This window comes from Xaviernesmea oryzae (genome assembly GCF_900109605.1).
Classification (GTDB): domain Bacteria; phylum Pseudomonadota; class Alphaproteobacteria; order Rhizobiales; family Rhizobiaceae; genus Xaviernesmea; species Xaviernesmea oryzae.
Genome location: NZ_FOAM01000027.1, coordinates 1 through 44492, shown reverse-complemented (window position 1 = coordinate 44492; position 44492 = coordinate 1). Strand labels below are relative to the sequence as shown.

Genomic DNA, 44492 nt, shown 5'->3' with positions numbered 1-44492 from the left:
GTCGGCGAGGAAATCGAGATCGTCGGCATCCGTCCGACCACCAAGACGACCTGCACCGGCGTTGAAATGTTCCGCAAGCTGCTCGACCAGGGCCAGGCTGGCGACAACATCGGCGCGCTTCTGCGCGGCGTGAACCGTGACGGCGTGGAGCGCGGCCAGATCCTGTGCAAGCCCGGCTCCGTCAAGCCGCACAAGAAGTTCAAGGCCGAAGCCTACATCCTGACGAAGGAAGAAGGCGGTCGTCATACGCCGTTCTTCACCAACTACCGTCCGCAGTTCTACTTCCGCACGACGGACGTGACGGGCATCGTCACGCTTCCGGAAGGCACGGAAATGGTGATGCCGGGCGACAACGTCACCGTTGACGTCGAGCTGATCGTTCCGATCGCGATGGAAGAAAAGCTGCGCTTCGCGATCCGCGAAGGCGGCCGCACCGTCGGCGCCGGCATCGTCGCTTCGATCGTCGAGTAATCGACGCTCGGCGGTGATGCCGAAAGCTGCCGACGGAAACGAAGGATGTGCTAATGGCGCGCAAGCGCGATTTGCACGCGGCGCCGGCATCGTCGCTTCGATCGTCGAGTAAGCTATACGGGCAAATTGGCGCCGGTTTTGTCGAGTATTCGACAGATCCGGCGCTCAAGACTTGCCGAACGCGTCGAAATAGTGCAGATGGCGCGCAAGCGCGATTTGCATAGCGCGTCGGCATCGCGGCTTCTCGCGTTGCATGAGAAAAAGGCGGTCTGACGCCACCGTTTGATTGGCCAGGGGCATGGCAACATGCCCCTGCGATTTTTGAAAACAGAAGCGGCTCGACCGTAAAACAACAGCTGACCTGCCGGCCGTTCTTTACGGGACCGGCGCAGGACCACGAGCAAGGACAAGTCGAATGAACGGCCAGAACATCCGTATCCGCCTGAAGGCGTTTGATCACCGGATTCTCGATGCCTCCACCCGGGAAATCGTCTCCACGGCCAAGCGTACGGGCGCCAGCGTCCGTGGCCCGGTTCCGCTCCCGACCCGGATCGAGAAGTTTACGGTCAACCGCTCGCCCCATATCGACAAGAAGAGCCGTGAACAGTTCGAAATGCGCACGCATAAGCGCCTTCTCGACATCGTCGATCCGACCCCCCAGACGGTCGACGCCCTGATGAAGCTCGATCTCGCCGCCGGTGTCGACGTCGAAATCAAGCTCTAAGGCCCCGCCGGAAACGGCGCACAGAAAAAGGCCCCGCCGGTAACGGCGGAAATAACAAGGAAGGTACGTGGACCCCAGGTCCAACGGCTTCCCGAAACGGGTGACCAAAGGGGCGGGACTTTTCCGCCGCGGATGGAAGCCTTGAACAAGAGGCTGAAGGGGTCCTTGCCCCGACAGGGACTCTCAAGAGGAACGAACCGATGCGTTCAGGTGTGATTGCACAGAAAGTGGGAATGACCCGGGTCTATAATGACGCCGGCGAACATATCCCCGTTACGGTCCTGAAGATGGAAAACTGCCAGGTGGTGGCCCATCGGACCGAAGAAAAGAACGGCTACGTCGCCGTCCAGCTCGGCGCTGGCCAGAAGAAGGTCAAGAACACGACCAAGGCGCTGCGTGGCCATTTCGCCACCGCTTCCGTCGAGCCGAAGGCCAAGCTCGTCGAGTTCCGCGTGAGCTCCGAGAATCTGATCGACGTCGGTTCCGAGCTGACGGCAAGCCACTTCGTCGCCGGCCAGCTGGTTGATGTAACGGGCACCTCGGTCGGTAAGGGCTTCGCCGGCGCCATGAAGCGTCATAATTTCGGCGGTCTTCGCGCCACCCACGGCGTTTCGCTGTCCCACCGTTCGCACGGCTCCACGGGTAACAACCAGGATCCGGGCAAGGTGTGGAAGGGCAAGCGCATGGCCGGCCATATGGGCCAGACCCGCGTCACCACCCAGAACCTCGAAGTCGTCTCCACCGACGAAGACCGTGGCCTCATCCTCGTCAAGGGTGCGGTTCCCGGTTCGAAGGGCTCGTGGATCACCGTTCGTGACGCCATCAAGGCCGGCATTCCGGAAAGCGCTCCGCGCCCGGCCGGCATCCGTTCCGCTAAAGTTGAGGGAGCCGAATAATGGATCTCACCGTCACCACCCTGGAAGGGAAGGACGCGGGGAAAGTATCCCTGTCGGACGCCATTTTCGGCCTCGAGCCGCGCGAAGACATCATTGCCCGCGTCGTTCGCTGGCAGCTTGCCAAGCGCCAGCAGGGCACGCACCAGACCAAGACTCGTGGCGAAGTGTCGCGCACCGGTTCGAAGATGTACAAGCAGAAGGGCACTGGTCGCGCCCGTCACCATTCGGCTCGCGCTCCGCAGTTTCGCGGCGGCGGCAAGGCCCATGGTCCGGTTGCCCGCAGCCATGCGCATGACCTTCCCAAGAAGCTCCGCGCCCTTGGCCTGCGTCACGCCCTGTCGTCCAAGCTGAAGTCCGAAGACGTCATCATCGTTGACAGCCTGGTCGCGGCCGATGCCAAGACCAAGTCGCTCATCGGCGCTTTCGCCGGTCTCGGCCTCACCAACGCGCTGATCATCGGCGGCGCCGAGCTCGACAACAATTTCAAGCTCGCTGCACAGAACATCCCGAATGTGGACGTCCTGCCGGTCCAGGGCATCAACGTGTATGACATTCTGCGCCGCGGCAAGCTCGTCTTGTCGAAGGACGCGGTCGAAGCTCTGGAGGAGCGGTTCAAATGACGGATCTTCGCCACTACGATGTGATCCTTTCTCCCTCGATCACCGAAAAGTCGACGATGGTTTCCGAACATAACCAGGTCGTCTTCAACGTCGCCAAGGACGCCTCCAAGCCGGAAATCAAGGCCGCCATCGAGGCGCTCTTCGGTGTGAAGGTCACGGCGGTCAACACGCTGCTGCGCAAGGGCAAGACCAAGCGCTTCCGCGGTTTCGTCGGCCGGCAGCGGGACCAGAAGAAGGCGATCGTCACGCTTGCTGACGGTCAGACCATCGACGTCTCCACCGGACTCTGAGGTCAAACCCGCCGGGGTCCCTCTAAAAAGAGGGATCCGCGGGCGAGATCGCAAAAGGGAACAAGAAAATGGCATTGAAAAGTTTCAATCCGACGACACCGAGCCAGCGCCAGCTCGTCATCGTCGACCGGTCGCAGCTCTTTAAGGGCAAGCCGGTCAAGTCGCTGACGCAGGGCCTGAGCTCCAAGGGCGGTCGCAACAATCTGGGCCGCATCACCGTGCGCTTCCAGGGCGGCGGTCACAAGCGCACCTACCGCCTGGTCGACTTCAAGCGTCGCAAGTTCGACATGGAAGCCACTGTCGAACGCCTGGAATATGACCCGAACCGCACCGCTTTCATCGCGCTGATTCGCTATGAAGACGGCACGCCGTCCTACATCCTGGCGCCGCAGCGCCTGGCTGTCGGCGACAAGGTCATCGCCTCCGACAAGGCCGTCGACGTCAAGCCCGGCAACACCATGCCGTTGCAGTCGATGCCGGTCGGTTCGATCGTCCACAACGTCGAGATGAAGCCGGGCAAGGGCGGGCAGATCGCTCGTTCGGCTGGCACCTATGTCCAGCTCGTCGGTCGCGACCAGGGCATGGCGATCCTGCGCCTCAACTCTGGCGAACAGCGTCTGGTGCATGGCTCCTGCCTCGCCACCGTCGGCGCCGTATCGAACCCGGATCATGGCAACATCAACGACGGCAAAGCCGGTCGTTCGCGCTGGCGCGGCAAGCGTCCGCACGTTCGCGGCGTCGTGATGAACCCGGTCGACCACCCGCATGGCGGCGGTGAAGGCCGCACCTCCGGTGGCCGTCATCCGGTCACCCCGTGGGGCAAGCCCACCAAGGGCAAGCGCACGCGTTCGAACAAGTCGACCGACAAGTTCATCATGCGCTCGCGCCATCAGCGTAAGAAGTAAGAGAGGAAGTCTCCAATGGCTCGTTCAGTTTGGAAAGGTCCGTTCGTCGATGGCTATCTTCTCAAGAAGGCTGAGAAGGTGCGCGAGGGCGGTCGTAATGAAGTCATCAAGATCTGGAGCCGCCGCTCCACGATCCTGCCCCAGTTCGTCGGACTGACCTTCGGCGTCTACAACGGCAGCAAGCACGTTCCCGTCAGCGTCAATGAGGACATGGTCGGTCACAAGTTCGGCGAGTTCTCGCCGACCCGGACCTACTACGGCCACGGCGCGGACAAGAAGGCGAAGAGGAAGTAATCATGGCCAAGGCAAAAGCCGAACGCCGGCTGGCGGACAACGAGGCGCAGGCCGTTGCGCGCACGATCCGCGTCAGCCCCCAGAAGCTCAACCTCGTTGCTGCGATGATCCGCGGCAAGAAGGTCGACCGCGCTCTGGCCGAACTCGAATTTTCGCGCAAGCGGATCGCCGAGACGGTCAAGAAGACGCTGGAATCCGCCATCGCGAATGCCGAGAACAACCATGACCTCGACGTCGACTCGCTCGTCGTCGCCGAGGCCTATGTCGGCAAGTCGATCGTCATGAAGCGTTTCCACGCTCGTGGCCGTGGCCGCGCCTCGCGCATCGAGAAGCCATTCTCGCACCTGACGATCGTCGTGCGCGAAGTCGAAGCCAAAGGGGAGGCCGCATAATGGGCCAGAAGATTAATCCGGTTGGTTTCCGCCTCGGCATCAACCGCACCTGGGACAGCCGTTGGTTCGCCGACAACGCCGAATACGGCCAGCTGCTCCATGAAGACCTGAAGATCCGCAAGTACCTGATGACCGAGCTGAAGCAGGCCGGCATCTCCAAGGTCGTGATCGAGCGTCCGCACAAGAAGTGCCGCGTGACCATTCACTCGGCGCGTCCGGGTCTGATCATCGGCAAGAAGGGTGCTGACATCGAGAAGCTGCGCAAGACGCTGTCGCAGATGACGTCGTCCGAGACGCATCTCAACATCGTCGAAGTGCGCAAGCCGGAAATCGACTCGACGCTCGTCGCCCAGTCGATCGCCCAGCAGCTGGAACGCCGCGTGGCCTTCCGCCGCGCCATGAAGCGCTCCGTTCAGTCGGCCATGCGTCTGGGTGCCGAAGGCATCAAGATCACCTGCGCCGGCCGTCTCGGTGGTGCTGAAATCGCCCGCACCGAATGGTATCGTGAAGGCCGCGTGCCGCTGCACACGCTGCGCGCCGACATCGACTACGGCGTTGCCGAAGCCGAAACCGCCTTCGGGATCTGCGGCATCAAGGTCTGGATCTTCAAGGGCGAGATCCTGGAGCATGATCCGATGGCGTCCGAACGTCGCGCCAGCGAGACCGACAACCAGGGCGGTGGCAACCGTGATCGCGACCGCGATCGTGATCGCCGTCGCGACAACGCGTAACAGGCGCGTTTGGCAGCCAATATCGGAGAAGTAAAAAAATGTTGCAGCCAAAGCGTACTAAGTATCGCAAGCAGTTCAAGGGCCGCATCAAGGGTGTCGCCAAGGGCGGGTTCGACCTCGCCTTTGGTGAATACGGCCTGAAATCCCTGGAACCGAACCGTGTGAACGCGCGTGAAATCGAAGCGGCCCGCCGCGCGATTACCCGCCACATGAAGCGTGCCGGCCGCGTCTGGATCCGTGTGTTCCCCGACGTGCCGGTCACGGCAAAGCCCACCGAAGTCCGTATGGGTAAGGGTAAGGGCTCCGTTGAGTACTGGGCCTGCAAGGTCAAGCCCGGCCGCATGATGTTCGAGATCGACGGCGTCAGCGAAGAACTCGCCCGTGAGGCGCTTCGCCTTGGTGCTGCAAAGCTCTCTGTCAAGACGCGCTTCGTTCAGCGCATTGCAGAGTAAGGAGTGAAGCCCATGAAAGCCGCAGATGTTCGCGCGCTCAGCGCCGACCAACTCAACGACGAGCTTGCCAAGCTGAAGAAGGAGCAGTTCAATCTGCGCTTCCAGAAGGCAACCGGCCAGCTCGAAAAGTCCTCGCGCATCACCGAAGTCCGTAAGGACATTGCGCGCATCAAAACCATTGCCCGCCAGAAGGCGGCAGAAGCCAAGGCCTAAAGGACGAGACATATGCCGAAACGCATTCTGCAGGGCACGGTCGTTTCCGACAAGAACGACAAGACCGTTGTCGTACGCATCGAGCGCCGCTTTGCGCACCCGATTCTCCAGAAGACCGTGCGCCGGTCGAAGAAGTACAAGGCGCATGACGAGAACAACCAGTACAAGGTTGGCGATATCGTTTCCATCGAGGAATGCGCGCCGATCTCCAAGGACAAGCGCTGGACTGTAGTCTCCGCGCATGCCTGATTGCCGGGCGCCCCGCGCGCCGTCCAGGAGGGCGGATCGGGGCGCTTTGCCTGGCTGGGGAGGGCAGGTGCAGCCGGACGCAGCGCCGCTGCCGTTATCGCCCACCACCGGCTTTTTTGGCGCCGCCACTTGAATGCGGCGCGAAAATCTGTATGAAGCTGCTTCAAAGAACGCCCGGTGCTCTGGGCGTTCTTTTGCTTTTGAGCGCACGGAAGGTCCTGTTTTCAGGAAACCACCCTGGCAAAGATCGTCCCCGCGCGAGCAAGACCATTCGACAAGCTGGAACAGGGGGCCTTTCCGTGAGGACGGGATGGCCCAACCGGTCCGGTCACAACAAGAAGGCGACCTGACATGATTCAGATGCAAACAAACCTCGACGTGGCGGATAATTCCGGCGCGCGTCGTGTCATGTGCATCAAGGTGCTGGGCGGCTCCAAGCGCAAATATGCTTCCGTGGGCGACGTGATCGTCGTTTCGATCAAGGAGGCTATTCCGCGCGGCCGCGTCAAGAAGGGCGACGTGATGAAGGCGGTTGTCGTTCGCACCGCCAAGGACATCCGCCGCGCCGACGGCAGCGTCATCCGTTTTGACAACAATGCCGCCGTTCTCATCGACAACAAGAAAGAGCCGATCGGCACGCGTATCTTCGGACCGGTTCCGCGCGAACTCCGCGCCAAGAACCATATGAAGATCATCTCGCTGGCTCCGGAAGTGCTGTAAGGAAGACGACGGCGATGCAAAAGATTCGTAAGGGCGACAAGGTCGTCATCCTGGCCGGCAAGGACAAGGGCCGTACCGGGGAAGTCATTCAGGTCAAGCCGAAGGAAGACCGTGCGGTCGTTCGCGGCATCAACATGGTCAAGCGCCACCAGCGTCAGAGCCAGACCCAGGAAGCCGGCATCATCTCCAAGGAAGCGCCGATCCACCTGTCCAACCTCGCGGTTGCCGATCCCAAGGATGGCAAGCCGACTCGCGTCGGTTTCCGCATCGAAGGCGACAAGAAGGTGCGGTTCGCCAAGCGTTCGGGAGAAGTGATCAATGGCTGAAGCAGCAAAGTATGAGCCCCGGCTCAAGACCGAATATGTGACCCGCATCCGCAAGGTTCTGCAGGAACAGTTCAACTACGCCAACGAAATGCAGATCCCGAAGCTTGAAAAGATCGTGATCAACATGGGCGTGGGCGAAGCCACGGGTGACTCGAAGAAGCCCTCCGTCGCGGCGGCAGACCTGGCTGCGATTGCCGGCCAGAAGCCGGTCATCACCCGCGCGCGTAACTCGATCGCCGGCTTCAAGCTGCGCGAAGGCATGCCGATCGGCGCGAAGGTCACCCTGCGCGGCGCCCGCATGTATGAATTTCTGGACCGCCTGATCAACATCGCGCTTCCGCGCGTTCGCGACTTTCGCGGCCTGAACCCGAAGTCTTTCGATGGCCGTGGCAACTTCGCCATGGGCCTCAAGGAACACATCGTCTTCCCCGAGATCAACTATGACAAGGTCGATCAGATGTGGGGCATGGACATTATCGTTTGCACGACGGCAACGGTCGACGACGAAGCCCGGGCTCTTTTGAAAGAGTTCAACTTCCCGTTCCGCACGTAAGCCGTAACGACAAGCAGAAGGATTGAATTTCAATGGCGAAAACGAGCGCAATTGAAAAGAACAAGCGCCGTCGCAAGACGGTTGCGAACCAGGCCTCCAAGCGCGCTGAGCTGAAGGCCATCGTCATGAACCAGTCGCTCCCGATCGAAGAGCGCTTCAAGGCGACGCTGAAGCTGGCAAGCCTCCCGCGCGATGGGTCGAAGACCCGCGTGCGCAACCGTTGCGAAGTAACGGGCCGTCCGCGCGCCTTTTACCGCAAGCTCAAGATGTCGCGTATCGCGCTTCGCGAACTCGGCAACTTCGGCAAGGTGCCCGGCATCGTGAAGTCGAGCTGGTAAGGAGACGGGAAAATGACCATGACTGATCCCTTGGGCGATATGCTCACCCGTATCCGCAACGGTGCCGCGCGCCGCAAGTCGAGCGTATCCACGCCGGCTTCCAAGCTGCGCGCACGCGTTCTCGACGTTCTCCAGTCCGAAGGCTACATCCGGGGCTACTCGGAAGTCGCTTTCGACAATGGCAAGAGCGAACTCAGCATCGAGCTGAAATATTACGAAGGCCAGTCCGTGATCCGCGAGATCGGCCGCGTTTCCAAGCCGGGCCGCCGGGTCTATGTCTCGGTCAAGTCCATTCCGCAGGTCGCGAACGGCCTTGGCATCACCATCCTTTCGACCCCGAAGGGTGTGATGGCCGACCATCAGGCACGCGAACAGAACGTTGGTGGCGAGGTTCTCTGCTCGGTCTTCTAAGATCGCGCAGGGCATCTCCCGTCGAACAGACAGGATTGAAAAACAATGTCTCGTATCGGTAAAAAGCCCGTTCCGGTTCCTGCTGGCGTGACTGCCTCCGTAGACGGCCAGACCGTCACGGCCAAGGGCCCGAAGGGCGAACTGACCTTTGTCGCCAATGACGAAGTCGCGGTCGCATTTGAGAACAACGCGGTTACGGTCGCACCGGTCTCCCAGACCAAGGATGCTCGTTCGAAGTGGGGCATGTCCCGCACGATGATCGAGAACATCTTCAAGGGTGTGAAGGACGGCTACGAGCGCAAGCTCGAAATCAACGGCGTCGGTTACCGCGCGTCCATGCAGGGCAAGAACCTGCAGCTGGCGCTCGGCTTCAGCCACGACGTGGTCTATCAGACGCCTGAAGGCATCTCCATCGCTGTTCCGAAGCCGACCGAAATCATCGTGTCCGGCATCAACAAGCAGCAGGTGGGCCAGGTCGCCGCTGAAATCCGCGAATATCGTGGCCCCGAGCCCTATAAGGGCAAGGGCGTCAAGTACGCGGAAGAGCGGATCGTCCGCAAAGAAGGCAAGAAGAAGTAAGGATCACGCGAAATGGCTAACAGGAAAGACACCACTGTGCGTCGCGCCAACCGCGTGCGTCGCCATCTCAAGGCGGTTGCCAACGGGCGCCCGCGCCTGTCGGTGCATCGCTCGTCGAAGAACATCTACGTTCAGGTTATCGATGACGTTGCCGGCAAGACGCTGGCCGCTGCCTCGACGTTGGACACCGGCCTTCGCGGCGATCTCAAGACCGGGGCCGATGTCGCTGCCGCGTCTGCCGTCGGTAAGCTGATCGCCGAGCGCGCCAAGGCTGCCGGCGTCACCGAGGTCGTCTTCGACCGCGGCGCCTTCCTCTATCACGGCCGCGTCAAGGCGTTGGCCGAAGCAGCCCGCGAAGGCGGCCTGACCTTCTAATGAGGCTTTTCCGCCCGGGTTCCTCGTTGATCCGGGCGGACGCATGCCCGGCGCCAGCCGGTTTCTCGCACCGTCAGCCTGTCGCTGGCAAAGCCGTTCGAGGCTTTCGCTTGGTGAAGGCATAAAAGGCGGGCGAGGGGCCAAAGCGGCCGGCTTCGCCGTTTCAAGGGCCAACAGCGTCCACGAAACGGCATCCCGTCAATCTGCCGATTGCACCCGGAAAAGAAAAAAGGAAAAGGACAATGGCACAGGAAAGAAGAGGTTCTCGCGAAGACCGCCAGAACCGCGAGGAGCGCGACAGCGAATTCGTCGACAAGCTCGTTGCCATCAATCGCGTCGCCAAGGTGGTGAAGGGCGGCCGTCGTTTCGGCTTTGCTGCTCTCGTCGTCGTCGGCGACCAGAAGGGCCGGGTCGGTTTCGGCCATGGCAAGGCACGTGAAGTGCCGGAAGCAATCCGCAAGGCAACCGAAGCTGCCAAGCGCGAGCTGATTTTCGTTCCGCTGCGTGGCGGCCGCACCCTGCATCACGACGTTCACGGCCGCCACGGCGCCGGCAAGGTCCTGCTGCGTTCGGCCAAGGCCGGTACGGGCATCATCGCAGGCGGCCCGATGCGCGCCGTCTTCGAAACGCTCGGCATGCATGACGTCGTCGCCAAGTCCACCGGTTCGTCGAACCCCTACAACATGATCCGCGCCACCTTCGACGCTCTGAAGAACCAGATGCATCCGAAGGACATCGCGGCTCAGCGCGGCATCAAGTACGCCACGCTTCAGGGTCGCCGCGAAGCCGCTGGCATGGTCTCTGCGGAAGAATAAGGGAGCATCCACGCCATGGCTAAGGAAACCGCCAACAAGACGGTGACGATCGAACAGATCGGCAGCCCGATCCGCCGGCCGGCCTCGCAGCGCCAGACGCTGATCGGTCTCGGCCTCAACAAGATGCACCGGGTTCGCACCCTGGAAGACACCCCTTCCGTTCGCGGCATGATCCGGTCCGTCCAGCACCTCGTGCGCGTCGTCGACGAGAAGTGAGGGAGCAAAGATCATGAAGCTCAACGAAATCCGCGATAACGAAGGCGCGACCAAGAACCGCAAGCGGCTCGGTCGTGGCATCGGCTCCGGCTCCGGCAAGACCGGCGGCCGCGGTGTGAAGGGCCAGAAGGCACGCTCCGGCGTTGCCATCAATGGCTTCGAAGGCGGCCAGATGCCTATCTACCGCCGCCTGCCGAAGCGCGGCTTCAACAACATCTTCCGTGAGGAATATGTGGTTGTCTCGCTCGGCCGCCTGCAGACGGCGATCGATGCCGGCAAGCTCGATGCGTCCAAGACGATCGATGCCGACGCGCTGAAGGCCGCTGGTGTAATCCGCCGTGCGCGGGCCGGCGTTCGCGTGCTGGCTGATGGCGAACTCACCGCCAAGGTTTCGATCCAGGCGTCCGGCGCTTCCAAGGCTGCCGTCGAGAAGATCGAAAAGGCCGGCGGCACCATCGTGCTCCCGGCTGTCGAAGCCGCAGACGCCGAATAAGCTTGAAGACGAACCGCCCGGGGTGTTAAAGCTCCGGGCGGTTTTTTGTCCGATCGGCACGCCTCTTTCAAAAGGGCGGTCAGGCACGACGGGCGATGCTTCCTCAGACTGTCGCGGCACCTTCAAGGTGCGGGGAGGGCAAACAGGCCCCGCCTCAGTCCGAACAGCCCTTCCATCGAGTGACATCGATCTGGACGGGCAGGCACGGGAAGCGTACGCCGCCTGGCTTGCGGCAGCCCTTGTGCAGAGGACAGAAAGGCCGGGAGGATCTGGCGGGGCGGTGCGCGAGCGTGCCCCAAGCCAAGCGAGCCCCGGTTTCAAACATGGCAACACGGCCAGTTCGGGACCGAGGGGGTTCTTTATCCGCTGGTTCCGCACGGCTTCGCGGAGAATCGCATGGCTTCTGCAGCGGAACAGCTCGCCTCCAATCTGAATTTCTCGACCTTCTCCAAGGCGACCGACCTGAAGAAGCGGCTCTGGTTCACCCTGGGTGCGCTGCTCGTCTATCGTCTGGGCACATACATTCCTTTGCCGGGCCTCAATCCTGAAGCCTTTGCGCAGGCCTTCCGGGGCCAGAGCGGTGGCATTCTCGGGCTTTTCAACATGTTTTCGGGCGGCGCGGTCGAGCGCATGGCGATCTTCGCGCTCGGGATCATGCCCTATATCTCCGCCTCCATCATCGTTCAGCTGATGACCTCGGTCATCCCTGCTCTCGAGCAGCTGAAGAAGGAAGGCGAGCAGGGCCGTAAGGTCATCAACCAGTATACGCGCTACGGCACCGTGCTGCTCGGCACGATCCAGGCCTATGCCATTTCCGCCGGCCTTGAGAGCGGAAACGGTCTGGTGGCCGATCCCGGCTGGTTCTTCCGCGTCTCCACCGTCATCTCGCTGCTCGGCGGCACCATGTTCCTGATGTGGCTCGGCGAGCAGATCACCTCGCGCGGCATCGGCAACGGCATTTCGCTGATCATCTTCGCCGGCATCGTCGCGCATCTGCCGACAGCACTCGCGGGTACGCTGGAACTGGGCCGCACCGGCGCTCTGTCGACGCCGCTGATCCTGTTTCTGATCGTGATGATCGTCGCCGTCATCGCGCTGATCGTCTTCGTAGAGCGGGCGCAGCGCCGGCTTTTGATCCAGTATCCGAAGCGCCAAGTCGGAAACCGCATGTACCAGGGCGATACATCGCACCTGCCGCTGAAGCTGAACACCGCGGGCGTTATCCCGGCGATCTTCGCTTCTTCGCTTCTGCTTCTTCCGGCAACGCTGGCCGGCTTCGCCAATTCGGCCAATATGCCGACCTGGGCGACTGCCGCTGTCGGCGCGCTCGGCCATGGCAAGCCGCTTTACATGGTGCTCTATGCCGCCATGATCGCCTTCTTCGCCTTCTTCTATACGGCCATCGTCTTCAACCCGAAGGAGACTGCCGACAATCTCAAGAAGCATGGCGGCTTCATCCTCGGCATTCGCCCCGGCGAACGCACGGCTGAATATATCGACTACGTGCTGACGCGGATCACCGTGCTCGGCGCGATCTACCTGATCTTCGTGTGCATCCTGCCCGAGTTTCTCATTGCTCAGACAGGTGTGCCCTTCTACCTTGGTGGTACATCGCTTTTGATTGTTGTCAGCGTCACCCTCGATACGGTAGCACAGATTCAAGGGCACCTCATTGCGCAGCAATATGAGGGGCTCATTCGGAAATCGAAGCTGCGTGGAGGCAAAAGGGGGCGATGAGGCTGATTTTTCTGGGACCGCCGGGGGCGGGCAAGGGCACACAGGCGAAGCTGCTGACCGAGAAGCACGCGATTCCGCAGCTTTCCACGGGCGACATGCTCCGCGCGGCCGTGGCGGCGGAAACCGAGATCGGCAAGCGCGCCAAGGCGGTGATGGATGCCGGGCAGCTCGTGTCAGACGAGATCGTCAACGAGATCGTCTCGCAGCGCATCGATTCGGCCGACTGCGCCCGTGGTTTCATCCTGGACGGCTATCCTCGCACGGTTCCCCAGGCTGTGGCGCTGGGCAAGATTCTGGACGAGAAGGGCCTGCGCCTCAATGCGGTGATCGAACTGATCGTCGATGAAGCAGCACTGGTGCGTCGCATCGAGAATCGCGTTAAGGAAACGATCGAAGCCGGCGGCAAGGTTCGTTCGGACGACAATCCGGAAGCGGTTCGCAAGCGTCTCGTCGAATATCGCGAGAAGACTGCACCGCTCTCCGACTATTACGCCTCGCGCGGGGAACTGAAGACTGTGGATGGCATGGCGCCGGTGGAAACCGTGACCCGTGAGATCGATCGGATTCTGTCCGAAGCTGCTGCGGTGGCCTAAAAACAACCGGCCGGGGAGTTGACTTTTCCGGCCGATTCCGTCAAAGACCGCGTCAACTCGCTACATGCTGGGGATCGGCGCGGACTTTCGGCAACGAAGCCCGGGCGCGGTCTTTTTCCGTGTTCCGACCAATCATCGAAGCAGTTGGCCTGTCAAAGGCTGCAACAGAGCACCTATTGCCGGATGGCAACTGGAAGCAAGGAGAAACGACGTGGCTCGTATCGCTGGCGTCAACATCCCGACGGCTAAGCGCGTTGTTATCGCGCTGACCTACATTCACGGGATCGGACCGAAGTTCGCACAGGAAATCATCGAAAAGGTCGGCATTCCGGCTGAACGTCGCGTTCATCAGCTGACGGACGCCGAAGTTCTGCAGATCCGTGAAGCGATCGACCGCGACTATCAGGTCGAAGGTGACCTGCGTCGCGAAACCTCGATGAACATCAAGCGTCTGATGGACCTCGGCTGCTATCGCGGCCTGCGTCATCGCCGCTCGCTGCCCGTTCGTGGCCAGCGCACGCACACCAATGCCCGCACCCGCAAGGGTCCGGCAAAGGCGATTGCCGGCAAGAAGAAGTAAAGCCTCGCTTCCAGCGTGGCAAAGAGGCTGGCGCGCGGGCGCCGGCCTCTTTTTGTAGTTTGAAGCGACGCCGAATCGGTGCATGTCGCTTCAAGACATTGCCGGCTTCGATTATCCGGCAAAGAGGTTGGGAAGGCGTTTCTTCCCGGTGGAGCCGCTGGCATTACGGCGGTGCAGAGATCCTTGAAAGGTAGACCATGGCCAAAGAAGCCACCCGCGTTCGTCGTCGCGAACGTAAGAACATTTCCTCGGGCGTCGCGCACGTCAACTCGTCCTTCAACAACACGATGATCACGATCACCGATGCCCAGGGCAACGCGATCGCTTGGTCGTCCGCCGGTTCGAAGGGCTTCAAGGGTTCGCGCAAGTCGACCCCCTTCGCCGCGCAGATCGCTGCGGAAGATGCTGCCAAGAAGGCGCAGGAACACGGCATGCGCACGCTCGAAGTCGAAGTCTGCGGCCCGGGTTCCGGCCGTGAGTCGGCGCTTCGCGCCCTGCAGGCTGCCGGCTTCATGATCACGTCGATCCGCGATGTGACGCCGATCCCGCACAATGGCTGCCGTCCGCGCAAGAAGCGCCGCGTCTAATTTTGCTCGCGCTCGCCGGAGGGGTTTCAGCCCCTACGGCGCTTCAAGGCTCGGTCGCCACGATTGGATGGTGGCGACGAACGGAAGGCAACAAAGATGATTCAGAAAAACTGGCAGGAACTGATCAAGCCGAACAAGGTGGAGTTCTCGTCTTCCGGCCGCACCAAGGTCAGCCTTGTTGCGGAGCCGCTGGAGCGCGGATTCGGCCTGACGCTTGGCAATGCCCTGCGCCGCGTGCTTCTGTCGTCACTGCGCGGTGCGGCCGTGACCGCAGTGCAGATCGATGGCGTTCTGCATGAATTCTCCTCCATCCCCGGCGTGCGCGAAGATGTGACGGACATCGTCCTCAACATCAAGGAAATCGCCATCAAGATGGATGGCGACGATGCCAAGCGCATGGTCGTTCGCAAGCAGGGCCCGGGCGTGGTCACCGCTGGCGACATTCAGACGGTCGGCGATATCGAGATCTTGAACCCCAACCATGTGATCTGCACGCTCGATGACGGCGCCGAGATCCGCATGGAGTTCACGGTCAACAACGGCAAGGGCTACGTGCCCGCAGATCGCAACCGTTCGGAAGATGCGCCGATCGGCCTCATCCCTGTCGACAGCCTGTATTCGCCGGTCAAGAAAGTGTCCTACAAGGTGGAAAACACCCGTGAAGGCCAGGTTCTCGACTACGACAAGCTGACGATGACGATCGAGACCAATGGCTCGGTCACCGGCGAAGATGCCGTGGCTTTCGCGGCGCGTATCCTTCAGGACCAGCTCTCGGTCTTCGTCAATTTCGACGAGCCGCAGAAGGAAGCCGAAGAGGAAGCCGTCACGGAGCTCGCCTTCAACCCGGCGCTTCTCAAGAAGGTCGACGAGCTCGAACTTTCGGTTCGTTCGGCCAACTGCCTGAAGAACGACAACATCGTTTACATCGGCGACCTGATCCAGAAGACGGAAGCCGAGATGCTGCGGACGCCGAATTTCGGCCGCAAGTCGCTGAACGAAATCAAGGAAGTTCTCGCTTCCATGGGCCTTCACCTCGGCATGGAAGTGCCGGCCTGGCCGCCCGAGAACATCGAAGATCTCGCCAAGCGCTACGAAGACCAGTATTAAGAACAAAAAAGGCAGGCCCCGTCTCTGCCTTTTCCCCGTCAGACAGCAGGCCCTGATCCGGAAGGATGTGGATGCCTGTATGTGCCAGGAAACGGCAGGGTAGCGCGAGAGATGCGCGGAAACCTGCGAAGAAGGAGATAAGCCATGCGCCATCGCAATGCGGGCCGCAAGCTCAATAGAACCGCCAGCCACCGTAAGGCCATGTTCGCCAACATGGCTGCGTCGCTGATCCAGCACGAGCAGATCGTCACCACCCTGCCGAAGGCGAAGGACCTGCGTCCGATCGTCGAAAAGCTGGTGACGCTCGGCAAGCGCGGCGATCTGCACGCTCGTCGTCAGGCCATCGCTCAGATCCGCGACGTCGCTGTCGTCGCCAAGCTGTTCGATTCGATCGCCTCGCGCTATGCAGCCCGCAACGGCGGCTATCTGCGCATCATGAAGGCCGGTTTCCGCCACGGCGACAATGCCGCGCTCGCCGTCATCGAATTCGTTGACCGCGACGTCGACGCCAAGGGCGCGGCCGACCGTGCACGCGTGGCCGCTGAAGCGGAAGCTGCCGAAGCCGCTTAATTGGTTCTGACAGTCGATGATGAAAGCCGGGTGAGCGATCGCCCGGCTTTTTGCGTTCCGCCCTTGCGCGCGGGCAGGGACACTCTACCCGAAGGTGGAAAGCAGGCGCAGGAGTTCGTTCCGGTCCGACAGGACGTCCTCATTGCCCTCGAAAATCGAATATTCGAGATGCCCGTCATCGAAGACGAAAATCTCGATCCGCATTCCGACTGATGTCACGAAGATGCCGACCGAGTCTGGCCGCGTTCGCGAGAGATTGTAGGGAATGCGCTTCGTGTCGAGAGACGCGAGGAGCTCAAACAGAGGGTGTCGATAGCTGTTCATGTCTGAAACCTTTTGTCGAACATCAACGTCAATGCCGCTCTGGATGCAGCATTCCCGTATGTGGCCGTCGAAGCCGCGGGGAGGATGCTGCACAGGTTCTTTGCTTTTCGCCCGTTATCGCCTATCTCGACAGCCAGTTTCGTTTCCGCATTAGGATCCGCCGCATGTCTCGCACTCCCTTGTCGCTCGTCCTGTCCGGCATTGCCGGTCTCTTCGTCATTGTGATGCTTGCCCATCAGGTCGCACCAGTGGGCGTGAGCCTGAATCCACCTCTTGACCCGAGCCCGACGGGCGCCGTCGTCGCGCAGGCTGAACCCGCGCCTCGCTCGGTGCCGGAGAGCCGTGCAGAGATGCAGCTGTCTTTTTCGCCGCTGGTCAAGCAGACCTCCGGCGCGGTGGTCAACGTCTATGCTGAGAAGACGGTGCGCCAGCGCTCTCCCTTCGCGGGCGACCCTTTCCTTGAACAATTTTTCGGCCAGCGGCTGCCCAACCGCTCGGAGAAGCAGTCTTCTCTCGGCTCGGGCGTCATTGTGCGCGACGATGGCACTGTGGTCACCAACAACCACGTGATCGACGGCGCCGACGACATCAAGGTCGCGCTGGCGGATGGGCGCGAATTCGCCTCCACCGTGGTCATGAAGGATGAGCGGCTCGATCTCGCCGTGCTGAAGATCAAGGGCAAGGGCCCGTTCCAGGTGCTGCCACTCGGCGACAGCGACAAGGTCGAGGTCGGCGATCTCGTGCTGGCGATCGGCAACCCCTTCGGTGTCGGCCAAACTGTGACCAGCGGCATCGTGTCGGCCCTGGCGCGCAACCAGGTGACCGAGGGCAGCGATTTCAGCTTCTTCATCCAGACGGATGCCTCGATCAATCCCGGCAATTCCGGCGGCGCGCTGATCGATATGCGCGGCGAGCTGATCGGCATCAACACCGCCATTTTCTCGCGCGGCGGTGGGTCGAACGGCATCGGCTTCGCGATCCCCGCCAATCTCGTCAAGGTCTTCGTCGAGTCGGCATCCGGCGGCGGCGGTCAGTTTGCGCGGCCTTATATCGGCGCAAGCTTCGAGCCCGTTACCTCCGAGGTGGCAGAGGCCGTCGGACTGCCGCGTGCGCGCGGCGCCCTGGTGTCTTCCGTGGTCGAGGGCGGGCCTGCAGAAAAGGCTGGGCTGAAGCCCGGCGAGGTGGTGCTGGCCGTCAACGGCATTGAGGTCGAGCATCCCGACGCGCTCGGCTATCGTCTGACCACGGTCGGCGTCGGCCGCAAGGCCACGCTTTCGGTCAGCGACAATGGCCGCGTTCATGATGTGACGCTGGCGCTGGAACAGGCGCCGGAGGTGCCCAAGCGCGACATCCGCCTTCTCGAGGGCCGCAGTCCGCTGGCCGGGGCCTCGGTCGGCAATCTCTCGCCGCGCCTGTCGGAAGAGCTGCGTCTGCCCGGCCGAATCCAGGGCGTGGTGGTCACCGGCATTGCCGAGGGGGCGCCCGCTGCCCGGGTCGGCTTCCAGCCGCGCGACATCATCGTCGCGATCAACGGCGTCGATATCAAGAGCTCTGCCGATCTGGAAAACATCGTGCGCGCCGGTGCGTCGCTCTGGCGTGTCGAGATCGAGCGGGACGGGCAACGCATCCGCCAGTTTTTCCGATGAGCGATCTCTTTGCTGCGGAAGCCGCCGAGCGCGCGGCCCAGGCCAGGCCGCTGGCCGACAGGCTGCGCCCGAAGACGCTGGCGGAGGTTTCGGGACAGCCGCAGTTGACCGGACCTGACGGTGTGCTGATGCGGATGATCAGTGCTGGCTCTCTGGGTTCGATGATCTTCTGGGGGCCGCCGGGGACCGGCAAGACCACGGTGGCGCGGCTTCTCTCGGGCGAGACAGGCTTGGCCTTCGAACAGATCTCGGCGATCTTCTCTGGGGTTGCCGATCTCAAGAAGGTTTTTGAGGCGGCGCGGATGCGGCGCATGGGCGGGCGACAGACGCTGCTGTTCGTCGATGAGATCCACCGCTTCAACCGGGCGCAACAGGATAGTTTCCTGCCCGTCATGGAGGACGGCACGATCGTCCTGGTTGGCGCGACGACCGAAAATCCCTCGTTCGAGCTGAATGCCGCACTTTTGTCGCGCGCCCGTGTCCTGACCTTCAAGCCGCATGATGCCGATAGCCTCGCCGAGCTTTTGGCCCGGGCGGAGAAAGCCGAAGGGCGGAGCCTGCCGCTGGACGAAGCGGCGCGCGCCAGCTTGATCCGCATGGCTGACGGCGATGGACGCGCGGCGCTGACCTTGGCGGAGGAGGTGTGGCGTGCGGGCCGACCGGGCGAAACCTTCGATGCCCAGGCGCTGCAGGACGTCGTTCAGCGTCGGGCGCCGGTCTACGACAAGAGTCAGGACGGGCACTACAATCTGATCTCGGCCCTCCATAAATCGGTACGTGGCTCCGACCCCGATGCCGCGCTCTATTATCTCTGCCGGATGTTCGATGCCGGGGAAGATCCGCTTTATCTCGGGCGGCGCATGGTACGCATGGCCGTGGAGGATATCGGCCTTGCCGATCCGCAGGCGCTGGTGATCTGCAGCGCCGCCAAGGATGCCTATGACTATCTCGGTTCGCCGGAGGGGGAGCTGGCTCTGGCCGAGGCCTGCGTTTATCTTGCGACCGCGCCGAAATCCAACGGCGTCTATACGGCCTATAAGGCGGCGATGCGCGCCGCCAAGGAACATGGATCCCTGCCGCCGCCCAAGCATATTCTCAATGCGCCGACCAAGCTGATGAAGGGCGAGGGCTATGGTGACGGCTACCGCTATGACCATGATGAGCCGGATGCGTTTTCAGGCCAGGATTATTTTCCGGAAAAACTAGGCCGTCAGACCTTCTACGATCCGCCCGAGCGTGGCTTCGAGCGGGAGCTGCGCAAGCGCTTGGATTGGTGGAGCAAACTGCGCAGCGAGCGCAACAAAGTCTGACCGTTTTCAGACGTTGGGCCGGTGGACGCTTGATCGGTGCAAGCCTGCGTCCTATCTTAAACTTTGCAGACGACTGCAGGGAGGGCTTTCGCGCTCCTCATCATCGCGGGGACGACCTCGCTCCTTGAACGACAGGAGTGACGCGCATGCCCTGGATTCTTGTCTTTCTCGCAGGTCTTCTCGAAGTCGCTTGGGCGACCGGCCTCAGGCAGTCGGAGGGTCTGACGCGCCTTTGGCCGAGTCTCGCGACGTTGGTCGCCCTTGTGCTGAGCATGGTGCTTCTGGCGCTCGCCATGCGCAGCCTGCCGCTCGGCACCGCTTATGCGGTTTGGACAGGCATCGGCACCATCGGCACAGTCATTCTCGGTATTGTGTTTTTCGGTGAACCGGCAACGGCGTGGCGGCTCACCTGCTTGGCGCTGATCGTTGCTGGCATTGCCGGGCTGAAGCTCGCGCATTGAGGTTAACGGGCTTCGCCCCTGTCGCGTCGGACTGGAAAAGTGGGGACCGGTTTTCAGAAAATCCGATGCATTTCACCTTATCACCGCTGGCGGGCCGATCGTCCCGAGAGCCAGATGATGGTTTTGCATGCTGAAGCCAAGCCAGGCATGAGAAAGCGGCAGGTCGCTGTGGGCGCCTTCAACGAGATGGCCAGCGCCTGAGCCCCCTGTATATTGTGTCAGGCGTTGCCGTGGTTTCCGCTCGGCCTGTTTACCGCATATCAAGCGCGTCGAAAGCGCGGGCAGCCGCTGCCATGTCCTGCCATCGGTGAGCGCGGCGGTGTGCCGCTTCCTCGTCGGGGCCCCAGAGCTCGATCTGCCAGTCTTCGTCGAGATGGGCCAGCGCCCAGGCCTCTTCGGCCGAGAGGCGGCCCATGGCAAAGGCGAGCGGCAGCAGCGCCGAGCCGGTCAGAGATGTCATTACGTGCAGGCTGGCAAGCGGCAACGGCGCCTTGAAGGCGCCGAGTGCCTGCCCAAAGGCGGCCAGCGCCTGCTGCGGCTGGGCCTGATGCATGACACCTTCCGCCAGGATGAACCGTGCGCCGAATGTCTCGGCTGCCCAAGCGAGAATGGGATCCCATTGCGCGCGCTGACGCTCCACCAGACGTTCGGGCTCGGCTGCGCGATAGCAGAGGAGGTCGGTGCCGGCAAAGGCCAGAATGTCGTTAAAGGTTACGTCCGGATCGCGCGCCACACCATCCAGCGCGCTGTTGACGAGCCGGGTGACGGGCATGAGCGCGGGATCGATCACCTCGGTCTGGCCGCGCCATTCATCCGCGACGATGTCCGCCAGGGCAGCGCTCGGCACCACCAGGACGTTTCTGGCCGGCGTGCGAACGGAAGCGCCGTCCAGCCGGATGGCGAAGCCGTCTTCGGTCTCAGTGATGCCAACATCCTTGTAGAAGCGCTTGGGCAACGGCTTCAACATCTGGATCTGCGCGCGGCGCACCGGATCGGGATCGCTCATTTCAGGAAGGTCGAAGAGGTCGGCCATGATGTTAAAACTCCTGGACGTCAGGTCCCATCAAGAAAGCGACCTGGAGGCATTCGCCGAGGCCTCTCGCGAAACGCGGGCGCAAGCCGATCGGCCGGCATGCGGGCCATGTATGATGTCAAGCGGCTTGGGACAATGCTCGAGCTCTGCATTTGCGTGATGGCCCGGGTCTCGCAGCCGTGGCTCAGCCGAGCAGAAGCGCGGTGATCTCCCGGGGATCTTTGACGATGAGGTCCGCGCCGGCTTCGACAAGCTGCGGCACGGAGGCGTAGCCCCAGGCAACACCGACGGCCATGGCCCCGGCGCTCTTGGCCATCTGCATGTCATAGATGGCATCGCCGATCACGGTCGTATCCCGAGGATCGATGCCGGTTTCGAGGCAGCATTCGGTCACCATTGCCGGATGTGGCTTCGAGGGGCAGTCATCCGCCGTACGGCTAACGACGAAGGTCTTGTCAAAGCCATGCGCGGTGGCGATCACGTCGAGCCCCCGCCGGGATTTGCCGGTCACGGCGCCAATCAACAGATCTTCCCGCGTGGCCAGCGCCGCCATCATGTCGGCGATGCCGGAAAACAGGGGCTCGGCGAAGCCGGCGGCGCGCACGGGGGCGAAGATGCTCTTGTAGTGCTCGGCCATTGCGCTGGCGCGGCTGTCGACATGCGGCGCGCCGAGCAGGCGGGCTATGGCGATATCCAGCGTCAGACCGATGATCGCCTTGGTGTCCTCGAATGCCGGACGTGGCAGGGCAAAGGCATCGAAGGTGCGGGCCATCACCTCGTGGATCAGGCGGGCGCTATCGACCAGCGTTCCGTCGCAATCGAACAATGCGAGCTTCATAGTCATTCGTCCTCGCCGGCGTTCGTCATGTCGAAGCCGAACAGATTCCAGGTCTGGACCATATGCGGCGACAATGGCGCGGTGATCGACAGGCGGCCGCCGTCCGGATGGGGAATGTCGATGTGGCGGGCATGCAGGTGCAGCCGGTTCTGCACCCCGCCTGGAAAATTCCAGTTGATGTCAGCATCGAAATATTTGGGATCGCCGAGAATCGGATGGCCGATATGGGCGGCATGCACACGCAGCTGGTGGGTGCGGCCGGTATAGGGCTCCATTTCCAGCCAGGCGAAATTCTGCCCGGCCTGCTCGATGATGCGGTAATAGGAGACCGCGTGATCCGCCCCGTCCTCGCCATGCTTGGCGATGCGCATGCGGTCGCCATCGGGCGTCTGCTCCTTGACGAGCCAGGTCGAGATCTTGTCTTCGCGTTTGCGCGGCACGCCCTTGACCAGCGACCAGTAGAGCTTCTTCGTGTCGCGCTCGCGAAAGGCGGCGGTCAGCTTCTGCGCGGCGCCACGGGTGCGGGCGACGACGAGCACGCCGGAGGTTTCGCGGTCGAGCCGGTGGACGAGGCGCGGCTTCTCGCCGCGCTGATTGGTCCAGGCTTCCAGCATCTTGTCGATATGCCGGGTGACGCCGGAGCCTCCCTGGACGGCAAGGCCCGCAGGCTTGTTCAGCACGATGACCTTGGCATCCTCGTGCAGCACCATGCGGGACAGAAGCTCGGCATCGCCGGAATGTTTCAGCTCGCGGCCGGCGATCGGGCCGGTTCGCTTGGCGTCCACTTCCATCGGTGGAATGCGGATGGTTTGGCCGGGCTCGACGCGGGTGTCGGATTTCACCCGGCCGCCGTCGACGCGGATCTGACCGGACCGCAAGAGCTTCTGCAGCGCGCCGAAGCCGAGGCCGGGATAGTGGATCTTGAACCAGCGATCGAGCCGCATGCCCGTTTCGTCGGCTTCCACCTGCTTATGTTCGATCCCTGCCATGAGGTCCATTCCGCGCGGCTGCGCGCCGCGTCTCCTTGATTGCGCTTCTTCCCCGCTCCTAGCCCATTGCGCGCAGGAGGGCTAGTCCGGCAAGGACTGCCAGGCCGGAGATGGCGAGGCTGGCGGCGACATAGGCGCAGGCGGCCATCAGCCTGCCGGCTTCGATCAGTGTCACCGTTTCCAGCGAAAAGGCGGAAAACGTAGTGAAACCACCGAGAATGCCAGTGATGATGAAGAGGCGAAGGGTATCGTGGCCGCCCATGCGCGTCAGCAATGCGGCAACGGCACCGATGGCGAAACAGCCGGTGACATTGACGGTGAGCGTGCCCCAAGGGAAGTTCGAACCGAACCGGCGCAGCATCGCCGCACCCACGAGATAGCGGCCGACCGAACCGAGCGCGCCGCCAATGGCAACCAGAAACACAGGGGACATGGTGAAATCTCAGCTCAGCCGGTCGGCATGCCAGTTGATGTGATCGGCCATGAAGGTCGAGATAAAATAATAGGAGTGGTCATAGCCCTCCTGCATGCGCAGGTTCAGCGCGATCCCGGTTCCCTCCACCGCCTTCTCGAACAGCCAGGGCTTCAGGCCGCTCTCCAGGAAGCCATCAGCCGTGCCTTGGTCAATCAGGATTTCGGGAAAACGCCGGCCGTCTTCCACCAGCAAACAGGCATCATAGGCCCGCCATGCGGTTTGGTCCGCGCCGAGATATTTCGTCAGGGCTGGCACCGACCAGTCGGAGGTCGAGGGAGAAACGATCGGCGCGAAGGCCGACAGGCTCTTGAAGCGGTCGGGGTTCTTCAAGGCGATGGTCAGGGCGCCGTGTCCGCCCATGGAATGGCCGAACATACCCTGCCGACGCATATCCGCCGGAAACGCATCGGCGATCAGCGCGGGGAGCTCCCGGGTGATGTAGCTTTCCATCCGGTAATGCGCCGACCAGGGCGCCTGTGTGGCGTCGAGATAGAAGCCCGCGCCCTTGCCCATCTGCCAATTGTCCGGCTCGTCGGCCACGACCTCGCCGCGCGGGCTCGTATCCGGGCAGACGACGATCACGCCGCGTGTCGCCGCCATGCGGCGATATTCGCCTTTGTCCATGACATTGGCATGGGTGCAGGTGAGGCCCGAGAGATACCACAGGACGGGGCAGGGCGCCGATGCAGCCTGCGGTGGCACGAAGACGGCGAAGGTCATGTCGCAGCCGAGCACCTCGGACCTGTGGCTGTAGACGCCCTGTGTTCCGCCGAAGGCGCGCGCGGTGGAGACGGTTTTCATGGGAACTCCCGACATCAATTCGCCAGAGACACCACCGCATTGACGGCGGCGGCCACGAGCACGGTGTTGAAGAAGAAAGAGACCAGAGAATGCGCGAGATTGAGCCGGCGCATCGCCGTTTCGGTGATCTCGACATCCGAGGTCTGGGCCGTCATGCCGATGACGAAGCCGAAATAGAGAAAATCATAGGCGCCCGGTTCGTCGTCCCCGGGAAAATCGAGACCCTTGCCGCGCGCCGGCGGCGTGCCCGGCTTGGTCTTCAGCGGCCGCCAGTAGAGATGGGCGTAATGCATGGAAAACATGGTGTGTACCGTTAGCCAGCCCAGCACGACGGAGGCGAAGGCGAGCGCCACTTCCAGGCCGCTTTCAGACGAACCGGCCCGGTTCATGGCGTTGAACAGGGCAATGATCGCCGCGGCCACCGCCATCAGCGTGACGAAGAGGATGACGGGTGCCGGTGCATCGTCCGCTTCCGCCGTGGCCTTCAGCCGGTCGGCCGTCAGACGCCGCAGCCGGAGGCCGACCTGAACCAGATAGATAACGAAAAACACGATCGCCGGCCCCTCGATCGACAGCCGCGGTGCGAAGGCCAGGAAAATCGGCAGGGCGAGAAGTCCCGCTATGCCGCCCCAGAGAAACGGGCGGTGGCGGCGATGCGTCCACATGCGCATGGGCAAGATGTTGGTCCTTCATGGCGGCTGTAGCGGCACCTTGCCTTTTACAAGATGCGCATGGATGCGGCAAAATTTGAGTCTGCTGCATCATGTCTCCCGGCACCGAAGCCGATGGAAGGATGCAGGCAGCCTGTTCGAGAGACCGGCGACCGTCAGGCGGGCGCAGCGCCGTTGCGGGCGCGGCGACAGAGCCGGTCGAAGGTTTCCAGGAACTTGGAGCGGTCGCGTGGCGAAAAGGCGGCATTGTAGCCCTTGCTTTCGCCTGTCTCGCGCAGATGCTGGCTGAGGTCGCGCATCGCCGAGGCCATGCCGATATTCGCTTCGTCGAATAGCCGCCCCGTGGGCCCGGTCACCATCGCCCCAGCTGCCACGCAGCGCACCGCCAGCGGCACATCGGCCGTCACCACGACATCGCCTGCAGTCGCCCGCTCTGCGATCCAATTGTCCGCCGCATCGAAGCCGGCGGAGACGATGACGTTCTTCACCATGGGATCGCGCGAGGGCCGGAGACCTGAATTGGCCACGAAGGTCACTTCCAGCCCATGCCGCTCGGCAACCTTGAGGATCTCCGGCTTGACCGGGCAGGCATCGGCATCGACATAGATCATGGGAAATTTATTTCTTCAGCGTCTGAACATAGATTTCGAGAGCAGCGTTCATCCGCGTTTGATAGCCTTTTCCGGTGCTACGGTACGCCTGAAGAATCGATTTCTTGACGCGTAACGTTATCTGTTCCGTGCCTTCAGGTTCAACGATCTGGCTGTTGCGCCAAAACACCTCGTCTAGATCAGGAATGTCGTCTGTGTCGATCTCGGAGTCCGGGAGAGCGGCCAGTTCGTCAAGGGTCAATTCTTTGCTGAAGGGCTTTGGCATATCGTTCCCTTTCCCTCCTCTTTGCCGGGCGCGCGGAAATGATGCGAATGTTTCCGTGCCGGGTCGTATGGCTGACGACGATGAAGACCACGCCGCCAATTGCACCAATGCTGTTGTGACGGATCTCGCCATAATCGAAACGGTCATCAACAGCTGTCAGTATCGGGCCATCGAAAATGCGAGATGCGGTTTTGAATCCGATGCCGTGTTTGGCAATATTCTTGGCGTTCTTGGCTTCATCCCACTCGAACATGGCTCGACTGCACCGGATTGTAGCTACAATTGGCTATTCGGGCAAACCGACAGCGGCAGTCAACCCTCAGCTTCCCGGCGCATGTCGACATGCGGCACGCCGGCATCGACATATTCCGCAGAAGTGGCAGTGAAGCCCAGCGTGCCGTAGAAGGGCACGAGATGGCTTTGGGCCGAGAGAGCGATCGGTTGGTCTGGGAAGAGGCGGGCGCATGTGGACAGAACATCGTGCATCAGCGCGCGGCCCAGCCCACGTCCGCGATGGCCGGGCGCAACGAGCACGCGCCCGACCTTGACGCAGGCTGCCATGATTCCGGGCGCGAAGATGCGGGCGGCGGCGATGGTCTCGCCGCCGGACAGAAGGCGTAAGTGCAGCGCCTGCGGATCCTTGCCATCCAGCTCCGGATAGATGCAGGCCTGTTCGACGATGAAGACGTCGATGCGCAGCTTCAAAAGGGCGTAGAGTTGCTCGGCCGAGAAGGCGTCGAGCCGCCGCACGTCGACCGAGTAATCCATTGCCGGGTCGCTGGTGTGCATCAGTAGACAACGACGGAGCGGATCGATTCGCCCGAATGCATCAGCTCGAAGCCCTTGTTGATATCGTCGAGCGGCATGGTGTGGGTGATCATCGGATCGATGATGATCTTGCCGTCCATGTACCAGTCGACGATCTTCGGCACGTCGGTGCGGCCGCGCGCGCCGCCGAAGGCCGTGCCCATCCAGCTGCGGCCAGTGACCAGTTGGAAGGGGCGGGTGGAAATTTCCTGGCCCGCGCCCGCCACGCCGATGACAACAGACTTGCCCCAACCACGATGCGAGGCTTCGAGTGCCTGGCGCATCACCTTGGTGTTGCCGGTGCAGTCGAAGGTGTAATCGGCGCCGCCGATCTGGTCGGCACCCCGCTTGGTCATGTTGACGAGATAGGGAACGATGTCCTCGCCGACTTCCTTCGGATTGACGAAATGCGTCATGCCGAAGCGCTCGCCCCAGGCCTTCTTGTCGTTGTTGAGATCGACGCCGATGATCATGTCCGCACCGGCGAGCTTGAGGCCCTGAATGACATTGAGGCCGATGCCGCCGAGACCGAAGACGATGGCGGTCGCGCCGATTTCGACTTTGGCCGTGTTGATCACCGCGCCGATGCCGGTAGTGACGCCGCAGCCGATGTAGCAGATCTTGTCGAAGGGCGCGTCGGGATTGACCTTGGCCACCGCGATTTCAGGCAAGACCGTATAATTGGCGAAGGTCGAGCAACCCATATAATGGTGGATCTTGTCCTTGCCGATCGAAAAGCGCGATGTGCCATCCGGCATCAACCCCTGGCCTTGGGTGGAGCGGATGGCGGTGCACAGATTGGTCTTGCGCGACAGGCAGGAGGGGCATTCGCGGCATTCGGGCGTGTAGAGCGGAATGACGTGATCGCCCTTCTTCACGGAGGTCACGCCGGGGCCGACATCGACGACGACACCCGCGCCCTCATGGCCGAGAATCGCCGGAAACAGACCTTCCGGATCGGCGCCGGAGAGGGTGAAATCGTCGGTGTGGCAGATGCCCGTCGCCTTGACCTCGATCAGCACCTCGCCGGCCTTCGGGCCTTCCAGCTGAACGGTCATGATTTCGAGCGGCTTGCCGGCCTGGGTGGCGACGGCGGCACGGACGTCCATGGTGTTCTCCCTCTTGAATGGATCGCAAGCAGCCTCGATTCGAAGCCGAAGCGCTCAGTCCTTCTCGTTTAGGACGCGCTCTACCGCGAGCTCAAGTGCCGAAATGGCGCGCGCGGTCTCCTCATGCAGTTTCTTCACCAGCGCCAGCTCCTGGCGCAGGCGGCGGGCCTCTTCGCCAGGCGCAGGCACCAGAGGACCGACACCGCTGCCTTCAGTCAGCCAGATCGGCGTGACGTTCAAGAGAGCCGCAAGTGGAAAGAGCTGGGCGGCGGAGGGCTCGGCGCGATCGCTTTCCCAGGCGGAAACGGTTTCCACGGTCAGGCCCAGGCGTTCGGCCAGCATCTCGGCGGAAAGACCAAGCGCATCCCGCGCCCGCCAGAGCCGGCCGCCGGCCGTGTCGTCCTGTCCGGACAGGCCAAGCCGCGCCTGGACCTCGCCCATCGATAACCGCATGGCCACCTCCTGTCTGGAAAGAGCCGCCTGCATTGGCGCGGCGCCTTGTGTGCCCTGTGTCCGCACTCTACAAGCTTCGCAGCCTGCGCAAAGACCAGCATGCGGCATAATCCGTGCAGCCTGTGCCGCTTTTGGAACGCCTGTCGAAGCCCGATCCGCATGAGGATGCGCAGCGATCTCAGAAAGTGCCGATGCGTCGAATCGGGACTTTCCGAGGGCTGGATCAGAGGGCACGGGGCAGGTTCTCGCAGGGCCGGTGCGGGATTGCCGAAAGCCGCGCGGGCAGGCCAAACCCCAAGAGGGGCCCGCAGAGGAGGCCCGCAGAGGAGGCCCGCAGAGGAGGCCCCCAGAGGAGGCCCCCAGAGGAGGAATGACAGTCGCATGTCCGCCGATCCGACATCCGCGCCCTCGGTCGCGCAAGGTCCCGCGTCCAGCGTGGTCCAGGGCCTCGCCATCATGCTCGTGGCGATGATCATCCTGCCTTGCATGGACGCGATCGCCAAATATCTGGCCACCTACCTCGGCATGTCGCCGGGGCAGGTGACCTTCTATCGCTTCTTCTTCCAGCTGGTTTCGACGCTGCCGCTTCTTTTACGGCTCGGCGGTCTGAAAGCGTTAAAGCCTAAGCGCCTCTGGCCCAATCTCTTGCGCGGTGTTCTTCTCGCGCTGGCGGCGCTCTTGTTCTTCGTCTCGGTCAAATACATGCCGTTGGCCGATGTCTTCGCCATCTATTTCGTCGAGCCCTTCATCCTCACCTGTCTTTCGGCGCTGATCCTGCGCGAGCGGGTAGGGCCGATGCGCTGGCTGGCGATCGCGGTGGGCTTTCTCGGCGCCATGATCGTGATCCAGCCGAGCTTCGCGGTCTTCGGCATGACCGCACTTCTGCCTGTCGGCTGCGCCCTTCTCTTCGCCTGCTATCTCCTGATGAACCGCATGGCGGGCTCGCATGATTCGCCCTTGGTGATGCAGACGATCGCCGGCCTCGGCGGAACGATGATCATGGTGGTGGCACTGGCGGTCGGTCACGGTATTGGACATGAGGATTTCATTCCGTCGCTGCCCTCGACGCCGCTGGCCTGGCTCTTGGCAATCCTGCTCGGCACCATTTCCGGCTATGGCCATCTGCTCGTCGTGCGCGCTTTTCGCGCCGCGCCGGCGGCGATTTTGGCGCCGTTCCATTATTTCGAGATCATCAGTGCCACGGCGCTCGGCTTCCTCGTCTTCGGTGATTTTCCCAGCCTGTCGAAATGGCTGGGCATCGCCATCATCGTCGCCTCCGGCCTCTTCATCATCTGGCGGGAGCGGCGGCTGGAACGTCTGGCCGTGGCCGACCCGACATGAGGCAGGCAGCAGGGTTCAGGTGAGGTCGTCGACCACCGGCCCGAAAACCTCTTCAAAGGCCGTACGCAGGCGCATATCGGCATCCTCCAGGGTCACGGGCAGGCCGAGATCGACAAGACTGGTAACGCCATAGCCGCGGATGCCGCAGGGCACGATGCCGCCGAAATGGTCGAGATCCGGCTCGACATTCAGCGACAGGCCGTGGAAGCTCACCCATTTGCGCAGGCGGATGCCGATCGCGGCGATCTTGTCTTCCGCCGGGCGGCCATCGGGCAGGGGCGGCTTGTCCGGCCGGCGCACCCAGACGCCCACTCGGTCTTCCCGCCGCTCTCCGCGAATGTTCATCGCGTCCAGCGCCTCGATCACCGTGCGTTCCAGTCCGGCGACGAAGGCGCGCACATCCTGGCGCCGACGCTTGAGGTCGAGCATGACATAGACGACGCGCTGACCGGGGCCATGATAGGTATATTCCCCGCCGCGCCCGGTCTTATGGACCGGAAAGCGGCCGGGCATCACCAGATCCGCCGCATCCGCACTGGTGCCGGCGGTGTAGAGCGGCGGATGCTCGACCAGCCAGACGAGTTCATCGGCCTCGCCACGAGCGATGCGATCGACTTCGGCCTCCATGAAGGCTACCGCCTCCTCGTACCCCACAAGGCCGGGAGCCACGCGCCAGCGCACAGGGGGCGAACCCGGGGCAGGGAGCAGCGTGAGGTCGATCTTGTCGCGTTCCATCATATCATCCTGAAGCCGGTCCGTACCAAAAACGCAGTCCCTTCAAACCGAGCCGTCGCGCGGCTGGCATGCGGGAAGCCAGCTTTATAGCCGCACGTCCATTTCATGGCGACGGTGCACGCGCAAGCCTGTATCGTCGCACGGAAGCGCACCCATCGAAGCTCTGGAATGTGGTCGCCGCATGTGTCCTGCACAAGAGCCCAGCCGAGCGTGTGGCGCGTCTGCCAAAGCAGTCGACGAGCCTTTCCCCGTCGAGGGAGAATGCGCCTAGCCCGCGCAACGTTGCGCATCCCCAAGGCTTTTCGGCAATTGTCAAAATTATGTCGCCATGCCCTTGTGCCCATCAGGGGCTTTTGCTAGATGCATCCGCGCCGGCTTGAGGCTGGCCTACCACGGTTGCGGTCGTGGCGGAATTGGTAGACGCGCAGCGTTGAGGTCGCTGTGGGGCAACCCGTGGAAGTTCGAGTCTTCTCGACCGCACCATTCGCCTAACGGCAGCCTAAGGCGTCGTTATGGCTATCTTTGCTGATAATGTCTCGTCTATGTCGAGACTATCGCGGAAAATCCCACCCGTCTTCAAATTCTGTTTCGGTCAACCGAATGGTCTCGTTGCTATATTACGGCGCTCGCGTTTGAAGATCCCCACGCACCGTCCGTGCTTTGTCTCGAAACTATCCACCGTCCTGACACAGAAAGCGCCGCTGACGCCCTTGTGCCCATCAGAGGCTTTTGCTAGATGCATCGGCGCCGGCTTCAACCGGCCTACCACGGTTGCGGTCGTGGCGGAATTGGTAGACGCGCAGCGTTGAGGTCGCTGTGGGGCAACCCGTGGAAGTTCGAGTCTTCTCGACCGCACCAGTCTCTTCTTCGAAAGAGCACAGAAGGCTTGGGCCGATGGCCCGCCGCTACGATCTGAAACTCTCCTCGACTTTCAAACAAACGCTGCCTTCCAGGCGCGATGCGCCCGTATCTGTCGTGCAAAGCCTGCTCGGCTGCGCGATCAGTTTCCCTGCCGCTTCGAAAATTGCTTGATAAGCCTGTCTCGTTTCAGCCGTGAGAGACGGTTGATCCAGAAGATGCCGTCGAGCTGGTCGATTTCATGTTGCAGGCAGACGCCGAGCAGGCCGCTGGCTTCAATCTCGGCCTCCGAACCGCTCAAGGTCTGGTAGGCCACCGTTACGCTTTCCGGGCGCATGACCTCTTCCGTCACGCCCGGCATGGAGATGCTGCCTTCGCTGTGGGTCGCCTGCTCCTTCGACTGTGCAATGATGCGTGGATTGACATAGACGCGCAGGCCCAGGCCGTCGACCAGATCGATGGCGGCCACACGGCTGAGCACGCCGATGTGCGGGCCGGCAATTCCGATGCCCGGTGCGGCGCGCATGGTGTCGCTGAGATCGGCAGCAAGTGCGGCCAGTGCCTCATCGAAGTTCACGACCACACGACAGGGCTGGCTGAGCAGCGGATCGCGAAAGCGAATGATCGGCCTGACCGCCATTGTCACCTCTCCTGTCGTCTCTTTTCGGTTTGATCGCGCCAGTAGGCTGCTCTCGTGGCGCGGGGGACCGATAGGGCCTCGTCTTTTTCCATGGAAGCGGGGCCGGCGTAAAGCTTTTCCGTAGCCGGCGCGGACAGGGCAGACAGGCTGTAAACCTTTGGCGGATAGAGCTATCGGGGCGTTTCGCTGTGGCTGCACCCGCGACCCGGCCTTCCGCATGTCGCCCATTGTGCCGCTGTCGCGAATCGCTTCTAGGCTGGGCTTTCAAAGGTGGAGCAAAGCAGGTTCGTTGAGCCTGCACATCGCGTTTAAGCGGCCTAATTAAGGGCGGCGAGCGGCCGGACCAAGCGGGGCTACGCGATGGCCGCGCGCTTGATCCGGGCCGACAGCAGATGAAAGGGCGAGCGATGAGCGGCAACGGCGACGACGAGACCATGATCCGCACGCCCGAAGAGGCGGCCCGCGAGCGCCACGGCGACATCTATGACGAGGACGGCTCGCTACGGTCCGAGTATCTCGACGATGTGACCGACGCCATCGACCGTGGCGATGCCGAAAGGCTGAAGGAGCGGGTCGCCGATCTGCACGCCTCCGAACTCGGCGACCTGCTGGAAGTGCTGCAGCCCGATCAGCGCCGGTCTCTCGTCACGCTGCTCGGGACCGATTTCGACCTCTCGGCCCTGACGGAAGTGGACGAGGCCATCCGCCTCGAAATCACCGAGCATATGTCCAACGACCAGATCGCCGCGGCACTGGGCGAGATGGAATCGGACGATGCCGTCTACATTCTCGAAGACCTGGATCAGGAGGATCAGGAGGAGATCCTCGCCAAGCTGCCCTTTGTCGAGCGTGTGCGCCTGCGCCGCTCGCTGGATTATCCCGAGAGCACGGCTGGCCGGCGCATGCAGACGGAATTCGTCGCGGTGCCGCCTTTCTGGACCGTGGGCCAGACGATCGACTATCTGCGCGAGGACACCGAGCTTCCCGAAAGCTTCACCCAGCTTTTCGTCATCGATCCGACCTTCCGCCTGCTCGGCGCGGTCGATCTGGACATGATCCTGCGCAGCAAGCGATCGGTAAAGATCGAATCGGTGATGCGCGATACGCTGCATCCGATCGAAGCGGAAATGGACCAGGAAGAAGCGGCCCAGCTCTTCGAACAATATAACCTGCTCTCGGCCGCCGTGGTCGATCAGAACAACCGGCTCGTCGGCGTGCTGACGATCGATGATGTGGTCGACGTCATTCAGGAAGAGGCCGAAGAGGATATCATGCGCCTCGGCGGCGTGGGGGACGAAGAGCTGTCCAGCGGCGTGCTGCGAACCTCGCGCTCGCGCATGCTTTGGCTGCTGGTCAATCTCTTCACCGCGCTGCTTGCTGCCTCCGTCATCAATCTTTTCGATGCCACCATCCAGCAGATCGTCGCGCTTGCCGTACTGATGCCGATCGTCGCCGGCATGGGCGGCAATGCCGGCTCGCAGACCATGACCGTGACGGTGCGTGCGCTGGCCACGCGCGATCTCGACATTCACAACGCCTTCCGCGTCATCCGGCGCGAGTCCGGGGTCGGGCTGCTCAATGGCCTGGTTTTCGGAGTGCTGATCGGGCTTGCCGCCGGCTTCTGGTTTCAGGACGCGAATATTGGCGGCATCATCGCCGCCGCCATGCTGATCAATATGATCGCCGCCGCCTTTGCCGGCATCCTCATTCCGCTGCTGCTGGATCGCATCGGCGCCGACCCGGCAGTCTCCTCGGCAGTCTTCGTCACGACCGTCACCGACATTACCGGCTTCTTCTCCTTTCTCGGCCTTGCCAGCTGGTGGTTCAACATCCACTGACACGCCTGGCCCCGCCTCAGCTATCGAGTCCATCACGCTCGAACAGGGATTTCGCCCACCCAAACGCCGGTTTGACTTTGACGTCAAAGTCAATAAAATCAGCGCATCGGAGAGAATGGCGTGGACAAATATTATACGATCACGGAGCTGACGCGCGAGTTCGGCGTTTCCACGCGAACCCTGCGCTATTACGAGGACGAGGGCCTGATCCATCCCGAACGGCGGGGCCGAACCCGGCTGTTCCGCCCGATGGACCGGCGTCTGATTCAGGAAATCCTGCGCGGCCGGCGCATCGGCTTCACCGTGGCCGAAATCCGCGAGATCATTCAGGTTTACAAGGAATCGACGGGCGAATCCGGTCAGCTGAAGCTGATCATGAAGCGCGTCGAGGATAAGCGCGCCGACCTCATCGCGCGCCGCCGCGACATCGAGGAAACGCTGGAAGAGCTGAACAATGTCGAAGAAGCCTGTCTGACCCGACTGGCCGAAATCGGTGTCGGCACCTGACGCATGTCACGCAAGCCTGCTCAGCAGCTTTAATCATGAGCTGTGTTGACGCCATGCCGTGCGGTGACATGCTTCAAGCAGCGGAAGGGGATAAGTCCGCGAAGACAAGGCGATAGGCCATCAGGCGGATTCCGTTTGGCAACGACCTCCTGTTGCGCATGAGGCTGTTGCAACGCGCCTTGGCTGACCTCGGCGCCTTGCCAGCAATCACAGTCCCGTTGCTACAGTCCTGTTGCTATTGCGCCGGCTCAGTCTGCGGTGACGACGGCGCCTCCTCGGTCGGGTCGGGCGGAAGGGCGACGCTGGTGCATTGCGCCGCCATGGCCTGGATGCGTGGATCCTTGGTGACGTCGATCTGCCCGGCATTAAGCGCGTCGAGCATGTTTTCGTCGGTGAGCCGCGTCAGCGTGCAGGTGCAGAAGATCTCGCAAAAGGGCTTTGGCTGCTCGAGGCTGCAGGATTGAACGCAGCTCTGACGATAGGACTCTCTCGGATCGGGCTTGGGCGGCGGTGCGATCAGCGTGGCAAGATAGACGAGCCCCAACAAAACCGGCTGATGCAACAGATAGAAAGCCAGCGAATGACGGCCGAGCCAGGCGAGGCGTTGGCGCAGGGTGTTGGCAAGGCCGTGGGTGGATCGGCTTTCTCGCGCCGCCAGCGCCGTCAGCCAGCCATGACGCAGCGCCAGGCGTCCGACTGCAATGCCTGCAAGGGGCGCCGCGAGCCAGGGAAAGAGCGGCACATAATCGTTCGACCGAATCGGCACCGTTGACAGGCCCACCCACCAGAGCGCCGGTTGATCGAAGAGCGTGGCGCGCAGATAAACAGGCGCGAGAAAGGCGGCAAGTGCGGCGAGGATCGTGACTGGCACCGGCAGGCGCAGGAAGAGGAGCCCGACGAAGCTCATCGCGGCGATGGCGTGCAGGATGCCGAAAAAGATGAAGGCATTGGGGAAGGCGAAATAGGTGGCGATCGTCACCACCAGCGCCGCCGCTGCGATCTTTGCGAAGCGGATGAAGAAGGGTTTCCAGCGGATGTGCGGCCTATGGCCGAGCACGAGACCGACCCCGACGAGAAACAGGAAGCTGGAGGCGATCGATCGTGCATAGAGCTTCCACAGGCCGGTGCCGGCCGTGCCGGAGGCGATATAGCCGAAGCTCTCGAGATCCCAGCAAAAGTGGTAGGTAGCCATGGCGATCAGCGCCACGCCGCGCGCTGCGTCGATCCCGGTGATCCGGGGCTTGGCGCGGCGCGGTGCATCTTGAGCCGAAAGGTTGTCGGTCTGCTCGGAAATCATGAAGGCACCCTTTGAACCTGCGGCATGTTGCGCCTCTGTGTGCCGCGGCGCTGCGACGGCGATATGCCTTGAAACGAGGATGCAGCGGCGCGGGCCGGCGGTGCATAACGGCTTCGCCGCATCGCTTGCCTCATAAACTGCGGGATGCCGGAGCGCATCGATGATGCAGTAGCGCAAAAGCGGCCCACCGGGGAAGGCCTTGCCCGCGCGCAATCGCTCGCATCACATCTGTCCTTCGTCCGGAAGCAGCGCCAGCCGGGCTGGCGAGAAGAACTGGCGGCGCAGGAGCACGAAGATGATGAAGGTCGTGGTGGCCATGAAGATATAGGCGCTGACGAACCAGCCGAGATAGCCGATCGACAGAAACAGCGCTCGAAGACCGGCATTGAAATGCATGCCCGCTTGCACATTCATCACCACGGCGCGGCCGGCGGCGCGCTCGGCTGCCGGCCGGTTGCTTGCGGTCTCGCTCATCATCGGAATGCCGCCGATCAGGATCGAGCAATAGTTGAACAGGCGATAGGACCAGCCGAACTTGAAGAAGGCATAGCCCAGCAGGCAGGCAAGCCCGCCGACCTTCAGCTCGAAGGCCGTGCGCGAGCCGTTGAAGGCCAGCGGCAGGTCGCTGAAGATCGCCTGCACCCGGTCCGTCTGGCCGAGCAGGGCGAAACAGCCGCCGAGCGCAAAGATGGTGGTGGAGGCGAAGAAGGCGGTGCCGGCCTGCAGGCCGGCGATGATCTGCGTGTCGATCATCTTCAGGTCGCGGTTGAGCGAATTCATGATCCAGCGGTGGCGGTGAGAGGCCATGAGCCGGGTCAGGCTGAGGCGCCCGAAGATAGTGCGCCGGTCGGTCGCCCAGATATAAACGCCCCAAAGCAGTGCGAAATAGCTGAGCGCGATGATGTCCCCGTAGTCCATGGGTGTCCTTTAGATCGTGATAGCAGCGGCCAAGCAGCGCCGGGCAGATGATTCGCCCGGCACTTTAGTCTGGCCACCTTGCGCCGCCGCGACCCGTGTGGCGGCCATGTCGCGCAGATGCGGGGGGATGTCGGTCTTCCGCCGTGCTGGAGACAGTCGCCAAGCTAGGGTCTATATCAAGCAGAGCAGGCCGGGACTCCCGGTCTTCGTCTCAGGATGGCAATCGCAATGTTTCTTTCGGTTTTCGACGTATTCAAGATCGGAATCGGGCCTTCAAGCTCGCACACCATGGGGCCGATGACCGCGGCCAACCGCTTTCTCGACCTGATCCTGTCGCCGGATTGGCCCCGTCCCGCCGGCGCGTCGGTCGCGGCGCTGAAGGTCAGCCTGCATGGCTCGCTTGCCCATACCGGTATCGGTCATGGCTCGGGCCGCGCGGTGATCCTTGGGCTGATGGGCGAGCGTCCCGATGCCATCGATCCAGACCGGATGGACGATCTGATTGCCGGTGTCGAAAGCAGTGGTCTGGTGACGCCGCAAGGGCATCCCGCCTATGCCTTCCAGCCAAAGACCGACCTCGTCTATGACAAGAAGCAGCCACTGCCCGGCCATGCCAATGGCATGAGCTTCTCCGCGCTGGATCGCGATGGGCGGCTGCTTCTCAAGCGGATCTATTACTCGATCGGCGGCGGCTTCGTTGTGACCGACACCGAGCTTGCAGCGCTGCGGGCGGAAAAGGCACGGCCGGCCGATATTAAAGTGCCTTATCCATTCGCCAGCGCTCGGCAGATGCTGGAGATGGCGCAGCGCTCCGGCCTCACCATCGCTCAGATGAAACGTGCCAACGAAGAAGTGACGATGTCGCGCGACGTTCTGGATGCCGGTCTCGACCGCATCTGGGCGGCCATGAAGGGCTGCATCGATCGCGGCCTCTCCGGCCAGGGCATCCTGCCCGGTGGGTTGAAGGTACGCCGGCGTGCGGCCGCGATCCATGATCGGCTGGAGCATGACTGGCGTTCGAACCGCGCCAATCCGCTGCTCGCCAATGACTGGCTCAGCGTCTACGCCATGGCCGTGAACGAGGAAAATGCCGCAGGTGGACGCGTGGTGACCGCGCCGACCAACGGCGCGGCCGGGGTGATACCGGCAACGATCCGCTATTATCTGCATTTTCATGAGGATGCCGATGATGCCGGCATTCGCGATTATCTGCTGACCGCTGCGGCCGTCGGCGGGATCATCAAGTTCAACGCCTCGATTTCGGGTGCCGAAGTCGGCTGTCAGGGCGAGGTGGGGTCTGCCTCGGCCATGGCGGCGGCGGGTCTCGCAGCCGTGATGGGCGGTACGCCCGAGCAGGTGGAAAACGCCGCCGAGATCGCGCTCGAGCATCATCTGGGCATGACCTGCGACCCCGTCGCCGGCCTCGTCCAAGTGCCCTGCATCGAGCGCAATGCGTTGGGTGCCGTCAAGGCCGTAACCGCCGCGTCACTGGCGCTGAAGGGGGACGGCAGCCACTTCGTGCCGCTCGACGCCTGCATCGAAACCATGCGCCAGACGGGCGTCGACATGCATGACAAATACAAGGAAACCTCGATGGGCGGCCTTGCGGTCAATGTCGTCGAGTGCTGACAGCCAAACGGAGCGGTAAGACGGGCGGCGAGGGACTTGACCTCGACCGCCGAAGGTCTATTGAACCCGGCCCATGGCTCTTCATCTGATCAAGCTCTGTGTCGGCGCCGATTCGATCGAGGATCTGCGCGAATGGGTTTCCGAGCGCGCGCTCTCGGCCATCGCCGCCGGCCTGGAGCCGCACAGCGCGCATGTGACACGCATGGTACCCAAGCGGATCGAGGAGATCCTTGAGGGTGGTTCGCTCTATTGGGTGATCAAGGGCCAGGTGCAGGCGCGCCAGCGCATTCTCGACATCACGCCCTTTACCGATCATGAGGGCATCGGGCGCTGTCGTCTGGTGCTAGGCCCTGAAGTGGTGGAAACCGCGTTCCAGCCACGCCGTCCCTTCCAGGGTTGGCGCTATCTGGTGGAAAAGGAAGCCCCGGTCGATCTCGCCGGCTCCGGCGGCGCCGAGCTTCCCGCAGAGCTGCGCCGCGAATTGGCCGAACTCGGCCTGCTTTGACCGCATCGCTCCGACGAATGCTTGTGGTTGCGCTTCCGGGCTTGGTCCAAGAACCTGCTCTTACCGAATGGCCGCTGCCGACTCTGATAGAATAGGCCTCGATGAAGGCCCGGCAAAGGGCTGCTTCCGCCAATCAGGTTTGGGGAGGCGCCGGGCGCTGAAATCGATCAAGCGCGTCAGGCATGTTGGTTTTGCCTAATGCGCTTTAAGCCAAGTATTGTCGCTTACTGAAAGCGGATACGCACAGCCTTGCGCTTGGCCGGGGTGCGCACGTGCAGGTGAACCTGCACCTCGGGCTGTGTCGAGCGCCAGGCGCGCGCGCCATGGGTCAGAAGCAGGGAGACGAGATCGCGCGTCTTGGAGCGGGGCAGGGCACCGATTTCGGCGATGCGCATGGCCGCTTCGTGGATTGGAAGCAGCGCGCTGCGCGGCGCGCGCTTGCGCTTGAAGTCCGGCTGCGTGTCGGAACCATTTTCATTAACGGCCATCGTGATCCTCGTAACGCAAGACAATCGAGGTTTTCTTCGGGGTGAACCGGTGCGGCTTAAGCGATCCCGCTCCGGACGATCGGCGAGCCGCATCCTTCACGATGCGGCGGCATGGCTTGAAGGCCGGCCCTCGACCAAGGGCGGGCCGGCAGAAGACGCGTGGCTTACTGGGCGCTTGCCCAGCAGGCGAAGCCGCGTGCCTTCAGCGTTTTGCAGGCGGTCAGCGCCTTGGTCTGGCTGGCGAAGCCGCCGAACCGGGCGCGGTACATCTGGCTGTCGCCGCTGGCGACGCTGACCGTGAAGGCCTGTGCGTTCGACAGCAGCTTGCCGCCCTTTTCCTTGGCATCGGCCAGCATGGACATGGCTTCGTTGCGGTTGGGCGTTGCGCCGATCTGGATGACCCAGCCGGCCGGCACGGTGCTCTGCTCCTCGCCGGAGGCGGCGCGGGCGACCGAACTCGTGACCTGCGCATCGACGACGCCGACCTCGCCGCCCGTGGCGAGCTTGCTCGCCTGGGCCTGAAGCGTGCCGGGACGAGGGGCGAGAACCGGGTTCTCGCTGGCGGCCTTCGGCGCTTCGGCATAGCTGTTCATCGAGACGCTGTTGGTAATTTCGCCGTCATAACGGCCTTCCGGCATGGGGCCGGAGGAGGGCAGGTTGAAGCTGCCGCCGGTGCTGGCCGAGGCCGTATCCCGCGCGGCTGCACTCAGAGTCGGGGCCGGCGGCGTCTCCGCCACGAGATTGGTGTTGCCGCCGCGGGTGGAGGCAGCCGGCATGTATTTGGCCACGAGGGCGCGCATCTGCGCATCGCGCGCGCCGCCGGATTTGCCGCCCAGCACGACGCCGACGATGCTGCGGCCTTCGGCCTGAGCCGACGTCACGAGATTATAGCCGGCCGCGCGGGTATAGCCGGTCTTGATGCCGTCCACGCCGCGCACATTGCCGAGCAGGCGGTTGTGATTGCCGATGACCTGACGGCCGAAGGCGAAGCTACGGGTGGAAAAATAGCCGTAATACTGCGGAAAATGCTGGCGCAGCGCGATGCCGAGCCGGGCCTGGTCGCGTGCCGTGGTCATTTGCTGGTCGTTGGGCAGGCCATTGGCATTGCGATAGGTGGTGCGCGTCATGCCGAGCGCGCGGGCCTTTGCCGTCATGATCCGGGCGAAACGCTCTTCCGAACCGCCGAGCAACTCGCCGAGCGCCGTGGCGCAGTCATTGGCCGAGCGGGTGACAAGCGCCATGATCGCCTGTTCCACGGTGACCTGCTGGCCGGCGCGGACGCCAAGCTTCGACGGGGGCTCGGACGCTGCATGCTTGGAGAAGGGGACGGGCGTATCCTTGCGGATCTTGCCGGCTTCCAGCGCTTCGAAGGTGAGGTAGAGCGTCATCATCTTCGTCAGCGAGGCCGGATAGCGCAGGCCATCGGCGTCTTCGCTATAGAGGACTTTTCCGGTCTTCGCATCAACGACGATGCCTGCATATTGGGCGGCATAGGCCGCGCTGGTCATCGCGGCGGCAGCAATCATGGAAACGAGGACGAGACGGGAGGCCTTCTTGAGAAAAGGGACCGGACCTGGCCGGGCGGAACCAACGGTTTCAGATGTGGACACTAATCTACTCTTCATTCTCATTGCAGGATGTCGTCCGGGCGCCGCCCCATGGACGACCGTTCCACAGACAATAGCGGCATAGCGTTACCAATCGGTTTATCGTGAATGATTGGTTTCCCTCACGCCGTCCTTCTCAAGGCCTGAGGGTGTTTCCCACATCGATCTGTGCCGGATCGGGAATAAGCCTGGCCGATACGAAGCGAACCAGTGCGGCGTCGATGGACTGCCAATGTGGCAGCAATTGGCTGGAGAAGCGGTAGAGCAAGGTCAGATCGCGGCCGACATGCAGGTCACGCTGGCAGTCGGCGTTGCTCGCCGACTGCGCCTGGGCAAGCAGGACACAGCGCACGGCATAGGGCCGGCCATTGACGTCCGTTCCAGTCAAAAGAATGTCATCGCCGTAGCCGGCTGTCTTTTTCAATGCATGGGCAGTCAGCCCGGCGGGCCCAGGCCAAGGGGCGCCTTCGTAGAGACGCGTATAGATCGGATCGATCCGCCCGCTCATGTCGCGCGACATGGTGCTTTGCGACAGTTGCAGGAAGATCAGCCGGCCTTCGTCGCCTGCGGCTTGAAACCGGGCGCGCAGCGCTTCGGTGTACCCCGAGAGTTCAGGCCAGGTCAGTGCCAGATCGACGCGTTCGGCCACGCCGGTGCGGCGCTGCTCTTCGAAGCGGATCATGTTCTGCGGCAGGCGCAGATGATCGGTGCCGATGAAGATATCGACCGGATCGTCCCGTGTCGTCTGGCCGGCGCGCGTCAGCACCTGCCCATAAAAATGCGCAGCCACCGCCAGCGCTCCGGCAAGGGCTGCGAGGAGGACAGCGCCAAGGGCGAGAGAAAAGGCGAGGCGGCGCGGCAGGATCGTCATGGCCCGGTATAGCGAGAATCAGCAGCCGAGGCAGCGCCGGACCATGAAAAAACGGCCGGCTTCCGGGGACAGCGGAAACCGGCCGTTGGGCCTGATCGAGACGGGGTAGAACAAGATCAGGCCCGAAAACCCGGCTGCCCTGTATTCAGCCGGATGGGGGAACGGCCATCAGGACCGTCTATCCTTATTTGGAGGCGACGCTGCCCACCGCGACCGTGCGGCCGTCCTGCAGCTTGACCCAACGGCCGGAGTCCTCGACGGCCTGCCGTTTCAGGTAAGTGTATTCCGTGTCCGACCAGAGCAGGACCTTGTTGCGCATGTTGTCGAGAACGAAGTCGCCGCGATCGGTGCGCACGGTCAAAACGGCATGTCCCTCGCCATTCGGCTGGAGGACAACGGTGATCAGCAGGTCGGAGGCCGGAAACCCTTGTTTCATCAGGTCGCGGCGCTTCAGCAGCACGTAGTCTTCACAGTCCCCAGCCTTGTCCGGATAGGTCCAATATTCCTCGACACCATACAGCTCCATGTCCGTCATCGGCTGGATCGCGGTGTTGACGTCGTAGTTCACCGCAAGCAGCTGCTTCCACTTCGCCGGTGTCAGCGTCACCGGCGCGAGATCGCCGTCGTTCGGGCGGCACTCGGCCGGAATGCGCTTGCAGAATTCATAATGGCCGACCGGCGGGCTGGTCGCCCCCAGCGTCACCATGTTCGGCGGGAAAGCCAGCGTTGCGGTCGTGCCCAGTGCCGAGAGCAATGCGCCAAACACGGCAACCTTGATCATCGCGACGGTCTTCATGTTTCTCTCCCCGTTCTGAGAGAAATGTCGCATGAAGAACTTGAAATTGTCCGAAACGTGCGGGATCTATTCTAGTTTTACTTTCATAAAAACCGCAATGTACTTGATTCGATATTGAAGAAAATAAAGCTCAAATGCGATGCCGATTTGATTAAAATGCCACCTGTTGGCGTAGCGAGGTTGGTGGTGGGAGAAGTGTAAGGCGTTGACAACAAAGATATTTAGCCAGCGGCTCATGCAGACATTGCGATGTCTGGCAGGTTTGGCAGTTCGATATCCCGGCGAAGACCGGCGGAGCAGGATGTCTATTCCGGTCTCTTACCCGGCCGCGCCGCCGAAATCACCGCGTTGGAAAACTGTGCCGCTTTCGAACATCCTTAAGAGAGGCTTGCTGCGCGCAGAAGCCCACAAATGCAAAACGCCGCCCGAGGGGGCGGCGTCGAAAGCGGGGCTGTTATCTTGGGTGTCAGAGAAACTCGCGAAGCGTCTCGATCGTCTGGATGCCGGCAAATTCGATTGCCAGCCCTTCTTGGAACAGGCGGACCACGCGGCCGCGCATCGCGCCGAGCGTGACGGGTGTGCCGGCCGGCAGGCGCAGCTCGGTATCCACGGCGGCGCCCGAGAGCGAAAGGTCGATCAGGCGGCAGGGATAGCTGGTGCCATCCTGCAGCGTGAGTTGGGTGCGTGTGCGCCGCGGCGTCAGGCGGTCATGGCGCCGGTCTTCCGGCAGGCCCAGTTCGTGGCGATTGGCAATCCAGGTCAGCTGGGCGGCGAGCTTCTCGCGCTTGCGCTCGGTCGCATTCAGCCGCACGACGAAGCTTGCATCCGATAGTTTCGACACCGTTCCTTCCAGCCGGCCCACATGATCGACATAGGCGATGATGCGTTCGCCCGGCCGTGGCCGCGCGGCAGTATCGAAGATCACATCGCCTGGCGACATATCGACCGCCGCACAGGGATATTCTTCATGATTGGCAAGCATCAACCGGCCCGACAGATTGACGGTGACGCGCTGAAACGCACCTTCGTCATATTGCTTCGGCCCGGCGGTCTGAGCATGCTGGAATGTGAACATGGCGCGGCTCAGCTTTCTGTCTCTCTGGTTTTTCCTACATCCCTTGCGTTAAAGGAACCTTGAGAAGGAACCGTTTCCTTCGAGCCGTATCGTTTTTTCCCGATTTGCGCGAGTATCTGGCCTGACACAGCAGGTTGGTTGTTCATGCTGAGCTTAACGTGCGGTAAAGCCGCGCAAAACAGGATGGTGGATGTGACCGAGGACAAGCCCGAACCGGGTGAGACGCACGAGCGACAGGCCGGCCCATGGCGTGGCGATGGCGGGAGAGCGGACGACAAGGCGCGCGCCGATGCCGGATACGAGGCCGATCCCAACCGTGAAGGCGCCGCCGATGCCTGGCCGCAAGAGCGCGCTCAGCGTGAGCCGGCCTTCAATCTGCCGCCCGTGCTTCTGTGGATCCTCGGTGTGCTGATTGTCATTCACGCCGTGCGTCTCTACCTGCTGACGCCCGAGACGGATGAATGGCTGGTCTTCACCTTTGCCTTCCTGCCGCTGCGCTATGTCTACCCGCTGGCCGAGCAGGGTCTCGCCTGGGCCTGGATGCCCATCACCTACTCCCTGCTGCATGGCGGCTGGGATCATGTCCTCTTCAATGCCTTTTGGATGATCGCCTTCGGCGCCCCGGTCGTGCGCCGCATCGGCACGGCGCGGCTCCTGATCTTCTGGTGCGCGGCATCCGCCTCGGCGGCCGCTCTTCATGCTGCCACCAACTGGGGCGACGCGACGGTGGTGATCGGTGCCTCGGGCGTCGTCTCGGCCTTCATGGGCGCGGCGGCGCGGTTCGTGTTTTCAGCCGATGGATCGATCCGCCGGGATATCGCGCACCTCAACCAGCGTCAGACCATTGCCGAAGCACTGTCGAACCGGTCGGTCCTGTTCTTCGTCGGCGTTTGGGTGGCGATGAATGTCGTTACCGGCACGGGACTTCTGCCGCTGGCAGGCGGGCAAAGCATTGCCTGGCAAGCGCATATCGGTGGTTTCCTCTTCGGCTTCCTGGCCTTTCCGCTGTTCGACACCGTGCCGCGCCGCCGCCGCTAGATGTGGAGCCTCAAGAGGTTGTCCCCGGTGAGACCGAGGCGACTGATAGGTGTTTGCGCTTTTAGGCTGCCATGTGGCCTGTGCCAATTGTACATGTGGTTCCACACGGGCAGATGCATTTTTCGATGCTCGGATGAGGGATAGGCGCGAGCATAAGCCCATTCCTTCAAGGCTGTCTGGATGAAGCGTTCGGCTTTGCCGTTGGTCTTGGGCGTGTAGGGTCTGGTTCGGATATGCTTGAGCCCGAGCGCCTTGCAGGCCTTTGCAAAGTCCTTGGCTTTGTAGCACGCGCCATTGTCGGTCATGACGCGCGTGACGG

At 62.4% G+C, this 44492-nt stretch carries 60 protein-coding genes and 2 tRNA genes; 39 read left to right on the top strand and 23 right to left on the bottom strand.

Features of this window, described 5'->3' with window-relative positions:
- From BMX61_RS23055 to rplQ, 28 genes are all read left to right on the top strand, one after another.
- The coding region (locus tag BMX61_RS23055; RefSeq protein ID WP_268794183.1) for an EF-Tu C-terminal domain-related protein at positions 1–471 on the top strand (471 nt) is incomplete at its 5' end.
- 415 nt (positions 472–886) lie between these two features.
- On the top strand, positions 887–1195 hold the full coding sequence (rpsJ, locus tag BMX61_RS23050; protein ID WP_003547547.1) for a 30S ribosomal protein S10: 309 nt from the start codon (positions 887–889) through the stop codon (positions 1193–1195).
- Between the two features lie 200 nt (positions 1196–1395).
- Positions 1396–2091, top strand: a complete 696-nt coding sequence (gene rplC, locus BMX61_RS23045; protein WP_075627123.1) for a 50S ribosomal protein L3 — start codon at positions 1396–1398, stop codon at positions 2089–2091.
- A complete protein-coding gene (gene rplD, locus BMX61_RS23040; protein ID WP_075627124.1) occupies positions 2091–2711 on the top strand; it encodes a 50S ribosomal protein L4 in 621 nt (206 codons plus the stop codon). Before rplC ends, rplD begins: the two co-directional genes overlap by 1 nt.
- Complete coding sequence (locus tag BMX61_RS23035; RefSeq protein ID WP_075627125.1) at positions 2708–3001, top strand: 50S ribosomal protein L23; 294 nt, start codon at positions 2708–2710, stop codon at positions 2999–3001. The genes rplD and BMX61_RS23035 overlap by 4 nt, the downstream gene beginning before the upstream one ends.
- A 68-nt stretch (positions 3002–3069) precedes the next feature.
- A complete protein-coding gene (gene rplB, locus BMX61_RS23030) occupies positions 3070–3906 on the top strand; it encodes a 50S ribosomal protein L2 (RefSeq protein ID WP_075627126.1) in 837 nt (278 codons plus the stop codon).
- Between the two features lie 15 nt (positions 3907–3921).
- Positions 3922–4200: a 30S ribosomal protein S19 gene (gene rpsS, locus BMX61_RS23025; RefSeq protein WP_075627127.1), complete on the top strand. Its 279-nt coding sequence runs from the start codon at positions 3922–3924 to the stop codon at positions 4198–4200.
- Positions 4201–4202: 2 nt separating this feature from the next.
- Positions 4203–4592, top strand: a complete 390-nt coding sequence (rplV, locus tag BMX61_RS23020; RefSeq protein ID WP_075627128.1) for a 50S ribosomal protein L22 — start codon at positions 4203–4205, stop codon at positions 4590–4592.
- The gene (rpsC, locus tag BMX61_RS23015) at positions 4592–5323 is read left to right on the top strand and encodes a 30S ribosomal protein S3 (protein WP_075627129.1); all 732 of its coding nucleotides are present in this window, start codon (positions 4592–4594) and stop codon (positions 5321–5323) included. The genes rplV and rpsC overlap by 1 nt, the downstream gene beginning before the upstream one ends.
- 38 nt (positions 5324–5361) lie before the next feature.
- Entirely contained in the window at positions 5362–5775 is a 414-nt protein-coding gene (gene rplP / locus BMX61_RS23010) for a 50S ribosomal protein L16 (protein ID WP_075627130.1), read from the top strand.
- A gap of 12 nt (positions 5776–5787) precedes the next feature.
- Positions 5788–5988 (top strand): 50S ribosomal protein L29, encoded by a 201-nt coding sequence (gene rpmC / locus BMX61_RS23005; protein WP_075627131.1) that lies wholly within the window; start codon positions 5788–5790, stop codon positions 5986–5988.
- A 12-nt stretch (positions 5989–6000) separates the two neighbouring features.
- Positions 6001–6237, top strand: a complete 237-nt coding sequence (gene rpsQ / locus BMX61_RS23000; protein ID WP_075627132.1) for a 30S ribosomal protein S17 — start codon at positions 6001–6003, stop codon at positions 6235–6237.
- A gap of 351 nt (positions 6238–6588) precedes the next feature.
- Positions 6589–6957 (top strand): 50S ribosomal protein L14, encoded by a 369-nt coding sequence (gene rplN / locus BMX61_RS22995; RefSeq protein WP_029620133.1) that lies wholly within the window; start codon positions 6589–6591, stop codon positions 6955–6957.
- Positions 6958–6971: 14 nt separating this feature from the next.
- Positions 6972–7283: a 50S ribosomal protein L24 gene (gene rplX / locus BMX61_RS22990; protein WP_075627133.1), complete on the top strand. Its 312-nt coding sequence runs from the start codon at positions 6972–6974 to the stop codon at positions 7281–7283.
- Positions 7276–7836, top strand: coding sequence for a 50S ribosomal protein L5 (rplE, locus tag BMX61_RS22985; protein ID WP_075627134.1), 561 nt, complete (start codon positions 7276–7278; stop codon positions 7834–7836). The genes rplX and rplE overlap by 8 nt, the downstream gene beginning before the upstream one ends.
- Before the next feature lie 32 nt (positions 7837–7868).
- The gene (rpsN, locus tag BMX61_RS22980; RefSeq protein WP_075627135.1) at positions 7869–8174 is read left to right on the top strand and encodes a 30S ribosomal protein S14; all 306 of its coding nucleotides are present in this window, start codon (positions 7869–7871) and stop codon (positions 8172–8174) included.
- 12 nt (positions 8175–8186) lie between these two features.
- Entirely contained in the window at positions 8187–8585 is a 399-nt protein-coding gene (rpsH, locus tag BMX61_RS22975) for a 30S ribosomal protein S8 (RefSeq protein WP_075627136.1), read from the top strand.
- Positions 8586–8630: 45 nt separating this feature from the next.
- Positions 8631–9164 carry a 50S ribosomal protein L6 gene (gene rplF / locus BMX61_RS22970; RefSeq protein WP_075627137.1) on the top strand — a complete coding sequence of 178 codons (534 nt, stop codon included), beginning with the start codon at positions 8631–8633 and terminating at the stop codon, positions 9162–9164.
- A gap of 12 nt (positions 9165–9176) precedes the next feature.
- On the top strand, positions 9177–9539 hold the full coding sequence (gene rplR / locus BMX61_RS22965; protein ID WP_075627138.1) for a 50S ribosomal protein L18: 363 nt from the start codon (positions 9177–9179) through the stop codon (positions 9537–9539).
- Positions 9540–9781: 242 nt separating this feature from the next.
- Positions 9782–10354: a 30S ribosomal protein S5 gene (gene rpsE / locus BMX61_RS22960; protein WP_075627139.1), complete on the top strand. Its 573-nt coding sequence runs from the start codon at positions 9782–9784 to the stop codon at positions 10352–10354.
- Between the two features lie 15 nt (positions 10355–10369).
- The gene (gene rpmD, locus BMX61_RS22955; protein ID WP_075627140.1) at positions 10370–10570 is read left to right on the top strand and encodes a 50S ribosomal protein L30; all 201 of its coding nucleotides are present in this window, start codon (positions 10370–10372) and stop codon (positions 10568–10570) included.
- Between the two features lie 13 nt (positions 10571–10583).
- Positions 10584–11063: a 50S ribosomal protein L15 gene (rplO, locus tag BMX61_RS22950; RefSeq protein WP_075627141.1), complete on the top strand. Its 480-nt coding sequence runs from the start codon at positions 10584–10586 to the stop codon at positions 11061–11063.
- Between the two features lie 396 nt (positions 11064–11459).
- Complete coding sequence (secY, locus tag BMX61_RS22945; RefSeq protein WP_075627142.1) at positions 11460–12800, top strand: preprotein translocase subunit SecY; 1341 nt, start codon at positions 11460–11462, stop codon at positions 12798–12800.
- Positions 12797–13393 (top strand): adenylate kinase, encoded by a 597-nt coding sequence (locus BMX61_RS22940; protein ID WP_075627143.1) that lies wholly within the window; start codon positions 12797–12799, stop codon positions 13391–13393. Before secY ends, BMX61_RS22940 begins: the two co-directional genes overlap by 4 nt.
- 211 nt (positions 13394–13604) lie before the next feature.
- Positions 13605–13973, top strand: coding sequence for a 30S ribosomal protein S13 (rpsM, locus tag BMX61_RS22935; RefSeq protein WP_075627144.1), 369 nt, complete (start codon positions 13605–13607; stop codon positions 13971–13973).
- Positions 13974–14170: 197 nt separating this feature from the next.
- Positions 14171–14560, top strand: a complete 390-nt coding sequence (gene rpsK / locus BMX61_RS22930; protein WP_075627145.1) for a 30S ribosomal protein S11 — start codon at positions 14171–14173, stop codon at positions 14558–14560.
- A 96-nt stretch (positions 14561–14656) separates the two neighbouring features.
- A complete protein-coding gene (locus tag BMX61_RS22925) occupies positions 14657–15667 on the top strand; it encodes a DNA-directed RNA polymerase subunit alpha (protein ID WP_075627146.1) in 1011 nt (336 codons plus the stop codon).
- A gap of 144 nt (positions 15668–15811) precedes the next feature.
- Positions 15812–16237, top strand: a complete 426-nt coding sequence (rplQ, locus tag BMX61_RS22920) for a 50S ribosomal protein L17 (RefSeq protein WP_075627147.1) — start codon at positions 15812–15814, stop codon at positions 16235–16237.
- Positions 16238–16321: 84 nt separating this feature from the next.
- Here rplQ and BMX61_RS22915 read toward each other — a convergent pair whose 3' ends face one another.
- Positions 16322–16561 (bottom strand): hypothetical protein, encoded by a 240-nt coding sequence (locus BMX61_RS22915; protein WP_075627148.1) that lies wholly within the window; start codon positions 16559–16561, stop codon positions 16322–16324.
- 350 nt (positions 16562–16911) lie between these two features.
- Between BMX61_RS22915 and BMX61_RS22910 the strand changes: the two genes are divergently transcribed.
- The 3 genes from BMX61_RS22910 (at position 16912) to sugE (ending at position 19978) form a co-directional block, all read left to right on the top strand.
- Positions 16912–18207, top strand: coding sequence for a DegQ family serine endoprotease (locus tag BMX61_RS22910; RefSeq protein ID WP_234794796.1), 1296 nt, complete (start codon positions 16912–16914; stop codon positions 18205–18207).
- The gene (locus BMX61_RS22905; RefSeq protein WP_075627149.1) at positions 18204–19517 is read left to right on the top strand and encodes a replication-associated recombination protein A; all 1314 of its coding nucleotides are present in this window, start codon (positions 18204–18206) and stop codon (positions 19515–19517) included. Before BMX61_RS22910 ends, BMX61_RS22905 begins: the two co-directional genes overlap by 4 nt.
- 146 nt (positions 19518–19663) lie before the next feature.
- Positions 19664–19978 carry a quaternary ammonium compound efflux SMR transporter SugE gene (gene sugE / locus BMX61_RS22900; RefSeq protein WP_075627150.1) on the top strand — a complete coding sequence of 105 codons (315 nt, stop codon included), beginning with the start codon at positions 19664–19666 and terminating at the stop codon, positions 19976–19978.
- A 250-nt stretch (positions 19979–20228) separates the two neighbouring features.
- Here sugE and BMX61_RS22895 read toward each other — a convergent pair whose 3' ends face one another.
- From BMX61_RS22895 to BMX61_RS22840, 12 genes are all read right to left on the bottom strand, one after another.
- Positions 20229–21011 carry an ATP12 family chaperone protein gene (locus BMX61_RS22895; protein WP_075627151.1) on the bottom strand — a complete coding sequence of 261 codons (783 nt, stop codon included), beginning with the start codon at positions 21009–21011 and terminating at the stop codon, positions 20229–20231.
- A 184-nt stretch (positions 21012–21195) separates the two neighbouring features.
- A complete protein-coding gene (locus BMX61_RS22890) occupies positions 21196–21849 on the bottom strand; it encodes an HAD-IA family hydrolase (RefSeq protein ID WP_075627152.1) in 654 nt (217 codons plus the stop codon).
- 2 nt (positions 21850–21851) lie between these two features.
- Positions 21852–22838: an RluA family pseudouridine synthase gene (locus BMX61_RS22885; RefSeq protein WP_075627175.1), complete on the bottom strand. Its 987-nt coding sequence runs from the start codon at positions 22836–22838 to the stop codon at positions 21852–21854.
- Positions 22839–22896: 58 nt separating this feature from the next.
- A complete protein-coding gene (gene crcB, locus BMX61_RS22880; RefSeq protein WP_075627153.1) occupies positions 22897–23271 on the bottom strand; it encodes a fluoride efflux transporter CrcB in 375 nt (124 codons plus the stop codon).
- Between the two features lie 9 nt (positions 23272–23280).
- Entirely contained in the window at positions 23281–24114 is an 834-nt protein-coding gene (fghA, locus tag BMX61_RS22875; protein WP_075627154.1) for an S-formylglutathione hydrolase, read from the bottom strand.
- Positions 24115–24128: 14 nt separating this feature from the next.
- The gene (locus BMX61_RS22870; RefSeq protein WP_075627155.1) at positions 24129–24785 is read right to left on the bottom strand and encodes a DUF1345 domain-containing protein; all 657 of its coding nucleotides are present in this window, start codon (positions 24783–24785) and stop codon (positions 24129–24131) included.
- Positions 24786–24940: 155 nt separating this feature from the next.
- Positions 24941–25396, bottom strand: coding sequence for a YaiI/YqxD family protein (locus BMX61_RS22865; protein ID WP_075627156.1), 456 nt, complete (start codon positions 25394–25396; stop codon positions 24941–24943).
- Positions 25397–25403: 7 nt separating this feature from the next.
- Positions 25404–25661 (bottom strand): BrnA antitoxin family protein, encoded by a 258-nt coding sequence (locus BMX61_RS22860; RefSeq protein WP_075627157.1) that lies wholly within the window; start codon positions 25659–25661, stop codon positions 25404–25406.
- Complete coding sequence (locus tag BMX61_RS22855) at positions 25627–25914, bottom strand: BrnT family toxin (protein WP_075627158.1); 288 nt, start codon at positions 25912–25914, stop codon at positions 25627–25629. The genes BMX61_RS22860 and BMX61_RS22855 overlap by 35 nt, the downstream gene beginning before the upstream one ends.
- 59 nt (positions 25915–25973) lie before the next feature.
- A complete protein-coding gene (locus tag BMX61_RS22850) occupies positions 25974–26429 on the bottom strand; it encodes a GNAT family N-acetyltransferase (RefSeq protein WP_083639383.1) in 456 nt (151 codons plus the stop codon).
- A gap of 20 nt (positions 26430–26449) precedes the next feature.
- The gene (locus tag BMX61_RS22845; protein ID WP_075627160.1) at positions 26450–27577 is read right to left on the bottom strand and encodes an S-(hydroxymethyl)glutathione dehydrogenase/class III alcohol dehydrogenase; all 1128 of its coding nucleotides are present in this window, start codon (positions 27575–27577) and stop codon (positions 26450–26452) included.
- Between the two features lie 54 nt (positions 27578–27631).
- The gene (locus tag BMX61_RS22840) at positions 27632–28030 is read right to left on the bottom strand and encodes a helix-turn-helix domain-containing protein (RefSeq protein WP_075627176.1); all 399 of its coding nucleotides are present in this window, start codon (positions 28028–28030) and stop codon (positions 27632–27634) included.
- Positions 28031–28411: 381 nt separating this feature from the next.
- Here BMX61_RS22840 and BMX61_RS22835 point away from each other — a divergent pair, with 381 nt between their 5' ends.
- The gene (locus BMX61_RS22835) at positions 28412–29371 is read left to right on the top strand and encodes a DMT family transporter (protein ID WP_075627161.1); all 960 of its coding nucleotides are present in this window, start codon (positions 28412–28414) and stop codon (positions 29369–29371) included.
- Between the two features lie 15 nt (positions 29372–29386).
- On the opposite strand, the gene lipB is transcribed toward BMX61_RS22835, so the two are convergent.
- Positions 29387–30106: a lipoyl(octanoyl) transferase LipB gene (gene lipB / locus BMX61_RS22830; RefSeq protein ID WP_092743040.1), complete on the bottom strand. Its 720-nt coding sequence runs from the start codon at positions 30104–30106 to the stop codon at positions 29387–29389.
- Between the two features lie 398 nt (positions 30107–30504).
- On the opposite strand from lipB, the gene BMX61_RS22825 reads away from it, so the two are divergent.
- Both BMX61_RS22825 and BMX61_RS22820 read left to right on the top strand, forming a co-directional pair.
- Positions 30505–30589: transfer RNA gene (locus tag BMX61_RS22825), tRNA-Leu, on the top strand.
- A 290-nt stretch (positions 30590–30879) separates the two neighbouring features.
- Positions 30880–30964, top strand: a tRNA-Leu gene (locus tag BMX61_RS22820).
- A 142-nt stretch (positions 30965–31106) separates the two neighbouring features.
- Here the strand turns inward: BMX61_RS22820 and BMX61_RS22815 are convergent.
- Entirely contained in the window at positions 31107–31604 is a 498-nt protein-coding gene (locus BMX61_RS22815; RefSeq protein ID WP_075627163.1) for a peptide deformylase, read from the bottom strand.
- A gap of 407 nt (positions 31605–32011) precedes the next feature.
- Here BMX61_RS22815 and mgtE point away from each other — a divergent pair, with 407 nt between their 5' ends.
- Both mgtE and BMX61_RS22805 read left to right on the top strand, forming a co-directional pair.
- Complete coding sequence (gene mgtE / locus BMX61_RS22810; protein ID WP_075627164.1) at positions 32012–33442, top strand: magnesium transporter; 1431 nt, start codon at positions 32012–32014, stop codon at positions 33440–33442.
- A 120-nt stretch (positions 33443–33562) separates the two neighbouring features.
- Positions 33563–33949, top strand: a complete 387-nt coding sequence (locus tag BMX61_RS22805) for a MerR family transcriptional regulator (RefSeq protein ID WP_075627165.1) — start codon at positions 33563–33565, stop codon at positions 33947–33949.
- 235 nt (positions 33950–34184) lie between these two features.
- On the opposite strand, the gene BMX61_RS22800 is transcribed toward BMX61_RS22805, so the two are convergent.
- Complete coding sequence (locus BMX61_RS22800; RefSeq protein ID WP_075627177.1) at positions 34185–35246, bottom strand: heparan-alpha-glucosaminide N-acetyltransferase; 1062 nt, start codon at positions 35244–35246, stop codon at positions 34185–34187.
- A gap of 222 nt (positions 35247–35468) precedes the next feature.
- The gene (locus BMX61_RS22795) at positions 35469–36164 is read right to left on the bottom strand and encodes a DUF599 domain-containing protein (protein ID WP_075627166.1); all 696 of its coding nucleotides are present in this window, start codon (positions 36162–36164) and stop codon (positions 35469–35471) included.
- A 228-nt stretch (positions 36165–36392) separates the two neighbouring features.
- Between BMX61_RS22795 and BMX61_RS22790 the strand changes: the two genes are divergently transcribed.
- Positions 36393–37793, top strand: a complete 1401-nt coding sequence (locus tag BMX61_RS22790) for an L-serine ammonia-lyase (RefSeq protein WP_075627167.1) — start codon at positions 36393–36395, stop codon at positions 37791–37793.
- A 73-nt stretch (positions 37794–37866) separates the two neighbouring features.
- Complete coding sequence (locus BMX61_RS22785) at positions 37867–38298, top strand: DUF1489 family protein (protein ID WP_075627168.1); 432 nt, start codon at positions 37867–37869, stop codon at positions 38296–38298.
- Between the two features lie 224 nt (positions 38299–38522).
- Here BMX61_RS22785 and BMX61_RS22780 read toward each other — a convergent pair whose 3' ends face one another.
- From BMX61_RS22780 to BMX61_RS22760, 5 genes are all read right to left on the bottom strand, one after another.
- Positions 38523–38786 (bottom strand): hypothetical protein, encoded by a 264-nt coding sequence (locus BMX61_RS22780; protein ID WP_075627169.1) that lies wholly within the window; start codon positions 38784–38786, stop codon positions 38523–38525.
- 164 nt (positions 38787–38950) lie between these two features.
- A complete protein-coding gene (locus tag BMX61_RS22775) occupies positions 38951–40417 on the bottom strand; it encodes an SPOR domain-containing protein (RefSeq protein WP_075627170.1) in 1467 nt (488 codons plus the stop codon).
- 112 nt (positions 40418–40529) lie between these two features.
- Positions 40530–41183, bottom strand: coding sequence for a hypothetical protein (locus BMX61_RS22770; protein WP_139198993.1), 654 nt, complete (start codon positions 41181–41183; stop codon positions 40530–40532).
- Positions 41184–41448: 265 nt separating this feature from the next.
- A complete protein-coding gene (locus tag BMX61_RS22765; RefSeq protein ID WP_075627172.1) occupies positions 41449–42060 on the bottom strand; it encodes a transglutaminase-like cysteine peptidase in 612 nt (203 codons plus the stop codon).
- 466 nt (positions 42061–42526) lie between these two features.
- Positions 42527–43135 (bottom strand): PilZ domain-containing protein, encoded by a 609-nt coding sequence (locus BMX61_RS22760; RefSeq protein WP_075627173.1) that lies wholly within the window; start codon positions 43133–43135, stop codon positions 42527–42529.
- Between the two features lie 192 nt (positions 43136–43327).
- Between BMX61_RS22760 and BMX61_RS22755 the strand changes: the two genes are divergently transcribed.
- Positions 43328–44173 carry a rhomboid family intramembrane serine protease gene (locus BMX61_RS22755; RefSeq protein ID WP_234794795.1) on the top strand — a complete coding sequence of 282 codons (846 nt, stop codon included), beginning with the start codon at positions 43328–43330 and terminating at the stop codon, positions 44171–44173.
- Here the strand turns inward: BMX61_RS22755 and BMX61_RS22750 are convergent.
- A partial coding sequence (locus BMX61_RS22750; protein WP_139198992.1) for an integrase core domain-containing protein occupies positions 44170–44492 on the bottom strand: 323 nt, incomplete at its 5' end. The genes BMX61_RS22755 and BMX61_RS22750 overlap by 4 nt on opposite strands.

Coding starts and splice junctions, on each gene's coding strand:
- rpsJ (WP_003547547.1), top strand. CDS start 887: ATGAACGGCCAGAACATCCGTATCCGCCTGAAGGCGTTTGATCACCGG.
- rplC (WP_075627123.1), top strand. CDS start 1,396: ATGCGTTCAGGTGTGATTGCACAGAAAGTGGGAATGACCCGGGTCTAT.
- rplD (WP_075627124.1), top strand. CDS start 2,091: ATGGATCTCACCGTCACCACCCTGGAAGGGAAGGACGCGGGGAAAGTA.
- BMX61_RS23035 (WP_075627125.1), top strand. CDS start 2,708: ATGACGGATCTTCGCCACTACGATGTGATCCTTTCTCCCTCGATCACC.
- rplB (WP_075627126.1), top strand. CDS start 3,070: ATGGCATTGAAAAGTTTCAATCCGACGACACCGAGCCAGCGCCAGCTC.
- rpsS (WP_075627127.1), top strand. CDS start 3,922: ATGGCTCGTTCAGTTTGGAAAGGTCCGTTCGTCGATGGCTATCTTCTC.
- rplV (WP_075627128.1), top strand. CDS start 4,203: ATGGCCAAGGCAAAAGCCGAACGCCGGCTGGCGGACAACGAGGCGCAG.
- rpsC (WP_075627129.1), top strand. CDS start 4,592: ATGGGCCAGAAGATTAATCCGGTTGGTTTCCGCCTCGGCATCAACCGC.
- rplP (WP_075627130.1), top strand. CDS start 5,362: ATGTTGCAGCCAAAGCGTACTAAGTATCGCAAGCAGTTCAAGGGCCGC.
- rpmC (WP_075627131.1), top strand. CDS start 5,788: ATGAAAGCCGCAGATGTTCGCGCGCTCAGCGCCGACCAACTCAACGAC.
- rpsQ (WP_075627132.1), top strand. CDS start 6,001: ATGCCGAAACGCATTCTGCAGGGCACGGTCGTTTCCGACAAGAACGAC.
- rplN (WP_029620133.1), top strand. CDS start 6,589: ATGATTCAGATGCAAACAAACCTCGACGTGGCGGATAATTCCGGCGCG.
- rplX (WP_075627133.1), top strand. CDS start 6,972: ATGCAAAAGATTCGTAAGGGCGACAAGGTCGTCATCCTGGCCGGCAAG.
- rplE (WP_075627134.1), top strand. CDS start 7,276: ATGGCTGAAGCAGCAAAGTATGAGCCCCGGCTCAAGACCGAATATGTG.
- rpsN (WP_075627135.1), top strand. CDS start 7,869: ATGGCGAAAACGAGCGCAATTGAAAAGAACAAGCGCCGTCGCAAGACG.
- rpsH (WP_075627136.1), top strand. CDS start 8,187: ATGACCATGACTGATCCCTTGGGCGATATGCTCACCCGTATCCGCAAC.
- rplF (WP_075627137.1), top strand. CDS start 8,631: ATGTCTCGTATCGGTAAAAAGCCCGTTCCGGTTCCTGCTGGCGTGACT.
- rplR (WP_075627138.1), top strand. CDS start 9,177: ATGGCTAACAGGAAAGACACCACTGTGCGTCGCGCCAACCGCGTGCGT.
- rpsE (WP_075627139.1), top strand. CDS start 9,782: ATGGCACAGGAAAGAAGAGGTTCTCGCGAAGACCGCCAGAACCGCGAG.
- rpmD (WP_075627140.1), top strand. CDS start 10,370: ATGGCTAAGGAAACCGCCAACAAGACGGTGACGATCGAACAGATCGGC.
- rplO (WP_075627141.1), top strand. CDS start 10,584: ATGAAGCTCAACGAAATCCGCGATAACGAAGGCGCGACCAAGAACCGC.
- secY (WP_075627142.1), top strand. CDS start 11,460: ATGGCTTCTGCAGCGGAACAGCTCGCCTCCAATCTGAATTTCTCGACC.
- BMX61_RS22940 (WP_075627143.1), top strand. CDS start 12,797: ATGAGGCTGATTTTTCTGGGACCGCCGGGGGCGGGCAAGGGCACACAG.
- rpsK (WP_075627145.1), top strand. CDS start 14,171: ATGGCCAAAGAAGCCACCCGCGTTCGTCGTCGCGAACGTAAGAACATT.
- BMX61_RS22925 (WP_075627146.1), top strand. CDS start 14,657: ATGATTCAGAAAAACTGGCAGGAACTGATCAAGCCGAACAAGGTGGAG.
- rplQ (WP_075627147.1), top strand. CDS start 15,812: ATGCGCCATCGCAATGCGGGCCGCAAGCTCAATAGAACCGCCAGCCAC.
- BMX61_RS22915 (WP_075627148.1), bottom strand. CDS start 16,561: ATGAACAGCTATCGACACCCTCTGTTTGAGCTCCTCGCGTCTCTCGAC.
- BMX61_RS22910 (WP_234794796.1), top strand. CDS start 16,912: ATGCAGCTGTCTTTTTCGCCGCTGGTCAAGCAGACCTCCGGCGCGGTG.
- BMX61_RS22905 (WP_075627149.1), top strand. CDS start 18,204: ATGAGCGATCTCTTTGCTGCGGAAGCCGCCGAGCGCGCGGCCCAGGCC.
- sugE (WP_075627150.1), top strand. CDS start 19,664: ATGCCCTGGATTCTTGTCTTTCTCGCAGGTCTTCTCGAAGTCGCTTGG.
- BMX61_RS22895 (WP_075627151.1), bottom strand. CDS start 21,011: ATGGCCGACCTCTTCGACCTTCCTGAAATGAGCGATCCCGATCCGGTG.
- BMX61_RS22890 (WP_075627152.1), bottom strand. CDS start 21,849: ATGAAGCTCGCATTGTTCGATTGCGACGGAACGCTGGTCGATAGCGCC.
- BMX61_RS22885 (WP_075627175.1), bottom strand. CDS start 22,838: ATGGCAGGGATCGAACATAAGCAGGTGGAAGCCGACGAAACGGGCATG.
- crcB (WP_075627153.1), bottom strand. CDS start 23,271: ATGTCCCCTGTGTTTCTGGTTGCCATTGGCGGCGCGCTCGGTTCGGTC.
- fghA (WP_075627154.1), bottom strand. CDS start 24,114: ATGAAAACCGTCTCCACCGCGCGCGCCTTCGGCGGAACACAGGGCGTC.
- BMX61_RS22870 (WP_075627155.1), bottom strand. CDS start 24,785: ATGCGCATGTGGACGCATCGCCGCCACCGCCCGTTTCTCTGGGGCGGC.
- BMX61_RS22865 (WP_075627156.1), bottom strand. CDS start 25,396: ATGATCTATGTCGATGCCGATGCCTGCCCGGTCAAGCCGGAGATCCTC.
- BMX61_RS22860 (WP_075627157.1), bottom strand. CDS start 25,661: ATGCCAAAGCCCTTCAGCAAAGAATTGACCCTTGACGAACTGGCCGCT.
- BMX61_RS22855 (WP_075627158.1), bottom strand. CDS start 25,914: ATGTTCGAGTGGGATGAAGCCAAGAACGCCAAGAATATTGCCAAACAC.
- BMX61_RS22850 (WP_083639383.1), bottom strand. CDS start 26,429: ATGGATTACTCGGTCGACGTGCGGCGGCTCGACGCCTTCTCGGCCGAG.
- BMX61_RS22845 (WP_075627160.1), bottom strand. CDS start 27,577: ATGGACGTCCGTGCCGCCGTCGCCACCCAGGCCGGCAAGCCGCTCGAA.
- BMX61_RS22840 (WP_075627176.1), bottom strand. CDS start 28,030: ATGCGGTTATCGATGGGCGAGGTCCAGGCGCGGCTTGGCCTGTCCGGA.
- BMX61_RS22835 (WP_075627161.1), top strand. CDS start 28,412: ATGTCCGCCGATCCGACATCCGCGCCCTCGGTCGCGCAAGGTCCCGCG.
- lipB (WP_092743040.1), bottom strand. CDS start 30,106: ATGGAACGCGACAAGATCGACCTCACGCTGCTCCCTGCCCCGGGTTCG.
- BMX61_RS22815 (WP_075627163.1), bottom strand. CDS start 31,604: ATGGCGGTCAGGCCGATCATTCGCTTTCGCGATCCGCTGCTCAGCCAG.
- mgtE (WP_075627164.1), top strand. CDS start 32,012: ATGAGCGGCAACGGCGACGACGAGACCATGATCCGCACGCCCGAAGAG.
- BMX61_RS22800 (WP_075627177.1), bottom strand. CDS start 35,246: ATGATTTCCGAGCAGACCGACAACCTTTCGGCTCAAGATGCACCGCGC.
- BMX61_RS22795 (WP_075627166.1), bottom strand. CDS start 36,164: ATGGACTACGGGGACATCATCGCGCTCAGCTATTTCGCACTGCTTTGG.
- BMX61_RS22790 (WP_075627167.1), top strand. CDS start 36,393: ATGTTTCTTTCGGTTTTCGACGTATTCAAGATCGGAATCGGGCCTTCA.
- BMX61_RS22785 (WP_075627168.1), top strand. CDS start 37,867: ATGGCTCTTCATCTGATCAAGCTCTGTGTCGGCGCCGATTCGATCGAG.
- BMX61_RS22780 (WP_075627169.1), bottom strand. CDS start 38,786: ATGGCCGTTAATGAAAATGGTTCCGACACGCAGCCGGACTTCAAGCGC.
- BMX61_RS22775 (WP_075627170.1), bottom strand. CDS start 40,417: ATGAGAATGAAGAGTAGATTAGTGTCCACATCTGAAACCGTTGGTTCC.
- BMX61_RS22765 (WP_075627172.1), bottom strand. CDS start 42,060: ATGAAGACCGTCGCGATGATCAAGGTTGCCGTGTTTGGCGCATTGCTC.
- BMX61_RS22760 (WP_075627173.1), bottom strand. CDS start 43,135: ATGTTCACATTCCAGCATGCTCAGACCGCCGGGCCGAAGCAATATGAC.